Below are 55,965 nucleotides of genomic sequence, written 5' to 3' on the forward strand. Positions count from 1 at the left end.
ACTGCTGAAAGATGTTGCCGCCCGGTATGCCCAGCATCAAGCGGATCGCGTGCAACTGAGCCGGATCGATGGGCTTATTCTGGCCGGCGAGGCGCCGCACAATATCTTCGGCGGGATCCCCGGGCTCCAGGCGTGGAATAATAAAATTCAAGGTGACTGCTGTCCACAATGTCAGCAGAAAAAACAGGAAGCGCCGAATAAAGTAGCGCATTGTGGGTTCCCTCCTCCCAATAGGGTGGCGTGATATGGGTTATCACGCCGTAAGACAATCTACAATCCAGTCGCACATGGACTGAATATCAGAGAGGGATGCGCACGGATGCGCGCACCCCTCAGACCACTACTTGCCGGGTTGGCTATTCGTGTTTTGTCTTAAATGGGTCAGCATAAGCAGCGTGTCAGCAGGTTTACAGTATGGATTGTTGGAATCGGGCCAGCCAACAGCCTTCCTTGTACTGAACTCGAACCAGTTTGCTCCATACCACAGCGGGACATCGGGGAATTGCTCGTAGCTTAACTGGGCCAGTTGAGCCACAACCTTTTTCTGCTCATCAGGAGTTACAGCCTGCTGGAGTTGATCGCGCAACTTATCGGCTGCTGGATTCTTATAGTGAATATAGTTCACAGTTGGGAGTGAGCGGCTATCGAGATACTCGTAATTCTCGTACATGCTACAGGAGCCACCATGCACACTAAAGATCATGTCATAGTTCGCGGCTGCGCGTTGTGACTCAACAATATCGGGTGAAGGTGTCTGTACGTTTACCGTAAAGCCCATGGCGCTGAGGTTACTCTGAACGATCTGAGCAGCCTGAATCCAGTCAGTCCAGCCGTTCTGTACCAGGAAAGTGATATTAATGGGCTTACCATCTTTGCCCAGGATCTTGCCACTGCTATCCTTTTTGTAGCCAGCTTTTGTAAGGATATCCAGGGCCTGCTTTTGATCGTAGGTGAAGATACCTTTGTTGGGCATGTTACTGGGCAGGAAACTTTCCTGACCTGGGACCGACAGACCACTCTGACTGGCGGATTTAACATAGCCGAACTCGGCCTTCTGGGAGATTTGATCGCGATTAATCGCATATGCCATCGCATGGCGGAATTCAGGATCGTTGTAAGGCGCCTTGGTCAGGTTCATACCGAGCGAGATTTCGCCGCCAGCCGGGAACCAGTAGTGATTATTGTTTGGATCTCGGGCTACATAGGCTTTCTGGATGTCAGGCATGAATATGGCGTTCCAGTCATACCCGCCGCGTACCAGTTTGAGGTCTTCAACTTGATTAACCTCTTCCTTAGAGAAGACCAGATGTGCGACCTTGATCTTATCGGCCTGCCAGTAGCTCGGATTGCGTTTGAGTACCAGCTGTTCCTGGTTAAAGCTCTCAACCTGGAATGGTCCGGTTCCGATTGGTTTTTCGTCGGTGTACTTTACTGGATCACTGACTTTTTCCCAGACGTGTTTGGAAACGATATCCTGCTTAATAACTTTCTCAAACATTGCCACAGAGGGTGTTTTGAATTTGAGGGTAACCTGATTGCCCTGGGCTGTGACTGTATTCAGGCTGGTCCAGAGTCCGTTGGTGTCGAGGGCAGGGAACTTATGGATCAGATTCATGGTAAAGACGACGTCATCGGCGCTAAAAGCCTGACCATCATTCCACTTCACACCATCACGGAGAGTGAAAACGAGCGTCTTTGCATCCTGCCACTTATAGTCAGTGGCCAGCCAGGGGTTTACATGGCAGGAGTAAGTGTCCTCAACCATGAGGGGCTCATAGACATAGCCTGCATTGATAGGTATTAATGCAGTGGCCGAAAAAGGATTGTAGTTGACCTGTGGATTGGAGCCGCCACCGAAGGCGCCACCATTAAGGGTCTCGATCATACCGTTACCGCCCGCGGGCTGCTTGGCATTTCCCTGATTTTGAGAATTTCCGCACGCTGAGACAATTACTAACAGCAGCAGCAGTAGAGATGTGAGGGAAAATAAACGGCGTTGTCTGTCCATCACGTTTACCTTTACCTTGAACTAATTTGAGCTCTTTCGACATCGAGCTATACTCAATAATGTATGTACGATTTATAAGGATATCTAGATGCTTGCTCTTCCTAAAATTGAAAATATCGCATCTTTAACTGTAAGTAGTGTGTCCTGAGCCTCACCCCCTTTCCTGTATTCTTTCTTCCTGGCTGGCTTGCCGTGTTAGCACTGCTGACCTGTCAGCCGGTAGACTAGTACATTGTCAAACATCGTGTGATGGGTTGTGTGCCCGCTACGCGGGCGGGATGGGGGGAGATGCCGGGGGCACAGCCTCCGAGCCCCCCGTCAAGGGGCTCGCCGCTTGATCATGCCCCCGGCATGCTCGCTAGCATCCCCACCTCCCCAGCACATGATGTCTGGCAGACTACCAGGCACTCTCCAGGTTAAACGACCCCCAGCAGACCTGCACGGGTGTCGCGGTTGATTGGATGTTTGAATACTTCGCTTAACACCACGCACGCGGCACCCCTGGCCCAGGCCTCCTCATCCAGTGGTTTAACTATCAGTTCGAGGCCTTTGTCCAGTTGGTCGAAAATATGTTGTTTCATCATCTGGCTGGCGGCCTCCAGGCGAGCATCGCCGGTTCGCGTTCCCTCACCGGATAGCACTATGAGCTGCGGATTAAGCAGATTGACGAGATAAGAAAGGCCAAGGCCTAACCAGCGACCAGCTTCATTTAAGATCGCCAGAGCCACGGTATCGCCCTCACTGGCAGCCCGAGCAACATGATCGAAGGTTAACTGGCTGGGATCTTGAGCCGCCCACTGCATGGAAGTTTGTTTACCAGCAGCCAGCGCCTCACAGGCCATCCGGACGACCGCCTGATCGGCAGCCAGAGCCTCAAGACAGCCAGCTTTTCCGCAGCCGCATTGAGGTCCGCCCGGTTGCATGGTGATGTGCCCAAATTCGCCCGCGCCGCCCATGGCTCCACGGTCGATCTGGCCGTTAGCTACAATCCCCATGCCGATACCGCGCCCGATAGTGGCGACCAGAAAATGTGGCAGGCCACGACCCTCACCAAACCAATGCTCGGCGATCGTCAGGGCGTTGACGTCATTTTCGATATACACGGGCAACTGCAAGCGCTGTTCGATCGGTTGAGCTAGTTGTACTTGCCGCCAGCCAAGGATTGGTGAATAGCAACAGACGGATTCCTGGCTATCAATCATTCCAGCCAGACCGATACCGACGCCGATCACCTTTGATCTGGGCACGTCTGACTCTTCAATCGTCGTTTCTACCGTCTGTATAATCGTCTCGATGGCGGTTTGAGGATCTCGCAAGCTGGTTGCCAGCGTAGTCGTGCAATGCACAATCGCTGCTTCCATATCGGTAAGCACGGCGACTATTGATTGCTCGGTGAGCTTGACGCCCACAACAAAGCCTGCAAGAGGATTAATGATGAGAAGCACCGGGGAACGGCCGCCCTTGGATTGGCCTCCGCCTATCTCGCGGATAAAGTCTGTGGCAAGTAATTCGCCAGTCAGACCTGACACAGCTCCCTGGCTGAGACCGGAACTATGAGCGATATCGGTGCGTGATAATGGCCCCCGACTCCTGATGAGATTAATCACAATGCTTAGATTAATCTCCTTCATGAAGTCGCGGTTGCCGGTGCGAACCAGTCCACTTTGACTGTTTGCCTTACTGCTTGACATTTCTACAGACCCCCGGCTATACTTTTTTCATTGAAAATAGATTACCATCACTTGATGAGATATGTCAAACTCAACTATTCGTAGCGAATATTCAGTGGTGAATACACAGGCGAGATAAAGACTTATTTCATCAAAGGGTTCAAGGAGGCAGCTGTTGATTGAGATCAAAGACAGGCAGATTCTGATAGATGGCAAGGCTTGCATCATTCTCGCAGGCGAGATCCATTATTTCCGCCTCAGACGTGAGGAATGGCAAGATCGCATCGATAAGTTGAAGGATGCTGGTTGTAACGCTGTTGCTTCCTATGTGCCCTGGTTGTGCCACGAGCCATCTTCCGGTCAGGTTGATCTGGAAGGGAAGACCCGCTCGGAATTGGACCTGGGTGGATTTATCGATCTGTGCAAACAGAATGGTCTGTATTTCATCGTGCGTCCCGGACCTTTCATCATGGCCGAGATGAAAAACGAAGGACTCCCCCACTGGATTTATAGCAAGCATCCGGAAATTGTCGCGGCTGGTTGGGACGGACGACCGATACCTACGCGTACGGTTGACTATCTGGCTCCGGCTTTTTTGCGGGAAGCCCATCAATGGTATAGCCATGTCATGCGGGTGATAGCCCCTCGTCTGCATGACAACGGTGGTAACATCATCGCGGTGCAACTCGATAACGAAGTCGGAATGCTTTCCTGGGTCAGTAACAGTCCCGACCTCAGCGACTATTTGCTGGCCGACTTTGCTGGCTGGCTGCAGCGGCATTATGATTCCCAAACGCTGCAGACGCGCTATCCTTTCGGACTTGATGATGCTCAGGCACGCGTGGCAGGATTACGTTCCCCAGGAGAGGAATACGCTGCCGAACTGCTGCACGACCTTGGCTATTATATGCGGGAGCGTTTTGCGCGCTATATTGCTATTCTGCGCAACTACGCTGAAGAGTTCGGGGTTACTCATGTGCCGTTTATTATTAATATTCATGGCACCGATGCAGGCCGGGGTCACACGTATCCAATCGGTATCAGTCAGCTTTATGAGGCGTATACGCAGGATGCGGGATATATCTCTGGTTCGGATCACTATCTTGGTGATCTGCAGATCGGGAATTTCCAGGATCTCTACCTGATGAACGCGTTTATGGCTGCTAGCAACAGGCCTGAGCAGCCGTTAGCTTCGGTGGAATTCGAGTGCGGCAGTGGTGATTATATGGATAGCAACAGTGTTCGACATGATCCTGCGGCTGTAAGTTTTAAGGCTCGTATGTGTATCGCTCAGGGGAACCGCTTACTCAACTACTACCTTTTCTCTGGAGGCACTAATTCCCTGCTCTCAGAGGCTGTTAATGATGGCAACAATCGTATTGCCTTTACCGGCGAGCGTCACGGCTTTGCGGCTCCGGTGAACCCTGAAGGCCAACTCAGCTATTCGTACTGGCCGCTGGCAAATGTCAACAAGGCGATCTCTGCTGTGGCTGACAAGCTTGCAAGTATGCACGAGGAGCATGATGCGTTGGCTTTCGCCTTCATCCCTGACTACTACATGACCGAATACCACTATCCAGCGAGTGCCAGGGTGAACGAAATTGTAAAGGATCTTGAAGCTGGTCGTGGTAAGCAAGCATGGGAGGCATTGGGCAGGTCTATGCTCCTTGCTGGCTATCGTTTTGGCGCACTGGATATCCAGAATCGGCAGTTTGATCCCCAGACTACTCCATTGCTGGTCTTGCCCTCGGCAAAATATATGGATGGAATGCTCCAGCGCAAACTGGTGCAGTATCTGCAAGCGGGCGGCAAGGTGCTGCTGTACGGCGAGGTGCCGTTGTTCGATATGGAGGGTGGTCGGGAAACCGTACTCGCTGATGCACTGGGTCTGAAGCCTGCAGGATCACGCAGGGCTTCTCAAGATTATTACCTCTCGTTGTGCGCCGAGGGCTGGCTGGCCCCGCGTCCCGAGGTAAGTACCCAGTATGCTCAGTTTTTTGAGTCGGCGAGCGGTAAGGTAATCCTGCGTGCGGCGACCACCGGCGAGGCCTGCGGCTTTGATATCCAGGTTGGACAGGGACGTGCGGTAGTGATCTCGGCGGCTTATCCCAGCCACATTGCTGTGTTCCAGACAATCCTGGAGAAACTTGGGGCGCAGGCTGGTCTGACTCACAATTGTAAACACAATGGTATTTTTATGACCAGCTCAACCTCAGAAGCAGGTGAAAGATTTCTGCATATCCTGAACCTGGATGGTTTCGACAAGGAACTGCACATCTTCGAACATGGATCCCCCCTCTTTGATGGTCGCTTGTTACAGCTACAGCGCAGAGAGGGACTGATGTTGCCGCTGAATCTCGCGATCGGTGATGTTCGTATCGCCTATTCTACGGCTGAGATTGTGGGGATCAATGATGAAGATATCGAGTTCCGCCTGACACAATCCCAGGACGTGATTGCCATCGCCAGTCCGCGAACGGTGGCTCCGAGTCAGGATTACGATGTGGAACGGCGCGATGATCTGCAAGTAGTCATCTCGCGTAAACCTGCTGTACTTGATGATCGACTTACACTACGTTTTGGCTGATAACAGTATGTAAGCCGGTAAGTTGCTATGTGTGGGAAGGCTTGATTGGTCTCAGTTGGATGTGATGGTGTTCGGAACCACGCAGGATCTCTAGCGTGATCACTTCGCCATGGGCAGCCAATAGCTGTTCGTATAGTCCATTCAAATGAATGGGCCAAAATATTATGTCTTGTCTGTTCAGGTGATGGAAAAACTTGAGGAGATACAACTTTCCGAGGCGATCTGAGGCCGCGTGATATGACTCACGCGGCCTTTACGGTTGTGATGTGTGGTTACTTTATCTGCTTTCCTGACTTCTACTCTGCTCGATAATTGCCACTGCCTGCGCGATGCCATTCTCGGCTCGAATGCGTTCTCCGAGGGAGGCTGCTCTTTTTCTCATTTCTCCATCTGACATCACGCTTTCAATTGCTGTAGTCAGATTGTCGGCGGTCAGACGCCGACGCGCAATAGGTTTGGGACCGACTCCCAATTCATACACGCGTTGTCCCCAGAAGGGCTGATCCGCGAAAAATGGCGTGACAATTGATGGAACGCCCGCCGCCAGTCCGGCGGCGGTTGTGCCAACCCCTCCATGATGCACGACCGCCGCCATTTGAGGGAATAGCCAGCTATGGGGTATGGAGTCCGTCATAAACACGGATTCCGGCAACTGCTCTTTCTTTAATCTTCCCCAGCCCGTATAGAGCACACCACGCTGGCCTGTACGTGCCAGGGCCTGCAGCGCGATATCGGCGGCCTCCTCTGGTTTGCTACTGATCATACTGCCAAAGCCGATATAAATCGGCGCTGGACCTGATTGGAGGAAATGCAGTAGATCCATGGGCGCTTCCCAGCCATCTGGTGGTTCCAGAAACCAGTAGCCTGTAACATGCAGTGTCGCATCCCAATCCTCGGGAGTTGGCAGAACCTGTGGGCTGTAGCCGTAGAGGACTGGTTGTTTTTGTCGTTTCAGGGCGGCGAACGGTCCCCAGAATGAACCTGGCGCGAGTTGTAAAACCTGGCGCCTGGCTTTGTTGTCCGCTGCACGGAAAGGCTGCCACATTGTTTGCTGTGCCAGCCGATGGGATGGCTTGTTGATCCATCTGGTCATGGGTGTTTGTGGCAGCGGCGTTAATGCACCAGGGAAGGCGCTGGTGGGCGTAAACGGGACTAAATAGGCGGGCATGAATGGAATATCCAGTTTTTCTGCGAGCGCCACGCCGCTAAAAAGTCCACCCAGTCCGCCCAGAATAAGATCGGAGTCCTGACAGGCTAGCAGTCCCTGTTCGGCTGCTTGCACGGCTTGTTGTTGGGAGGCCCGGCCCATCTGCGCGAGCATTTTGAGCATCTTGCCCTGTTCTAAGAGCTTTTGCATACGCTGGGCCACGGCCTTTGCGCTACCTCCTGTCGTAAAGAACTCCAGCCCATAATCCGTAACCAGATCGTGAAAATCATCGGAGGATAGGATACGTACCGTATGTCCTGCCTGCTTTAATCCTCTTCCCAGAGCAACATAAGGTTGGACATCTCCGCGACTTCCTCCTGCAATAATGGTAATTTGCATCGTAATAACGTCTACTCCTCTATAAATGATTGCTCAAGCAAGCAATTTTTGCGTAAAAAATTTTTAATGCTGCTCAAAAGAGCGCAAGATGTTCGCTAATACCGTCGCAAACATGCTGATATCCAGCTCAGGATCCATGATCTTCTGGAGTGCCAGGCCATCGAAGAAGGCAAGTAGCATGGTGGCAAGAATTGTTGGTTCAACCGTTGTGGCTCCAAGTGTGTTCTCGATCGACATGGCAATACTTTCCCGACCCTCTGCCAGCAACTCACGAACTTTCGGAGCCATCAAGGTATTATGTAATCCGAGCGCAAATAATTCATGCCGCAGTCGATACCATTCGGGTTCCTCGATAATCTGATCTATTGGTTGCTGTAATACCATGGGAAGCATATCCTGAGTATCAGTAGACTGCATTAATTGCTCGGGTGTGCGCGTATAACGTTCGCTGACCGCTTTGAGCACCTCAACCAGGAGTTGATCCTTGCCGCCAAAGTAGTAATGCACCAGTCCAGGTGCCGCATCAGCCGCTTTTGAGATTTCTCTCAGCGTTGTGGCTTCATAGCCTTTTTCAGCCAGCACTTTATACGCAGCCGCAATAATGCGTGTGCGCGTTTCTTGTACTGTCTCTGACGACGTAGCTTGATTTTTTTGCTTGCTCATACAAGCAATATACCATTGTTCTGCTATCTGTGCAAGAGGGAAGTATGCCAATGCAGGGCTTTCCAATTCTCTTTTTGTCCCGCCTGCGGCGGGAGAAGAGGGAGGAGATGCGAGGACACCTCGCGCTCCGGCAAGGGGCTGGCCGCCCCTTGCATCCCCGCTTGCAACGAGAATTGGAAAGCCCTGCTATTCAGTAGAAATCTCTTCACAAAGCTGTATTTATACGGTATACTCAAAGCACACGTTACATATACAGACACAAACACTATTTCCGTGCACATTATTTGCTCAATAGAATAACGCATGTTTGCTGCTAGGGGAGTCCGCGGACTGAGAAGTAGACGCATATCGGCGTCACTGACCCTTGAACCTGATCTGGATCATACCAGCGTAGGGAAGTGGCATATCGGTTTGCTTACGGTCCAGGATATCAGTCAAGCTATGTTTTTCTGGGCTCATGGTAGACATATGATAGCCGCTACTCTTCGTTTTCGGGGTAGCGGTTTTTTGTATGTCTTGAGCCGATATGTAGAAGAGGTGGTGTCATTCCGGGTTGAGGAACTATAATGCATGACCCACAAAAAGATGATTTGAAACTGGTCGTCAAAGGTGTGACCAGAACATTTTCTGCCGGGCGCCGACAGCTAGAGGCGCTGGCTCCGCTGGATCTGACGGTGGGGCAGGGAGAATTTGTCTCGCTGATTGGGCCCAGCGGTTGTGGAAAAAGTACGCTGTTTAATATTGTGGCGGGCGTTGATACACCGACAACGGGTGCTGTCGCGATTGAGGGGGATTGGCAGGGTGAGCGGGCAGGCAAAGTCGGATATATGCCCCAGCAACCGTTGCTTCTGCCCTGGCGGACCGCTGAAGAGAACGTCATGCTGGGTCTGGATGTACGCCGCGTGCCGCAGAAAGAGGCGCGACAGCAGGCCCATGAGTTGTTAAAGCGCTTTGGCTTGCTGGAATTTGCCGATAGTTATCCTGCCACTCTTTCCGGCGGGATGCGCCAGCGGATTGCTTTGCTGCGTACGATCCTCTTCAATGCTTCCTTTCTTCTGCTGGATGAGCCATTTGGGGCGCTGGATGCCCTGACCCGTATCACTTTACAGATGTGGTTGTTGGATCTACTGGAAAGCTTTCATTCAAGCGTGTTATTTATTACCCATGATGTCCGGGAAGCGATCCTGTTATCGGATCGTATCTATGTACTGAGTGCGCGCCCGGCTTCTGTCTTGCGCATCGTGGATGTAGATTTGCCACGGCCGCGCCGTCAGCAGATGCTGGCAGAGGCTCGTGCCGTGGAATTGGAGCAGGAACTCATCTTACTCCTGATGAAGGAGCAGCCCTTATGAGTCTTAAACGTCTGGCTGGTTACGGACCCGCCGTGGTACTGACTGTCGCCATCTTTCTGCTCTGGGAACTGGTCGTGCGGGCCAATCTGGTTAACAGCCATTTACTGCCTGCTCCCATCGCGATAATGCAGGCATTAGTAGATAACTGGGATGTGCTCTCGGTCCATACCTTGCAAACCAGCCTGGAGACGGTACTGGGTCTGGCTATCGCGACCGTGTTTGGTCTCGGGTTGGCAATATTATTGGATCTCTCTCCATGGATCCGCAAGTCCGTTTATCCGCTCCTGATTACCTCCCAGACCATCCCGATGGTGGCACTGGCACCTCTGCTGGTGATCTGGTTTGGTCTGGACCTGACACCAAAGATTATTGTGGTAACCCTATATTGTTTCTTTCCGATCGCCGTGGCCTGTGCGGATGGACTGGCCAGCACAGATCCCGAGTTGATGAAACTATTGCACAGCATGCGTGCATCGCGCTGGCAGACCCTGTGGCTGGTGCGCCTGCCTGGAGCTTTGCCATCCTTTTTTTCTGGCCTGCGGATTGCAGCCACGTATAGCGTGACCGGCGCGATTGTCGGCGAATATGTGGCGGCCGAACAGGGCCTGGGACTCTACATGAAGACATCGGCCAGCTCAAACGCCATCGTGCTGGTCTTTGCGGCTATTGTGGTTACCGCTCTCTTAAGCTTATTTCTCTTTGGGCTGGTCTCATTGATTGAATATATTGCCCTGCCCTGGCAGCAACGCTTTGGGCAAAAACGCTAATCAAAAATCCTAATTAGGAAAGGTACTCAGCTTGATGAAATCACGTACCCGTTTATTTTTAAGTTTTGGCATCCCGTTGCTCCTGATCCTGATTGTTGGTGGTCTTTATCTGGCCCACCAGCAGGCCAGTCACGCGCCTGAGCAATCCACCACCACCAAACAACCTCTGACACCGCTTAAACTGGCTTTGGATTGGACCCCAAATACCAACCATACAGGTGTCTATGTGGCCATGGCCAAGAAATGGTATCAAGACGAAGGGATTGCGCTCCAGATTCAACCATATTCTTCTAATGTGACACCTGATGTACTGGTCAATAATGGTAAGGTCGATGTCGGTATCAGTTCAACCGAGTCCGTTGTTTCGGATGCAGCAGTTGGTCAACCAGCGGTCTCGATCGCTGCGATTGCGCAGCATAATACGTCCTCCCTGGCTGTTCTGGCCAGCTCTGGCATCAAGCGGCCTCGGGATCTGGATGGCAAGACCTATGGTGCCTTTGGAGCTCCTTATGAAGAGGCGGTCATCGATCAGATTATCAAGCAGGATGGTGGGAAAGGAACCATCAAGAGTGTCACGCTGGACATCGATCCTTTGCAGGCGTTGCAGAGCCATCGTGTTGATTTTGTGTGGATCTTTGAAGGTGCTGAAGGGATTCAGGCGAAGCATCAGGGGTTATCGTTAACGACCTTTCCAATCGTTAAATATGGCATTGCCGATTATTATACGCCAACCTTTATTGCCAGTCCCAATGAGATTAAAGCGAAGCCGGAACTGCTACGTAAGTTTATGCGGGCGACGGCACGTGGCTATGAATATGCGCGCACACATGTTGAAGATGCGGCGAAATTATTGATGCAGGAGGCCCCAAAGGAACATTTCCTGATCAGGCTTATGTGATGGATAGTCAGCAATATCTAAGTTCGCGTTATGCCGATACAGGTCGCCGCTGGGGACAGCAGGACGCCGCAGCCTGGCATGGCTATCCACAATTTATTCTGCACGCTAATGGTGTCAAGGACGCCAATGGCAAGACCGTCACTAGCTTGAATCTGGACTCCCTCTACACCAATCAATTTCTCCCATAACGATCCTTCGCTATGAATAGCTTCCATGAACGGTAGAGCTTTGACTTTAAACGTCAGAGCCCTACCGTCTCTTTTTTTTTATATGGCCGGAAGTAACAATTTTTCTGTCACCATTTAACTGGATTCAGACGTGGCATGGCTAGGATCAATGGTCGAATTGCATATTTCTTATAGCGATATTATACGGAGAGCACAGCATGAATACGCCTCAAACACATACGCCACTAAGTGTGATACCGCTGCACCCACTCGATATCATGCAGGAGCGAACACCCATATATCCAATCTGGCCCACCTCACGACCGGGCCCGATGCGTAAACAGCCACCTCCAGGGATGCGCCCGATCAACCCCTGGCGTAGCGATCAACTGGTATACAAAACAGAAACATAAAAGAAGTATGGGTGCTTTAGTGCCCGCGTGCGGCTGAGAGCCACGATACTGTTTTAGACGTAAACCTCAGACATACTCATAGAAGGGAATGCATATGTGGGATATCAGCGACATTTTGCTTGCCAGGACCACCCCCTTTACGTTCAATGCTTTGCATTGTCTGCTCAGAGCCTGTGGTTTAGAGGACGATCTTGAGGACTATGCCGACTTTTTTACCTTGTTCGCTCCACCCGACGAGGCTTTTTCCGCGCTAAAAGAGAAATCACCTTTTGATCTGATGAAAGATATCGATAAATTGCGCCTGCTGCTAAATTTTCATATAGTTCCACTCAAGTTGAGTGTTGACGATTTGCAGGATTTGTTTATGCAAAGCCATGGCGAACCAGAACTCAAGCTTATGGCCGACCAGGGAGAGCGCCCTCGATCTGTGACGTTAGAAACGTTGTCTGGTTTCCCTTTGCATGTGACGCTGGATGCTGACATACGTGTTGCAGATGCTCATATTCTCCATGCTGATATCCTGACCGCTAATGGCGTTGTCCATGTGATTGATAAGCTGATCTGGCCTCCCGGACTCAGCGAAGCCTGCTTCCATGGGAATGTGCCTTTTAGCAAAGCTGAAGAAACATGAATTCAATCTTTTTGATGATAGTTATCAAAAAGATTTACTAACACTTCTGCCTGAACCTATGCTAGAGTTGACTGCATACCAACCATATAAAGCAAATCAAGCTGCCAGAGTATGGCTACTATGATTGCTTTGAAATGTATGTTGTATTTTACGCGGAAAAGGCAGGCACTAACATAATGAACAATAACCATCCACACTTAATTGCTACCCTTGAACAGACTCCCTCTGCATTAGCCGATTTGACTTCCAGTCTTAGTGAGGCGGAATTAGATTTTCGAGCTGCGACTGATGATTGGAGTATTCGAGAGATACTGGCCCATCTGGTGGATGATGAGATGTTTGTGATGCGTACGCGTCTGGAGCGTATGGTGGAGGAGGAGCAGCCAACGCTTGCAGCCCATGATGAGAAAAAATGGTATCAACAGCGCAATACCGCACGCGATGCCATTTCTATGCTACTGCAAGATTTTGCGATACAGCGTGCCGCCAGTCTGGGTATTTTGCAAATCCTCCGTGATGAAGAGTGGCTACGTGCAGGGTATCAACCTGAGTACGGTCATTTTACCGTTGAGGAGTAGGTGGGAAAGTGGGTTGAGCATGATGTGCTCCACTTACAGCAGATACAGCAGAATATACGTGCTTATCGACGGAAGTAGCGAAACGCAGATGCTCATTCAAGTATGATCAGCAGGGCGTAATGTCTATGTGATGGGTTATAGAAAGCGAGATGGCTGCACAAGGGAGTGTGGCTATTCTCCCAGGCAATGCTCAATGACCTCAACTAACTCATCTAATTCAAAGGGTTTTTTCAGCGTTTGCATCTGGCGCTGTTGAATTTCTTTGTATGGTAAATTGGCGCTCATCAAGATAATTGGTATATCTTTATAATCCTCAACCGCATGGAGTCGATCGTAAAATTGGATACCATTCATATAGGGTAACTGGTAATCTAACAATATACCGTTGGGCTTGATTTTTTGTATAATCTCCAGTGCCTGACGCGCATCTGTCGCCAGGGTGGCATGATAGCTGGTTTCATTGTCGATTACTTGAATGATCGTTTCGCCAATACTCTGATCATCCTCCACAACCAGTAATGTTTTATACAGGTTATGGTTGGCTGTTTCAGGCTGTGTATAGGCATTCGTAAATGGCTGTTCCGACATTATTCCCTCCCCTACAACATATACATGAGTTCATATGATGAAGGCTTTCTTGTTATACGTAGGTTTTTAGCAAGAAGATGTGTAACCCTCTGTGTCTTTTCGTCTTTATCAACTATCGAGCACCTGTATGTATGAAGCAATGCATTTACTTGTTTTTTTGGAAAGATATACGACCTTTAGCTCTTATTGATAGTATTTTTTTGTTGCTTCCATCTTTATAGACGCTGATCAGTCTAATTTCCGGGCTAAATGTCTAAGCATTTTCAGCTAAATTTAATCTTTAGAGATGTAACTCCCAGTCATTTAATACTATGGGCGATGTTAGCTGAGTGATTACAGTGCTACTAAACTACTAAACTATGTCGGAATTTAATTTTAGTGGTGGTATGTGAGATAAATAAGTGAGCGGCTGTGAACTCTTCCTGTACTATTTTTGGACTGATGAAGTGCGATCAAGCCGCTCAAATCAGCATACACGTGATGATTTTTATGTGTACGAGCTTTACAGGCCGCCTGTATTGCGCATCAAGCCGCCATCGATAAAAAATGTCGAGCCAGTGACATAGGCTGCGGCATCTGAAGCCAGATAGAGGGCCAGTTTACCAATCTCTTCTGGTTGTCCATACGATGCAGCGGAATCTCATCCAGCAGGGCCTGATATTTTTTTGGATCGGCTTTGACGTCTGCGTCAATGGGGGTATCAATGGCACCCGGGCCGATATTATTGACGGTAATATTGTGGGGGGCCAGTTCCAGACAAATCGTACGCATCAGCATACGTACACCACCCTTGGCGCAGCAATAGGGCACGTTCTCTGTCATTGCAGACATAACTGATAAAAAAAAACTCCGCAGCATCTTATGATTACCTGATGAGAGATATTAATGCTGCGCCCGATTACTGCGACTTACATCTACGGTACACCGTCATGTCGGAATATAATTCCTTAGTGAGCGTGGTATGTTGAGTAAATAAGTGAGCTGGCTGTTGACATCTTCCTGTACTAATTTTTGGACTTGTCATGAAGTGCGTATGAAGCCGCTAAATCAGCTTACACGTGACTGTATCTTTATCGTGTACGAAGTTATATACACCGCCGTGTATCGCGTCAAGCAGCCATCGATAAAAACACTCGTCAGCCAGTGACATAGGCTGCGGCATCTGAAGCCAGATAGAGGGCCAGTTTACCAATCTCTTCTGGTTGTCCCATACGATGCAGCGGAATCTCATCCAGCAGGGCCTGATATTTTTTTGGATTCGGCTTTGACGTCTGCGTCAATGGGGGTATCAATGGCACCCGGGCCGATATTATTGACGGTAATATTGTGGGGGGCCAGTTCAGACAAATCGTACGCATCAGCATACGTTACACCACCCTTGGCGCAGCAATAGGGCACGTTCTCTGTCATTGGCAGATCTTCATGAACTGATGAGATATTAATGATGCGCCGGCTATCTGGCGCTTGACCATCTCACGCGCCGCCGCCTGCGCGCAGAAAAAGGTTCCCTTGAGATCGATACCCAGTACGCGGTCAAACTGCTCCTCGGTCACATCCAGGAATGGGCTGTGAATCTCCATACCTGCATTGTTGACCATAATATCCAGCCGATTAAACTGTTCCACCGTTTGTTGGATTAAAGCAGTGACCTGGTCATACTGAGAGACATCGGCTTGAATGACAATGGCCTTGCCTGCATTTCCTCAATACGTTGGCGAACTTCTTCGGCCTTATCTTTGGCGTGGGCATAGTTAATAACGACCGTTGCACCTTCCTGTGCGAATGCCAGTGCGATCCCGCGCCCAATGCCACTATCAGATCCAGTTACAATGGCAACTTTTTGATCGAGTTGTCCCATGCTACTGTTTACACCCTTTCTTTTAGGTAGTTCTGAAGCTAAAGTTGTGTTCCGGGGTTCTCAGATCTACTATCAGTAGCACGATTGCCAGCCCAAAAAAGTTGTCCTGCCGGTATTAATGCATTTCTTCAGGTGTAGGGGTTGGTGTATTGCTATCTATGCTAATGGACTGCTGACTGGACATGGTTTCGACGTGCTGTTTATCAATCGCTTGTGTGGCACGATAGACCGCGTACATGCGCTCAATGGCGGTAATATTGGAGAAAATTGCCAGGATGAGGAGGGCCCACATGGTGAGGCCAAAGAGGAGCCCAGCAGCCAGAATAACCACGCGTTCGGGCCGTGCCAGCAAGCCAGTTTTGCACTCGATGTTCAGACCTTCGGCACGGGCTTTGGTATAACTTACCATCAGCGAACCAACAATTGAAATATAGATGAGTGCGATCATCCATAATTGTACATGGTCGGTAAACCAGAGATGGTCCTGCATTGTGGGAGTAAGTAATGCATAGAAGAGGAGTCCACCCAGGATGATTGCCTCTGAATAGCGGTCCAGTGTCGAGTCAAAGAACGCCCCAAAGGTTGTGGCTTTATTCCGCAGGCGCGCGGTCGCCCCATCAAAAAGGTCGAAGATACCGGTAAACAGGACCATCAAGCCACCGGTGATAAAGAGACCTTTGCCAAGCACAATCGCAGTAATCACGCTCAGAAACAGTCCGATGAGTGTGAAGGTGTTTGGTGAAATGCCGAGATTGGCTAACGGGCGAATAATTTGCGCCGCGAGATTGCGGACCCATTTTTGTATGTCGTTGTTGAACATCTATATCCTACCATTTTGTGTTAGTAATGCTCAATCAAACTCAGATAGAGATCGATTGTGTTTATTATTGTAACATCTAGGGACTGACGAACGTCAGAGTCAAACGGGTGGTTTTATAACGGACAAGAGGGTGTAGAGAAATTACAACTCTGCTTTATTTTTATAGCACGTTTGGGCACAGGAAAAGTGTGACTCCAACAGCAAATGATGCTCGATCATTATTTTAAGACCTGCAACTGGCAAAATGGCTTTTTGTCTCAAAAGGTTCAGCATAACCGTGTTTATGAGAGTGATGAATAGTGCCCGCATAGAATGGTTATGTGATGTGTAATAGTTTTGTTTAAGGAGGTGTGCGATGGCAATGGAACAGGATTCTATCGTGGTTGGTGTGTTTGCCAGTCAGGTTCAGGCCAAGCAAGCGATAGAAGATCTTAAAATGGCTGGTTTTGGTGATGATCGCCTGGGTTTTTTAGCACGTGTTGAGGGTGATCCAGATATCAAGATAGAATGTTGGTATGCCTGCTGCTACCGGAGCGCTGAGCGGTGGTGTGCTGGGAGGCCTATTAGGGGCGGCTGCTTCGCTCTTGATTCCTGGTTTTGGACCGGCTATTGCGGGTGGAATTGTGCTGGCAACCCTGAGTGGAGCCGCGATTGGCGCTACTGCAGGTGGGGCGATTGGCATACTGACCAGTATTGGTTTTTCGCAAGAAGATGTCAAATTTTATCAACGCGCTCTGGAGCAAGGCCAGACCATTGTAACAGTCAAAATTTCTTATGATCAGGATGAGGCCATGGCGATCCTGTTACGAGATGGCGCATCCAATGCGGCCGTGAAATACAGCGAGTTTAATGCTCCGCCCTCTTTGCGCCAGCGTCCAGGTGAGGAAGAGATGCGTGAACATGATCCAGAGCGCTAGTTACGAGTGCGCGGTGTATATCATGGCTTTTCAAGAACAGGCGATGTGCCAATTCTGGCAGTCGTAGCGTTTAGTAGTTGTGGTGTGTCCAGTGTGGGTCGTCTAAAGGACAAAATTGCGTGTTTGGAGCATTTGCTACCGCATACTCTCTTGATTGATGTGTTGAGCCTTGAAAAACCACAGGCAAACTTATGACAATAAACGTTTCTGTTGTTGTGCCAACCTATCAGCGTCCAGACTTCTTGGAGCGGTGTTTGCGGGCACTGCTCAGTCTGGATTATGATCCAGCTGAATATGAAATTCTTATTGCGGATGATGCGAATAGTGCTGTGACTCGCCAGCAAGTAGAGGATTGCGCCCGGAGTGCTGAATTGATGGGGCATACCGTTCGCTACCTGGCTATAACAGGATCTGTTCATGGGCCTGCGGCGGCCCGCAATGCGGGTTGGCGTCAGGCGCAGGCGGATATCATTGCCTTTACTGATGATGATTGTATTGCTGAGTTAAACTGGCTTCGGGCCGGGGTAGCTGCTTTTGTGGATGATGTGGTGGGGGTCTCCGGAAAAATTGTAGTTCCACTCCAGCATGAATATACTGAATACGAGTATAAGGCTTCCCTGCTCAGTCAGGCGGAATTTGTCACGGCAAACTGTTTTTATCGTCGGTCGGCCTTGCAGCAGGTTGGTGGCTTTGATGAACGTTTCCGTGTGGCCTGCTGTGAGGATCGCGATCTTTTTTTTACTTTGCTGGAACACAATCTAATCTGTGTGAAGGCTCTTGAAGCTGTCATCCTGCATCCCGTACGTCCAACGCATCGGGGGAGTAGCTTGCGGCAGCAGCAGAAAAGTTTTTACCAGGCCTTACTCTTCAAAAAACATCCAGCTCTCTATCGACAGCGCATCCAGCCAACCCCGCCCTGGAATTATTACTGTATTCTGGGTGTCCTGCTGCTATTGATCCTGGGTATTGTAGCCAAACTCTGGTTACTGGCGGGGATCGCTTTGTGTGCCTGGCTTTATATGATCGCTCGTTTGTGTATCCAGCGTCTCCAAAAAACCTCACGTAAGCCTGAACATGTATTTGAAATGATCATTACCTCTACCCTCATTCCCCCTTTATCCTTGTTCTGGCGCTGGCTTGGTATGTTGAGATTTGGTGTTTTCTATCTCTAATTGATCTCCAGATTGATCTTAATGCTATTTCACTCTTCGTTTGCATTTTTTGGCTGGTGGTATGTTACAATTTGTGTGCATGAGACGTGATGCGCCAGGGAAGGTGAATGGTAATGAAGGCTGAAAGGTAACCGCGTTTCTGCTTTTCACAGGTAGCCTGGAATACTAACTACTTCAGCAGGGCGCAGTGCATGAAGGAGGCAATGATGATTAAAACTATGCAGGATCGGCGTCTGGCCTTTAGTTCCTCGGCTCGAGCGGTTGTGCGTGGAGCAGAACGTGAAGCGCTGCATATGCATGCATCGACCTACCATCCTGAGCATCTTTTCTTAAGCATTTTACGTCTTGATGATGAATTGGATGCGAGTATTTTTAGTCTGCTTGGTATGGATATCCGTGCCCTGCGGCGTATGGCGACCGAAGTTGTTGGCAATGTGGAGATTGGCCGACCTGCTAAGCATGAGATGCATCCCTCGAAAGAAGCGCAAGAGTGCCTGGATTGGGCGATGGCTTTCGCGGAACAGCGCCATTGTTCAGAGTTGCGTGCGGACCATATTCTGTTAGGCGTGCTGCGTCACCCGCAGGTCCAGCCGCTCCTGTTGCTGCTGTTCTCTCCCGGAGAGGTTATTCCTTCATACTTGAATGAGGAGAGTGGCATTGCGTATACCAATGCGATGGATCAGTTGATCCAGATCAAGATTCGCGAGCATAAGCGCGTGGGCAAGCATATCTCTAATTCGCCGATGGTGAAGTGTGAGCGGCCAACGGTTACCTTTGCCGATATACTGGGCGCTAATACGGTCAAGCAGGAATTGCATAGCTTGATTGCTTACTTACGCTATCCACAACTATATCAACGTTCTCGAACCACAGCTATGGAAGAAACCCTGCTGGTCGGCCATCCCTGCACTGAGCGCACCTTACTGGTACATGCCATCGCCGGTGAAGCGGTGGTTTCACTGGTCTCGCTCTCGTTGTCTAAACTGGTGAACCTGATCAATGCGCTGGCTGTCGATATGGTCGATGCCGAAGACCTGGCCTGGCTTGAACAGGAGTATCCAGTCTTTTTACGTGATGATCTGGCTCAGACTGCGCGTAATCTCCTGCACGTTACCTTCGATCTGGCTAAAAACTGGGCTCCTTGCCTGCTGTTTCTGGAGGATCTGGATGCCCTTTCCCGGTTGGAGAATAAAGAATATCGCCTGGCTCTGCAACGCCAGTTGGGGGTAGAATTGGATGCGCTGGACTGGCAGTTGCCAACGGCCGTGATTGCGACGGTGTATAAGCCAGAGAATCTTGATCCTGCGCTGGTGGAAGTCGGACATTTTAATCGCCGTGTGACGCTCAGCGAAAGTTATGCCGTCCATCCGGCCGCTCAGACAAAGCTGTGCCTCTCGTGCAAGCAAGAAGTTCTGGCAGCCTGGCACTACTGCGTGTACTGTGGAGCTTCGCTGGTCAAAACGTGTCCACATTGTGGTGCTCCGCATGTGGAAGTTGAGGGCGCGCGCTACTGCTCCTCCTGTGGCAGCGATGTCTGGTCATAGACTTAGATTGACTTACTGTATTTTGTAGCTGCATTGCTCTTTATATCGTTTATCTTAGATCCAGACTTTAAGGAAATACGTTTAAATGGGAAGAGAACTTTTCGCTATCAAGTCGGTTGCGGTTATCGGTGCATCGGGTAATCCGCACAAATTAGGCTATACCATAGTCAAAAATCTGGTAGATTATCACTTCAAAGGTTCCATTTATCCTGTCAGCCTGCATGCTCAAACGATCCTGGGCCTCCAGACCTATCCGCACGTGGCAGACATTCCCAGGGACGTAGATCTGGCCGTGATCTCGGTCCCTTCTGTCGCGGTACCAGGAGCTTTGCAGGAATGCGTGCAGAAGGGCGTTGCGCTGGTGATTATTATTTCGGCCGGCTTTAAGGAGATCGGTGGGTTTGGCGAAGAATTGGAGCAGAAACTGCTGGATAGTATTGCAGGATCAAATACACGCATCCTGGGACCGAATTGTCTGGGTTGGATTAATGCGTCCCAGGCATTGAATGCATCTTTTGCGGCCAATTTTCCTACATATGATGGCATCTCTTTTATTTCGCAATCTGGCGCACTGGGAACCGCGTTTTTGGATTGGATCAGTGCTAATAATCTTGGCCTGCACAATTTTATCTCGATTGGTAATAAAGCTGATCTGGATGAGAATTTTTTTCTGGAGCGCATGCAAAGCGATCGCCTGGTGGCCTGCTATCTTGAGGATATTAGAGATGGCAGAAAAATTATGGAACTTGGACGAAAATACAATGCCGGGCGACCGGCAATTATTTTGAAACCGGGGAGAAGTGCCGCGGCCTCGGCGGCGATTAACTCGCATACTGGTGCCCTGGCTGGTGGCTATGCAGTTGTCCGGACCGCTTTGCAGCAGTGTGGTTATATCATGGTTGACACGATCGGGGAACTCTTTTATACCATGAAAGCGCTTGCCTGGCAGCCGTTGCCGACCTTTAATAAGGTGGCTATTGTCAGTAATGCCGGTGGGGCGGCCGTCATCGCAACCGATGTGCTGGTAGAGAAAGGACTGGAACTGGCCAGTTTGAGTCCGCAGACGGTCGATATCCTTACTGATGCTTTGCCACGTACGGTCAGTATCCACAATCCAGTGGATGTGGTGGGGGATGCGCTCTCGGACCGCTATCTGCGGGCCATGGAAGCGGTGCTGCAAGATGAAGATGTTTCCGCGATCATTGTCATCCTGACTCCTCAAGTCATGACTGAGATCGAGCAGACCGCAGCCTATGTTGGTGAGATGAAGAAATATGGCAAGCCGATCCTGGCCGCTTTTATCGGCGGTACGCTGGTAGAAAAAGGCTTGCAACTGCTGGCAGAGAAGAAAATTCCTGCCTACCATTTTCCTGAAACCGCGGTGAATGTACTGGCCCACATGGTCTGGTATGCTGAATATCGCAAACGCGCTTCATATAGCTGGCTTGAGGAAGATGCTGCCAGTCTCTATGCGGCGCAACACCAGGCAGCCATTCTTGAACTTTATCAGCGCTCTCACGCTGTTAATGCTCCAGCATTGCCACCTGAAAGTGCGAATGAACTGGCTCGCCGTTATGGGATACCCGTGCCTGCATCCTCTGTCTGTGAGAGCGTCGAGCAGGCGATCGATGCGTCGGTTGGTTATCCCTGCGTGCTGAAAATCGCTGCTCCCTCGCTTCTGCATAAGTCGGATATTGGTGGCGTGATTACTGATATCAAAGATGAAGCCACTCTGCGTGCAGGCTACTTGCAACTTGAGGAGATTATTCGCCAGCATCAGATCCCAGAAGCTACGATCCTTGTTCAGCAGCAGGTTGGCGAGGGAACTCCAGTGATCATTGGTGCGACACGGGATGCGAACTTTGGCACGGTACTGATTTTTGGCAGTGGTGGCATCTATACTGAGATCCTGCATGATATTTCTCGCCGGATCGCGCCGGTAGAACGCCATGAACTCCAGAAAATGCTGGAAGAGACACGCATCTACGAGATCCTTAAGGGGGCGCGTGGCCAGAAGGCAGCGGACATCGCGGGGATTATCACTGTGTTAAAAGCGGTTGAATATTTGATGCAGGACTATGCTTTTATCCAGGCAATCGACATTAATCCATTAGTGATCAATGAGCAGGGGATGTGTGCTGTGGATATTAAGGTCTTGCTTGCTTAGAGGTGAACCATGTGTGACATGCTTTCAGCGTAGGCCTGAAGGGATGTCACACGTTTTGTTCTTGACAGCGTCCAATGATGTAGTGTAATGTCTCTTTGTATGCTTGCTTAGGATAATATAGGAGTCGAACAGCCTCCTCCTTTTGCTGTTTGCTAGCTATTTTGTAGCTCGTGTTTATCCTGATCTCCCCTGTAACTGTGACCCTTCCAGTGTGAATACATAAGTGTGACGATGAAGAGGCTAACTATGGTCACCAGAGCACGTGTGGAAGAAGTACACATCATTTGGATGACGGCTGGACTCAGCTGTGATGGGGATACAATCTCTATTACGGCGGCGACGCAGCCGAGTATTGAGGACGTACTTTTAGGCGCCATCCCCGGTTTACCGAAAGTACATTTACACAATCCTGTGCTAGCTTTTGAGACTGGAGCCAGTTTCATGTCCTGGTGGTATAAAGCTGAGCGTGGTGAGCTTGATCCTTTTGTGCTGGTGGTTGAAGGTTCCGTTCCTAATGAAAAAATTAAGGCGGAGGGCTACTGGGCCGCCCTGGGTACCGATGACAGCGGCCAGCCCATCAAGACCAATGAGTGGATTGATCGCTTAGCACCGAAAGCCTGGGCGGTCGTTGCTGCGGGTACCTGTGCAACCTATGGTGGTATCCACGCGATGTCCGGTAATCCCACCGGAGCTATGGGCCTGCCGGATTATCTGGGCTGGGACTGGAAAGCACTGTCAGGTGCTCCTATTGTCTGTGTGCCCGGATGTCCTGTTCAGCCTGATAATTTTATGGAGACGTTGCTCTACCTGCTGTATCAAGCGGCTGGCCTGGCCCCGATGATTCCTCTGGATGAAGCATTGCGTCCAACCTGGCTGTTCAATCAAACGGTGCATGAAGGTTGTGATCGTGCAGGCTACTTTGAACAGGGGGAATTCGCGACCGAGTATGGCTCCCCGACATGCATCGTCAAACTGGGCTGCTGGGGTCCAGTCGTGCAGTGTAATGTGCCTAAACGTGGTTGGATGGCCGGTATCGGCGGGTGCCCGAATGTTGGCGGCATCTGCATTGGCTGTACCATGCCCGGCTTCCCCGATAAATTTATGCCGTTTATGGACGAGCCACCGGGCGGCAAACTCTCCTCTAGCGTAACGCGCTCGTATGGCCGTGTGATTCGCACCCTGCGCCAGTTTACCAATGACACCCTGAATAAGGAGCCTTCGTGGCGTCATAAAGGGAAGGTTCTCACGACGGGCTATCAACCAACGTGGAAATGATATCCGGCGATGCTCCACGCATTCAATGGGGAAGGAGATACATATAACTGTGAGCACTGAAATCAAACGACCGGGGCCCGGTAAGGTTCCGCCACAGTTAGTCGAGATGTCCTGGGATCCGATTACACGTATTGTTGGTAGCCTGGGCATCTATACCAAGATAGATTTCAACCAGCGTCAGGTGGTGGAATGCCACAGTACCTCTTCGATCTTTCGTGGCTATAGTCTGTTTATGCAGGGCAAAGATCCACGCGATGCGCATTTTATTACCAGTCGTATATGTGGTATCTGTGGTGACAACCATGCTACCTGTGCCGTCTACGCCCAGAATATGGCCTTTGGGGTCGTCCCGCCGCCCATTGGTGAATGGATCCTCAATCTCGGTGAAGCGGCCGAGTATATGTTTGATCACTGCCTGTATCAGGATAATCTGGTCGGGGTAGATTTCTGTGAGCAAATGGTCAAGGAGACCAATCCAGGTGTGTTAGCAAAGGCTGAACATACCGAGGCTCCCCATGCGCATCTGCATGGGTATCGCACCATCGCTGATATCATGCGCTCGCTTAATCCCTTTACCGGTGAATTCTATCGCGAATCCCTGCAAATGAGTCGTACCACGCGCGAGAAATTCTGCCTGATGGAAGGACGTCATGTGCATCCTTCGACCCTCTATCCAGGTGGCGTTGGTACCGTAGCAACTATTCAGGTCTTTACGGACTACCTGGTCCGGCTGATGAAATATGTCGAATTTATGAAGAAGGTTGTGCCGATGCATGATGATCTGTTCGACTTTTTCTATGAAGCTTTACCAGGCTATGAAAAGGTTGGACAGCGGCAGGTGTTGTTGGGTTGCTGGGGGGCGTTCCAGGATCCAAATTACTGTGATTATGATTATCGCAACATGGAGCGCTGGGGTGAGGCCATGTTTGTCACGCCTGGCATTGTGATCGATGGCAAACTACGCACCACCAATCTGGTTGATATCAATCTTGGCATGCGCATCTTGCTGGGCAGTTCCTTCTATGAGGACTGGCAGAACCAGCCAACCTTTGTGGATAAGGATCCACTCGGCAATCCTGTTGACAGGCGCCATCCCTGGAATCAGACGACGCTCCCGCGTCCGCAGAAGCGCGATTTCCAGGGCAACTATAGCTGGGTGATGTCGCCGCGCTGGTATGATGAGCGCACAGGTAAATATCTGGCGTTAGATACCGGTGGTGGTCCAATTGCCCGTCTCTGGACGACTGCACTGGCAGGCCTGGTTGATCTGGGAGGATATATTCAGGCGACCGGCCATAGCGTCAAGATCCGTCTGCCAAAGACGGCGCTCAAGCCTGAAATGGAACTGGAGTGGAAGATTCCGCGCTGGAGCAATGCATTGGAGCGGGATCGTGCGCGAACGTACTTCCAGGCCTATGCAGCGGCGGCAGCGCTCTACTTCGTGGATAAAGCTTTAGAAGAAGTACGTGCTGGCCGGACCAAAACCTGGTCAGACTTCAAAGTACCGCAGGATGCTATTGGTTGCGGTTTCCACGAAGCGGTGCGGGGCGTGCTTTCCCATCACGTGGTCATTCGCGATGGCAAGATTGCCAACTATCATCCGTATCCTCCAACGCCATGGAACGCCAATCCACGCGACATCTATGGTACACCTGGACCCTATGAAGACGCAGTCCAGAATACGCCGATTTTTGAAGAGAATGGTCCAGACAACTTTAAAGGTATTGATATTATGCGTGCCGTGCGGAGCTTTGATCCCTGTCTCCCATGTGGTGTCCATATGTACCTGGGCGAAGGCAAAGAACTGCAAATTGTGCACTCGCCTACTTTTGGTGTGAATCCTCAGGTACCGTAAATAGCAAGCCTGTTTTCCTGCCGACTAAGAAAGCGGCAGGAAAACAGCTCGATTTCGACGAAAGGTGCCACCATGCAACGCGATACGCAGCAACAACAGCAAGCAGAACGCATTGACGTATTGATCCAGCAAGTGGCGACGCTCGCTGATCCGCAGGCACGTACGATGGCGCAGGAACTGGTGCAATGTACCATGGCCATGTATGGCGACTGCCTGGCTCGTATGCTGGAGGTGATCGGACAAAGTGAGCTAGCGGGCACAGAGATTATCGCGGCTCTGGGTGCGGACGAACTGGTTGGTCCACTTCTCCTGTTGCATGGTTTACATCCTGTGGATATGCAGACGCGTATCCAGCGTGCTCTGGAGGAGCAGCGTCCTTATCTGCAGAAGCATGGTGGGGATGTGGAACTGGTCAGGATTGAAGAGGGAATCGGCTATTTTACTTTCAAGGGTAGCTGTCAGGGCTGTGCCGCTTCGAGTAGCAAGTTGCTCCGTAGTATCGAGGAGGCTATTTATCAGGTAGCCCCGGAACTGGATGAGATTATTGCCGTGGAGGCTGAGAAACGCGCCGTTCAGCCAGTCAAGTTTATGCCCACCCGTCGCCGTAAGCCCGAAGCAGTTGTGTCCAGTGGATCAGGAGAGGATTAGTCGATGTGTGCTCGGGCTGCCTATACTTCCATGCGTAGATTGCGCCAGTTGCTGCAGACGCCAGTATCGGCTACTGGCATGGCAGCAGCAGAGCATTGTGAGTTATGCAATGAACTACTTGCCACTAACCATCGCCACCTGTGGGATTGGGCGGCCCGGAACGTTGTGTGTGTCTGTAGTGCCTGCTCATTATTGATGATCCGTCCAGGTGCCGCCGCGGGCAAGTATCGCCTGATTCCGGAGCGCTATCTAGCTGTAACCGATTTTGAACTCACCACCAGCGCCTGGAGTGCTCTCTTGATCCCGGTCAACATGGCTTTCCTGGTCCAGAGTGCTCAGCCAGAGCCGCATGTCTCGGCCTTCTATCCCGGACCCGCTGGCGCGATTGAGTCGGTGTTGGACACCGACCAGTGGCAGTCTCTGCTGCAGGTGAATCCCGTGCTGGCCGCGTTGGAGGCGGAGGTAGAAGCTTTGCTGATCAATCGGATGCGTGCACCCTATACTTACTACCTGGTGCCGATCGATAGCTGTTATCGGTTGGTTGGTTTGCTGCGGCGCTCCTGGCATGGTTTTAGTGGTGGTGATGAAGCATGGCAGAGCATGGATGACTATTTTGTAGCGCTACAAGCACAGGCGATGGTCTGTGATCAGCTTTCAGTGACGAAAGGATCAGTTGATGCCAGATCTAAACTTTGAGGTGACCGGAGCGGAAATAATACCCTTTGCCGCCACACCCACGCTGGGCTTTACCGTCAATATTACCAACGCGGTGCCTGCACAGCTTATTTCCAACGTATCTTTGAGCTGTCAATTGCAGATTGTGGCTCCCCAGCGTCGTTATAACCGCGAGGAGCAACTGGGCCTGCAGGATGTCTTCGGCACTCCCGAGCGTTGGGGCCAGACCCTGCGGAACTTCTTATGGCAACATGTCAGTGTTGTCGTGCCTGCGTTTACCGATAGCATTACCTTCACCTTGCCGGTAAGCTGTACCTATGATTTTGAAGTACTCAGTACCAGATATCTGGCTACCTTACAGGACGGGATGGTCCCGCTGCTTTTCTTATTTAGTGGCACTATTTTTTATCAGGATGAAGAAGATAATTTGCAGGTCAGCCGTGTCTCCTGGTCCAAGGAAGCGATCTATCGTTTGCCCATCTCACTCTGGCAGTTGATGATCGAGCAATATTATCCCCATACCAACTGGATTCGCTTGCAGCGTGATGTCTTTGATCAACTCTATACCTATAAAGTCCAGCAGGGCCTGCCCACCTGGGAGGAAGCGATCAACAAGTTACTGGCGACAGCGCATCAGGAGGTGAAGCCATGAAGTTAGCACAGATGAAAGAGATCGCGGACGCCATCCTCTATGAGGGATATCTGCTCTATCCTTATCGCCGTTCTGCCATCAAAAATCGGCAGCGTTGGACCTTTGGTGTTGTCTATCCACAGGCCTACAGTCTGGCCCGGGGAGGGCAGGAGCCGTGGACGATGCGTACCGAGTGCCTGTTTCGAGGAACACCCCACCAGACGCAATTGACGGTAATGGTGCGCTTCTTACATCTCTTGCAAAATAACGTGGTTCATGTGGATAAGCCTGCGGCCATTGCTCACGATGGACTGATCGTGCCACGCCAGATGCATGAAGAGTGGGAAGAAGGCGTGACGCGTGAAATTATCCTACCAGATCTGACCCTGAGGCGTGTACTGACCCAACCGATCGAGCAGGTGATTTCGTTTCCCGGCCGTTATGTGGTCCAGAGTTTATCCAATGGATCGATACGCTCTTCATGGCGTGAGCAGCAAGATATTCTGGGTCTGGTCAAGATCTCGGCTTCTAACGTGCAGGCAGATATCTATAAACTGGTGGTCAGTATTGAGAACCTGACGCCGCAAGCTGGCATCGATATGCAACAGCGCGAAGCAGTGCTGCTCAATTCCTTTATTTCAACCCATACTATTCTCCAACTGCAACAAGGCACCTTCTTCTCATCGCTAGATCCGCCCGATGAGCTGAGTGAGGTAGCGCGTCGTTGCCAGAATTGCCATACCTGGCCGGTGTTGATAGGTGACGAAGGAGAGCTACAGACGATGCTCTCTTCGCCGATAATTCTTTATGATTATCCTAAAATCGCGCCCGAAAGTGTTGGCTCATTTTTTGATGGTACCGAGATAGATGAGATGTTGACTTTACGCATGCTAACGCTATCCGACGATGAGAAGGAAGAGCTCAGGCATGGTGATGAACGTGCGCGTGAGATTCTTGAGCGCACCGAGTCCCTTTCAGTGGAACAGTTGATGAAACTGCATGGAGTTGTTCGTCGTGACGATGAGCGTCAGTCAGTTGATGAGAGAGGGAACAGACAATGAATGAGCATGTTGGTTTACAAGTTGTCGGCGTCATTGGTGGTGTGGCCAGGCAAGGCGATCATGTACGGCTGCATCCACACGCTAAAGCTGATGCCTTTGATCTGTTACTGGAGCATCGAGCAGGTCGCATCGAGTTGATTGAACAGGATTTTGAGAATCGCACATACCTGGTGGTGACGCTGGATGATGATCCTGGTCGCGAGCAAGAGGATGAGCGTATCCTACCCGGGCACCGTTTCTTCTTTTATCCCGATGAAGTTGAGTTAATGGTGGAGGAAGCCTGATGGATCCAACTACTGGTACTACAACTCATCGAAAGATCCTGATTGCCTGTATCGGCAATATCTTCTTTGGCGATGATGGCTTCGGTGTCGAGGTAGCCCGACAGCTTATGGCACGTTCTTATCCCAGCAATGTGCAGGTTGTCGACTTTGGCATCCGCGGGATGGATCTGGCCTATGCCTTGCTGGAGGATTTCGATGAGTTGGTGCTGGTAGATGCTGTCCCGCGTGGTGGCCTACCGGGCACCCTGTATCTGATCGAGCCCGATCTGGTGCCGATCAGACAGGCGGGAGAGCAAGGTATATTCCCGGATGCCCATAGCTTAGATCCACTGAAAATCCTGGCCTTCGCTCGCAGCCTGGGTGCGCGCCCCATCCATACGTTACTGGTAGGTTGCGAGCCTGCTGCAATGGGATCTGATGATGACTTATCGATGGGATTGAGTGAAGCCGTACAGGCAATGATTCCGGATGCAGTCGCTATGATTGATAGGCTGGTGGCAGAACTGAGTTTGGCCGAGACTGTAGACCTATCCTCGAAAGGAGGATTCTCATGATTACCGTACGCATTCCCGTGTTCGCCATTTTTATGCTGCTGGGTATGTTGATGTTGCTGTTGATAGGTAGTCAACTTCCCGATATAAGGCGTTATTTACGTATGCGCAATATGTAAATTAAGCCAAACCTGATCAGTCGATCAGATTCAGGTACAGTAGGAAAGCGTTATGCATGAACTTTCTATCGCTGATGCAATTGCTGAGACTGTAATCGAGCAAGCGACTAACCATCATGCCAGTCATGTGAAGCATGTGTCTGTGCGGATTGGCGAGGCCAACGCGGTGATAAGTGAGGCCTTGATTTTCTGTTTTGAGGTTATCGCTAGCTCAAATCCATTACTAACTGGAGCACAATTGAAGGTTGATATAATTCCCCATCAGGCCCGTTGCCGCTGGTGTGATTGTGAGTTTCACGTTGTGCAATATATCACGCAATGTCCGCGCTGTGGGCGTTGGGAGGCAGAAATGCTCTCAGGAACGGAGTTTTTGATTCAGGACATGGAGATTGATTGAGCGGCTTCAATACAGGGAGGGGAGAGTGAGTATGTCCAAGGTATCTATCGTACAGAATATTCTGGCGGTGAATGAGCGCATTTCCAATGATATTCATCAGCTGTTAGCCGAGCGGCAAGTGTGCACGATCAACCTGATGAGCTCGGCTGGGGCCGGGAAGACGACGTTACTGGAGCAAACGATCAAGCGTTTGAAGGGGCGTTTAGAGATTGGAGTGATCGAGGGCGATGTCGAGACGAGTGCAGACGCCGAGCGTATTGAGGCCGCTGGTGCTCAGGCGGTGCAGATCATTACTCAGGGTACCTGTCATCTGGAGGCCCATATGGTTCAGATCGCTCTCAACGAGCTGGATCTGGAGCCGCTCGACATCCTGTTCATCGAAAATGTCGGTAATCTGGTCTGCCCGGCTGGTTGGAACCTGGGCGAAGATCTGAAAATAGTGGTTGTAAGCACAAACCGAAGGTGATGACAAGCCAGCTAAATATCCCGCGATGTTTGCGGCCTCTACAGTGATGGTTATCAATAAGATCGACCTGCTACCCTATGTCGATTATGATCTGGCAACGGTGAAAAAATTTGCGCTGGCCGTTAATCCACATCTCCAGATCTTTGAGTTAAGTAGCCGCACGGGAGAAGGACTGGATGCCTGGTGTGAGTGGCTACAATCGATGGGACGTAAAGGCAAGCGAGCTTCCTCTCTTGCGCAGCGGGTCGAGTTGTAGTTACCCATAGCGTTGCGCCAGTGATGGCAGCTAAAGGAGAAATGCGATGTGCCTTGGAATTCCTGGCCAGATTGTCGAGATTGTCGATGAGCGCTTTGATATTGCTAAAGTAGATGTTTCTGGTGTGAAGCGCAATGTCAGTATCAGCCTGGTACGTCCTGAAGGGATTGCGGTCGGTGACTGGGTACTGGTGCATGTAGGTTTTGCTATGAGTAAGATTGATGAGCATGAGGCGCGGGAAACACAGAAAGCCCTCAAGTTGATGGGTGATCCATATACTGATGAAATGGCGATGTTTAATAAGAGTCAGATTGAGTGAGGAAGGGATGGGGAGATGGCAGTTGATCTTCCAGCTATTCTGGGCGCGCGGCTCGCCCAGAGCACAACGATACCAGAGACCTTCTTCACCGCGCAAGCGGGTCAGATTGCTGAAGCCTGCTGGTCGATGGCGCGGCGCTTTCATCAAGGAGGTCGGTTACTGGCCTTTGGGAATGGCTCCTGGGCTACCGACGCCCAGCATGTCTCAGTTGAATTTGTGCATCCGGTGATTGTAGGGAAGCGAGCTCTGCCCGCGTTAGCTTTGACTAATGATAGCGCTACATTGAGTGGTATGTTATTTGATACTGCCCGGGAGGAAGGAGCCTTTGCCCGCCAGATCGGCGTGCTGGCGCGGCCACAGGATATTGCCATGGGATTTTCGCCGGATGGCAATTGTGCCAATGTGAATGCCGCCTTACGTAAGGCACGTCATACTGGCCTGCTCACGCTGGGGCTTTGCGGAGGGATGGGAGGCATCATGGCCAGCCATGTCCGGCCAGAGGGTGCTGTCGATCTGCCCGCAGCCAACGAGCAGGCTTTTCTGGATTACTGCTTTGTTGTTCCCAGCACTGATCCACTGACGATTCAAGAGACGCACGAGACGCTCTATCATGTTCTCTGGGAACTTGTCCACGTCTTTTTCGAGCACGAAGGGGTGTTACGATGACCAGTTCGCCACAGCAATCCCAACCTGCTGCTACGTCTTCAGACCAGCCTTTATCTGATTCCTTGCCAGTAAGTGCTGCATGTAGTCCAGATGCCGCTGAGCATTGTCTGACCTGTGGTGATGTAGCGGTGTCGGTACGGGTTGTGCAGGTCAATGTTGAACAAGGGACCGCTCTGGTGACTGTGGAGAGTACAACGGAAGAGATTGATATCAGCCTGCTTGATTCCGTGGCCGTTGGTGATACGGTGCTGGTACATGGTGGCGTCGCGCTTGAGCGTTGTGGCTTGAGCATGCATGGAGAGGAGGTTGACGTTGATGACTGAACAAGGTAGCAAGTATGATCAGCTATTCTATCCCTATCTTTTTGAAGGTGAGAAAACTTCGCGTGAGGCTGTGATTGACCAGGTGCGACATTCAACGCTAGAAAAGTGCCATGAGATTGTGGCGTTGCGCCAACAGCTGTTTCAAGATGCTGGTGAACTTATCATCGCGGCCGGACAGGCGATGGCGCGTGCTTTTGCATCCGGGGCGACCCTCTTTGCGTTTGGGAATGGAGGGAGTACGACCGACGCTCAGGATCTGGTTACCGAGTTGATTCATCCACCATATGCCCACTGGAGACCATTGCCAGCGGTCGCTTTGACTAATGATATCGCCGTGATTACTGCCATCGGCAATGATGTTGGCTTTGCCTCTATCTTCACGCGTCAGTTGATTGCGCTGGGACAGCCGGGCGATATTGCGGTCGGCATCTCGACCAGCGGCAATTCCACTAACATTTTGCAGGCTATTGAGCAGGCTAAAAAGCAAGGTTTGCTGACAGTCGCCTTGAGTGGTTATGACGGTGGCAAGATCGCACATTCACCGGCCACAGACTTTTGTATTACCGCGCCCAGCGACCATATCCCACGTATTCAAGAGGCCCAGGCCAGTGCTTATCATGCCTTATTAGCAATCATCCAGGCTCTACTGGCAGCGCCATAGCCTGCAAGCGGCCGGGAAGCGCGTGAAAGGGGAACTACTTCTATGAAGTATGTCGATGAATATCGGGACTCAAACCTGGCAAGTCGGATTGCGAGCGAGATCGCACGTTTAAGTGACGGCCGCCAGCTTAAATTTATGGAGGTCTGTGGTGGCCATACCCATACGATCTATAAGCATGGCATCGAGGATATTCTGCCTCCCAACATCGATCTGATCCATGGTCCGGGCTGTCCGGTTTGTGTGTTGCCGATGGGGCGTGTTGATGATGCGATTGCGATCGCGCATACAGATAATGTCATCTTTACTACTTTTGGTGACATGATGCGGGTACCTGGTTCGCATGGCAGTCTGTTGGATGCGAAGGCAGAAGGGGCGGACGTGCGCTTTGTCTATTCGCCACTGGATGCGCTCAAACTGGCACGTCAATATCCCGAGCGTCAGGTGGTCTTTTTCGCCATCGGCTTTGAGACGACCGCACCATCTACCGCCGTGACGCTCCTGCGTGCCCGGGCTGAGAAAGTGAAAAACTTCTCGATCTTTTGCAATCACGTCACGATCATCCCGGCGATCAAAGCCATTCTGGATTCACCAGATCTGCGGCTGGACGGCTTTGTGGGACCGGGCCACGTGACGATGGTGATCGGCCTGCGCCCCTATACTTTTATTGCGCAGCAACATCGCAAGCCAATCGTGGTGGCGGGTTTTGAGCCACTCGATATTATTCAGTCCGTGCATATGCTGGTCCAGCAGATCAGTAGTGGGCGGTCTGAAGTAGAGAATCAGTATGTGCGGGTGGTGCGACCGGAAGGTAACGTCAAGGCGTTGGAAGCGATGGCTATGACCATGGAACTGCGGCCATTTTTTGAATGGCGCGGCCTGGGATTTATTACGCAAAGCGCTTTAAAGCTGCGACCTGAGTTTGCTGAATGGGATGCTGAATTGCGTTTTGAAGTACCTGGCTTGCGCGTGGCTGATCCCAAGGCCTGTCAGTGTGGCGAGGTACTGAAAGGTGTGATCAAGCCATGGGAATGCAAGGTCTTTGGGACCGCCTGTACCCCTGAGACTCCGATTGGTACCTGTATGGTGTCCCCGGAAGGAGCCTGTGCCGCCTACTTTAGCTATGGACGTTTCTCAATGGCGTCTGAGCGCAGTCGCCTGAAGATTGCTCCTGTCGTACAGACACAGGGTATGTAATAGGTATATGTGCGTCTGGTAGCCTGCCTGGAGGTTTGAGTTATGGAATTGCAGTCATCACAAAGCGATGAGGTTCTGGCAAAGATTGAGCGGAGTCGGCAGGCCCGACGGCATAAGTTCTACCTGCGTGATGAGCATGTCACGTTGAGCCATGGCAGCGGCGGCAAGGCTACCCATAATTTGATCGAAGGAATTTTCGCACCCGCCTTTGCCAATGTGGTACTGGATCGTATGGAGGATGCCGCTCAACTCACATTGGGAGGATTGCGACTGGCTTTTACCACGGATAGCTATGTGGTCAATCCACTTTTTTTTGCCGGTGGTGATATTGGTCAGCTAGCCGTGCATGGCACCATTAATGATCTTGCCATGGCCGGGGCCGATCCTCTATACCTCTCGGTCGGCATGATCCTTGAAGAAGGTTTTCCGATGGAATCCTTGCGCCGCATCGTGACTTCGATGGCACAGGCCGCTCGGGACGCGGGCGTGTTGATCGTGACTGGCGATACCAAGGTTGTCCAGCGTGGTAAAGCTGATGGCATCTTTATCAATACCGCGGGCGTCGGAACGGTCCGGGCCGCCGCTGAACTGGGACAAACCCAGGTACGGACCGGTGATCGTGTCCTGTTGAGCGGTGCGGTTGGTGACCATGGCGTGGCGATCATGCTGGCCCGCGAAGAACTCGATATAGAGACCGACGTGCAGAGTGATAGTGCGCCGCTTCATACCCTGGTTGCTAGCTTGCTCGATAACGTGGGTGGAGCGATCCACTGTTTTAGAGATCCTACCCGGGGCGGGATTGCGACTGCCCTTAACGAGATTGCCCTGAGCGCTGAACTCTCAATTGCCCTGGATGAGCAGGCTATCCCGGTACATGCAGGCGTACGGGGTGCCTGTGAAATCCTTGGGCTGGATCCACTGACCATCGCCAATGAAGGTAAACTGCTGGCGATTGTAGCTCCTGAAGCCGAGCAGCAGGCGCTCAAAGTCATGCGTGCTCATCCGCTTGGGAAAGAAGCCATGGTCATCGGTACTGTCCAGGCAGAGCCTGCGGGCATGGTCTTCCTGCGTACCGATATTGGCGGCACCCGTGTCCTGGATATGCTGGTAGGAGATCCCTTACCGCGTATTTGTTAATGTGCTGATGAGAGCGGTATTCCTCCTTCTGTATTCATAGAAAGAGGAATACCTATATACTCTATACATGTGCTATAAAGATCAGAGGTGGCCTATTACGATGCTGGTTGAATAACTTTTTCGGCCCGCATCTGTTTCACTGGAACTTCTATTTTGATCCAGGTATCACAATCGGAACAACGGAACAATGTACGATCATATGTAGCAGGTTTCGAGCGATTATAGCTGGCATCTTTACGGACAATGTTCATATTTTTATTGCATATTGGACAGTTCATACTTCCTCTCCCCTCAATCCTCTAAATTTATCGTCCCCTATTACATAGTATACTGATACATGCAATTCTACTTGTGAGGTTTTGGGGAGGATCCAGGGAGGTTTTGCAAATTCATTTTGGTGTGTTGTGTGTTGGATGTAACCAGGAAGGGGAACGAGGCGTGTTGGAACTGTTGACACGAAACATAAAAAAGTACTGAGTTCCTGATGATGAAAGGATAAAGTGTGATGAGTGATTTTATCCAGCAATATGCCCCTGATCCAAATCCCATTCCGCAGCCCGTGCGGAACGGCAGCGGAGCCACCGATCCTGGTCCCAGGAACGTCGTATTGGATCGACTGAATCCAAATACGCTAGCCCCACCTGGCTGGTGATGTTGGCTATATTCCTTTTGCCATGGGTCACTACATTGAGAATACCGGCAACACCACCCTGCGCTTCCTCGAAATATTCAAAAGCGACCATTTCGCTGACGTACCGCTCAACCAATGGATGGCGCTGACTCCACCAGAATTGGTCCAGGCCCATCTGAACCTGAACCAGACTGTCATGAACTCCCTACAGAAGCAGAAACATCCCATAGTGAAATAGCCACCTGCCAGCGTTAGTGCTGATCAAAACCTGTTTATACAATGGAACGGTGTTCATCCGTTCCATTCTTATTTATTGACTCCCCTTTCCCCTTTCCCCACCAAGAGTAACCTCCTGGATATTGTGCGCAAAGCCTATATTGACAGATTTGCTTGTTACGGTTAAGCTTGCATGCAAAATGAGATAAATAATTACTGGATAAAAATGAAACTGGAAACCGTATACATATCCTGTATCTCGAAGGAGATTACAACGTGGCAAATGCAGCAAGTGTCATTGACCTTCCATCTTTCCAGGAGCGGCAAGCGCAAGGACTGATCACCGTTCGTTTTCATCCGAAGCATGATTTGCTGATCTGGAACTATACCCCCAAATGTCAGTATGAACAGGCCTGGGATGAGGTAACCATGCAGGCACGTGGTCTGATTACCGAGACTGATGGCACCATTATTGCACGACCATTTCGTAAATTCATGAATATTGAACAGCACCAGGGACCACTGCCGCTGGAACCGTTTAAGGCTACCGAGAAGATGGATGGTAGTCTGTTGATTGTGAGCACCTATAAAGGTGAAAGAATCGTCGCGACGCGTGGCAGCTTTATCAGTGAACAGGCACTAAAAGCGAACGAGATTATCGCTAAACGCTATGAAAATTTTGAATTTCTGCCGGCATATACGTATCTTTTTGAAGTAATTTATCCAGCTAATCGGATTGTTGTTGATTATGGCAATACTGAAGACCTCACTTTGCTGGCGATCATTCACACCGCGTCAGGTGAAGAAAAAGATATCCATCATCCAACCTACAGCACAAACTTGCTGTTTCCTATAGTGAAATATTATGATGGCATTGCTGATGTGGAGGCCCTCAGACGGCTAGAGGAAGCCAATCGAGAGGGATTTGTGCTGTGCTTTGAGAGTGGTTTGCGTTTGAAGGTAAAGTTCTCGGAATACCTGCGCTTGCATCGGCTGATGACGAATGTGAATGCCCGGCTAATCTGGGAAATCCTGAAAGATAATCAGTCGCTAGAGCCGCTCTTAGATCGCGTGCCAGATGAATTTTATGCCTGGGTGAAAAAAATATCCAGCGATTTGCAAAGCCAGTTTCAGGCAATTGAACAAGAGTGTATACTAGAGCTTAATCAGGTGAAAGATCTGCCAACGCGTAAGGAACAGGCGGCGATCATTGCCACAAAAAAATATCGTGCTGTGATTTTTTCCATGCTTGACAACAAAAAATATCAGGATGCCATCTGGAGACTGATCTATCCATCCGCATCCCGACCATTCTGGATTGATGAAGACCAATGAAAAAAGTTCTTTTTCTCAAGGGCTTACCAGCGTCTGGTAAGTCGACGTATGCCAAAAAGCTGGTGTCTGATCAGCCAGGCAGATACAAGCGTATCTCTAAGGATGATCTTAGAGCCATGGTGGATAATGGGAAGTGGAGTAAAGGCAACGAAAAGTTTATCCTCAAGGTAAGGGATAATCTGATCCTTTTAGCTCTTGAGGAAGGCTATCAGCCGATCGTTGATGATACCAACCTGCATCCCAAGCATGAGCAGGCTATCCGCGAGCTAGTGCGCGGCCAGGCGACGGTAGAAGTGAAATCTTTCACGGATGTCCCATTAGAAACCTGTATTGAGCGCGATCGCCAGCGGCCCAACTATGTTGGTGAACAGGTGATTCGTAAAATGTATCAGGATTTCTTGCAGGTTGTGCCGCCCACTATTGAGGATGATCCCACATTGCCAAAAGCGATTATCTGCGATCTTGACGGTACCCTGGCGATACTCAATGGTCGTAATCCATATGACGCCGAGGAGTGTGAGCAAGATCTACTCAGTGAGCATATCGCCAATATCGTACGCTTTTATAGCCAGACAGTGCATGTATTACTGTTATCTGGTCGCAAAGAGTGCCATCGTTCACAAACTATGCGCTGGCTCGCGCAGCATAATATTCCCTATACTTCACTGTGGATGAGACAGGACGACGACACTCGCAAAGATTCTTTTGTCAAAGAAGACATTTATCGAGAACATATTCAGGGAAAATATGCGATTCAATTTTGTCTCGATGATCGCAACTCGATTGTGAATTTATGGAGATCTCTAGGATTGATCTGCCTGCAAGTTGCCGATGGCGATTTTTAGAATAGAATGGGCTGTTGAGAGGCAATTTAAGCTGCTTTTCTTTGTGCATGGCACACATGGCAAATATCCCCTATAATATGAAAGAAAGATTCGCTGTAAGAAAGAGCATAGACCAACATGGAGAGGAACGCAAAGCCTGTTACCATGTCTGGTCAATCAATGTTGATCCTCACGGGGGACAGATATCCTTGCCTGGTATGGATGGACAATAGAGAAGAGTATGCTATGCGCTTTCTTAATGTAACTCATTTGGAGGATCATACGTTGTTGAAGCATCGTTTGCTGAGCATCCTGGCAATTGTCACCTCGATTGGTGCGTATTTTATGTTGCTCTTAGGAGCGGCCGTTACCAAAACTGATTCGGGTCAGGGTTGTGGTAATTCCTGGCCATTCTGCCATGGACAACTGATTCCTGATTCGGTGTCAATTGCGACGGTTTATGAATATAGCCATCGTATTATGTCTGGGGCCGATGGTTTCTTGATTTTTGCGCTGACCGTTTTTTCCTGGTTGATGTATCGACGGGATTTCCGCATCAAATTATTTGGTTTTATGAGCCTCTTCTTTGTGGTCTTACAGGCTATTCTGGGCGCGCTAACCGTTATGTATGAAGGCACGTATGCTAAAGATGGACTGCTCTCATTACATTTTGGTTTTTCTTTAATTTCTTTTGCCAGCGTGATCCTGTTGACCATGCGCATCATGCAATTAAAGCAGGTTACTCCGGAGAACCCCGAGCGCACAGCGCAGCAAATCTCTCCGATCTCTAAAGGGATGCAGATTGTGGTCTGGGCTGTGACCGCCTATACCTATGTGGTGGTTTACACGGGAGCCCTGGTACGGCACTCTTCGGCTACGCTGGCCTGTGGTGAGCAGTTCCCAACCTGCGGGGCTACCTATTTTCCGAATATTTTCACGGCCGCAGGCATTCAGGTCATGCACCGCTATGCCGCCAGTAGCATCTGGTTGTTATTACTGGTCTTGATGATCGTACTGATTCGCGTGGCTCGTGATCGCCGTGATTTAGTCTGGGGGAGCCTGTGGGCATTTGTCCTGGTTTCTTTGCAAGCCATGAGCGGTATGGCCACGGTCCTGAGTGGAGCCCAACTGCTGGTCTCACTTCTGCATACCACCATTATTGCCGTTCTCTTCTCAGTTCTGTGTTATCTGTGTGTACAGGTCGAGTGGCCCTGGAAGCGGCACGTCGTGAATACACGTCCAGTGATCGCCACTGAGAGCTCAAAAGAATACCTGCACGAGACCGTCTAAGTCGTTCTCGGGTAAGTAAAAGTAGAATAAAACGCCGGCCAACAGTTTTCGTTGGCCGGCGTTTTATTCTACTTTTATCGCATTATGCATGGGTCTACATTGGCACAACTACATCGCCCTCAGCGCCACATCCCGAGAAGTGCAGCCCATCGGCCTTTGCTGCTACTCCCGTACACGTGTAGGTTTTGGGTGTCGGCAGTTTAGCTGGCACAACTGTATGCTGCATCGCATCGGTGACAGAACAGCTCTGGCCGTTGCGACGAATACTGAATGTATGAACGGCTAGCGTATCGATCGATGGACTGGTGAAGCCAAGTGTGGCTGGTTGGCACTTCTGATAGGCCTGCCAGAAACATGTTGCAGCCTGTTTAGCCGTGGCTGCATTCATGGGAAGACCCCGAGGTGTCATTTGTACCTTGCCGCACTGCTGCACTTGTAGGGTTTGAGTTGGGGTTGGATTTTGAGCTCCCGCTACGCTAGAATCACACGCTGCTAATGTCGTCATAAGCAGAAGACAACTGAGTAGCATGGCTGCCACAACTCCCTGAGTCGTCCTGTGACTCTGCCGCCAGTAGCGTTGTAATCTATGTACCATGTATCGTATCTCCTTTGAAACCAGTGTTCTAACTGTACTCATGATAGAAGACGATACGCACTCTGAAAAAGTTCCCAACGCACAAAGACACCTGGATGAGATTGGTTCATCCGGGTGTCAGTGAAATGATCTCTAACTGCTTCGATTTATCCTTATAGGGGATATACAGCAACTATACATTCCATTTCAGGCCAGCGTTCGCGTAGCAAGGTGCTCAGGGCGTGTAGACCCCATTGTTCACCGGCGGTGTGCCCGATGATGGCAACCGTTATACCTGTCTCTTGAACTGCCCGTCTGGCGGCGGGGCGGAATTGTCCGGTGATATAGAGCTGTACATCGCTGGCGGCGGCTTCTCTGATGAGCTGATCGTTCATGGCACCTACGACAGCAATGCGTTGGATATCTTTGATCTGTTTTTGATGCATTGCTGGCTGGACCGCAAAGATGTCTGTCAACGTGGTGGTTATGGTATTGAGCGCTACTCGGGGAATATCGCCAAACATACCATAGGGAATTGTGTCGCGGAAGGCAAATGGGATTGGCCTATACATTCCTAGCTGTGTGGCCAGTCGGGGATTGTAACCAAAGGTCAGGGCGAGATCAAAGGAGAGATGATAGGCCAGCATGCCAATCCTGGCGGGCAATAGCATGGCGTCGATTTTCCAGGGACGGTGCAGGAAGAGTGCGTCCAGTTCTTGCTCATCTATCCAGTGCCCGATTTCAGGCCATGGCTCGATTACCAATCCGATACGCCGCACTGGATTTTGGCCGGATCGATAGATACCGTGTTGATCATCCAGGAAGCGCATCACCTCCAACTGCTGATCGAGAAAGCTGGCTATGGCCTCAAGGGTTGGATATGACATACTGCAAATTTCCTCGCTATTTTGTTCTTCTTTTTTTAAAGATAGCAAAATTGGCAGAAATCGGGGAATATATCATTCAGTAGGTACGTTGTATATAGTGTATGACATCAAAAAGAATTGTAGCGCTTCTGTGAGAAATGGTTTCTTCGAGCGTCAATCTGTGGAGAGATGTCAACACAGGAGCACAAGATATGAGACTTTACGTTGGTGGACTTCCTTATCAGACCGATGAGCAAGAGCTCCGTGACGTTTTTGGCCAGATTGGCAATGTGACTTTTGCCACGGTAATCACAGATCGTGAGACAGGCCGTAGCAAAGGTTTTGGTTTTGTAGAATTTGAAGATGATGATCAGGCTCGCGCAGCTATTGATCAGCTGAACGGTTCTATGCTGGGCAACCGCACCATTACGGTAAACGAAGCCCGTGAGCGTCCTGCTGGTGGTGGTAACCGCGGTGGTGGTTACAACGACCGTGGCGGTCAGGGTGGTGGATATCGCGGTGGTCGCTACTAATTAGCGATATTTACGAACCGACAAAGGAGCGATCAGTCTTTGACTGACCACTCCTTTTTTTTCTGTTTGTTTAATCGATTTTAACGACAATGGCAGTAATATTATCTGGTCCGCCGTTTTCATTGGCACGCTCAATTAATTTCTTCGAGCTTTCTTCCGGCGTATTATTTTCCACAATCAAGCGAATCTCAGTTTCCGAGATCAGACCGTGTAGACCATCGGTACAGAGCAACAGGATATCGCCAGTTTTTACCTGGATGGGAGCACTGAGATACACCTCTACCTGTTCCTTGGTACCCAGGCAGCGTGTGATGACATTGCGTGAAGGACTGGTCAGGGCTTCCTCGGCAGTCATATTTCCTTTCAGCACTTCCTGTGCTACCAGACTATGATTTTCGGCCAGCTGCTTGATCTCCTGATCAGTAATCAGGTAAGCCAGGCTATCGCCTGCATTGGCGACATAAAGTGTGTGATTATTGAGCACCATGGCGACGCAGGTGGTACCCATGGTTTTACTACTCAGTTCAGAATTTTCCCGGATTTTAGCCTGACTTGTTTCGTAGACGACGGTATTGGCCTGCCGAAGAGCGTTGCCCAGAGCAGTGGGAATATCATTAGAGCTGTCTTGATAGTAGACTTCTTGAATCGTCTTCACGGCCAGTTCACTGGCAAGTTCGCCATATGAATGACCGCCCATCCCATCGGCGACAACGAAGAGGGCGCCTTTGGCTCTCATAATGTTATCGTTATCTGGTAATACTGCAATCAAATTATCTTCATTAGTAGGACGGGTACGACCGATATCAGTTAACTGTGCAACCTGTAAGTGTAGAGGGGCATTAAGCATCTGATACTCCTTATCGAATAGAACCAGTTTTTTTAGATGGAGAAATTGTTCAATTGAAACACTTTTAACAAAATCATAAAAAACAGTACTCCAGAAAGGTAAAAGTCGTAATGTTCCGCCAGCATCCAGCTCTTCGCGATAGCAGTCCCGAAAAGTCTGGACCATCTCCCGTCCATATTCGCGCCTGAACTCAGATGGATAGGCCAGGAGAAGCCATTGATAGAGCCGTTCGGAACAGGATTGCATCCAGTGGAATGACGCCATACGTTTAAGCCTCTCCTTGCAATAGATGTTTCATCTGAGCGATGCTGACCAGTTGTTCCAGCCGCCTGGCTTCAGCGCGTACGACCCGTTGACCAAAATCTGTGAGCCGATAATAGCGCCGACGCTCATCGTCCAGATCAGGATCTGGTCGGTTGCCAGATTCCTCCAGCAAGCCATCCGCCATCATGCGTTTGATCGAGCCATATAAGGTGCCAGGACCCATATGCATCTGATTATTGGTGCGCCGCGTCACCTCTTGCATAATGCCATAGCCGTGGCGCTCCTTATCGGTTAAGGCCAGTAAAATGTGAAAGACTGCGGGTGTCAGCGGCAAGAGTGACTCCGGTTCGTCTTTGTTCTTTTTGATGATCCCCTCCTGATCAAAATCACTAGTTTATATCTGCTGTGGATGTATCCGTTGTTGATATAATAAACCGAAAAGAATCGTTTGTCAAGGGGATGTCGGATAGAGTTATTGGACCGAATACCTTAGATGATGCTGCGGATTAGACCACCATCCACCCGCAGAGCAGCTCCACTGACAGCTGACGCCAGCGGGCTACACACAAAGGTGACGAAGGTGGCCACCTCCTCGGGTTGAATCAGGCGCTCTATCAGCGAGGTTGGACGATTTTCCTGCATAAATTTGCGTTCGGCAATATCTGGTTTCTCACCAGGAAAGAGAGATTGAATAAAATCTGTTACGCCCTCGGTTTGCGTTGAGCCCGGTAGCACTGTATTGACCGTTACCCGTGTACCTTTGGCTATCTCAGCCAGGCTGCGAGAGATTGAGAGTTGCATGGCCTTGGTGGCACTATAATGAGCCATTTCAGGTGCAGGCGAGACGGCTGATTCACTGGCAATAAAGATGATGCGCCCCCAGCGCTTTTCCATCATGCGTTTAAGATAATAGCGACAGAGCCGCACCCCGCTCATGATATTGGTCTCAAATATTTTCTGCCACTGCTCATCATTCGTATCGAAGAAATCCACTGCTTCAAAGATGCCCATATTGTTGATTAGAATATCTACGTCTGGTTGTTCTGTGATGGCTTTCTGACAACCTTCACTGGTACTCAGGTCGGCCACCACCGTAGCAAATTTTCCCTGTGGAATACTGGCTTGAAGGTCTTGTAAGGTTTTCTGGACATTTTTTTCTGTACGTCCATTGAGAATAACCTGGGCACCTTCACGGGCGAATGAGGCGGCGATAGCTTTGCCAATGCCCATGGTTGAGCCTGTCACCAGGACTTTTTTATCCTTTAATTGTAAATCCATCATATGGCTCCGATCGCTAGTTATGTGGAAACATTCCACCTTGATACACGCCTGATGGATCATATGAGTTACTCAACCAGCAGGAGGGTTCAAAAACGTAGCGCGAAACCCGATCCAGTTCATACGTGAACAGGCCGCAGCCGCGAGGGCTGCCGCTACTGTTTGATGTATTGGGCGGCCTGATGGGCGAGGCCCATGATGCTGAGCATGGGATTGACGCCGCTGGCGGCTGGAAAGACGCTGCCATCACAGACAAAGAGTCCCTGTACGCCATGGACCTGGCTATGGGCGTCGGTTACTGATTGGGCAGGATCTTTGCCCATTCTACAGGTTCCCATCTGGTGGGCACTGTAGACAATCAGGCGGTTCACTCCTAAGCCATTGCGTTCTAGCTGGCGGTCAAATGTTTTCCAGGCACGTTCACCAGATGTGTCAAGCTGTTGACGAGAAAGCTGGCTGCGTTTGCTCTGGATCGAAACGACTTCAGAGGCTCCGGCGGCAAAATGGATCCTGGCGGCCTGGCGCATGCCATGCAAGAGATGCTGGCGATCAAAGACCGAGGTTACATAATCGATGACCGGCTCTCCATGGCTATCCAGGGTCACTTGTCCCTCGCCTTTATCACGTGTCAAAATGATAAATGTCGCGAGGTGGGCCATCTTTTCCATTGACTCACGATAATCACGGGCGGAATGCCATGCCGAGCCCATGCCCAGCAGTCCTGGATGAGCAGGAGGCACCTCTAACTTGTAGCCATAATTCCCATGCAGATGTCCAAATTCATCACTATATGCCGATTGCATGACTCCTTGCCAGGGATAGACTTTGTCGGGATAATGACCGGCTATAGTGGTGGTTGGATGCAGGTGGAGGTGCCGACCAATGTGGCTGTTAGTCAGACCGGAGCGGAGGAGGACGGCGGGTGAGTGGAGTGAACCAGCGGCCACGACGACTGTGCGTGCATGAATGGTGACCTGGTAATTTTTCCCTGTGGTGTGTTCATGGACGCTTGCTTTGACGCCGACCGCTTTTCCCTGTTCAATCAGCACCCGCTCGGCACTGCAATCTACAAGAATCCGGGCTCCGTGCTCATAAGCATCCTGTAGATAGGTTTTCAAGGTTGATTGTTTGCAGCCATAGCGACAGCCAAAGCCACAGGTACCGCAACGTTGCTCGCAGCCAATCGCATTCCGGCGTAAACTGTCAACATGATAGCCAAGCGTTCGAGCGCCATCAAAAAGCAATTGATTCTGGCGATTATGGGCGCTATTCTCTGTATTGATGCTGATGCGCTGCTCAACCGCTGCGAAGCTTTCTTGTAGTGATGTACCAGTAAATACATCCTTGAGGCCTGATGTCTCTTCCCATTCGGACAGGATATCCGGTGGCGTGCGAAACGAGGTATCCCAGTTGACAATTGTGCCACCACCCAGGGTGCTACCGGCCAGAATAGAGACACCGACATCTCTGGAGGTGAGTGAGCCGCGTTTAAGATAGAGATCAGACATGGATTGGGCTTCTTGCAGGCTGAAGTCGGCCTCACTATGGTAGCCACCTTTTTCGAGCACAATCACATTTTTGCCGGCCAGTGCCAGTTCACCTGCAACCACGCCGCCACCCGCGCCAGAACCGATCACGACCGCATCGCATTCCAGCACAGTATCCTGCTTGATCTCATATGGTTTGAGCGGGCGGGCAACAGGTGGTGGTGGCTCTGCCGGTTGATAGTCGAGTGCTTCCCAGGTTGGATTGCGTCCCTGGGGATCGGGGGTGGCAAAGAAGAGAAAGCCACTCAAGCGTTTAAGGACTTGATAGCCCTGTCGTAACTGTGCCAGCGGACTATGAGCCATGGCCCGTAAATATTTTTCGCGCCGTTCCAGTGGCAGATCACTAAATGGACGGGCCTGGCCAGCCAGCAGGAGTCCAGTGGCAGGATTCTGAAATAGTGTTAGCAAACGATGAAAATCAGCTTGCGATTCCTCGTTTTCCTGTCCTAAGGTTTCGGCGATCAGCAGGGCCAGATGTAGATCACTGGCTTTACTCTGATAATAGCTGGCCCTGGCTGGTGAGGCTCCAGCAGGAGGGGTAAGGGCTGGGAAAAAGGTATCACAAATAGTTTCTAAGATGTGCATCTCACGAGCGGAGAGCCAGCCTGCTCCATTGGAAGATCTGGTTGTGTTTGGTGAAGATGAAGTGACATCCATGACGCGTCCTTTAAGCTAACATTGCTACAGGTGCTGTCCCATTGAGCACTAACGTCAAGTATAACACATGCTGGGATGCATACCTGTAGCTTATTTACGCTCACTTTAAGAGACTGATTTTTTGCCTGTCAGTCAAGATGAAATGGGTTGGGCGCTTATTCCTGGACATCGCGTGGATAGACTTTTTTTGCGGCTGCACTGCTTGCCAGATCAATATCAACCGTGACAAATGGCGTCTGACGCGAAGTGGTGGCCAGTACCTCACCATCGGGATCGATAATTACACCATGACCGGCGAATAAGTTTTCATCGACGCGATTAGATGAGAGCACAAAGGCACCGGAAGCAATCGCTGCCATGCGGATCGCAACCATCCATCGCTCAATATTTAGTGAAGAGGCGCGAGGGACCGCAATGATATTTGCTCCCTGACGACCATAATATCTGGCCCACTCATTGAACATCACTTCTGTACAGATCAAAAAGCCAATCGCCAGATCCTGTACACGCGCTAATGAAAAATCGCGTTGATTGCGATCAAACCAGTTGCGCTCATAAAAATCCTCTTCATTCGGGAAATAATATTTATCGTGAATCCCCCGATATCCTTGCGCCTCAGTCCAGGTAAAGGCGCGATTGAAATGCTGATCCCCTGCAGTTACCAGATTGGTTCCCAGAACAGTTGTAGGTGCCAGCGCTGATATCTGCTTCATCATCGCATCATGTTCCGTTTGCGCCCGTTGCCAGACCTGCGCATCAAACTGCGGGGTCCTGACGAACCAGGCCACAAATGGCAATTCGGGCAGAAGCACTAACTCACTCTGCTGTTCCCGTACATAGGCAAGCAGATCTTTCCAGGCGGACTCAAATTCATCGCGGTTATCAGGGAGCTCGCAAACAGTTACTTTCATCTGAATTATACCTATCTTCTATTCAACCAGAGATCTTTTTTGTTCAGCTTTAACTCATCATACAATGTCAATTGATTGAAGATCAAATGAGCAACGCAAAATACAGTATTTGCAGATGAATGTTTTTGGTGACAGATAAAAAGGAAACAAAAAGTCGACTTGTTTGTATCCAGATATACATACTGTTGCACTATCGCCTATACTATAGAATAGTAATAGCTATCGATACACAGCCACAGGTGCATAAATGCTCTGGCTATCGGTAGCATAAAAATGCAAAGGGTAGATGATATGTTGCAGAAAGTAGAACATGGGAGTATTTTTCCGCGTGAAGATGGAAAGATTATTGATGAACACTTCGGCGTCTTAAATACCAAACAGGATGGTTTTAGTCTGGCACATATGTTCGCGCCGCCAGCCTGGCGGGAGCCAGCCCAGATCGCCGAGTTTGATGAGGTTGTGATCGGGGTCCAGGGTGTGCTGGCTATCGAGGCCGATGGCCAGCGGATTGAAATAGGAGCAGGCGAAACCTGTCTGGTGGGTCGTGGTACCCGCGTCATCTACAGCAATGCTCGTGAGGACGCCCAATGTGAATACTGGTCCCTTTGTATGCCTGCTTTCCGCCCAGAACGCACACAAATGGAAAGCTAAATAGCTTCCCTGTTATCTCATGCTGTAGGCGTGAGGTGTCGGAGAACGAATTTGCACGTGCCATCAACTATTACTGACATTAGTACCATCATGAGTCAGAATGTTATGCATGTTGATGTAGCTTGGTGCAAAATTTAAATGAAATAATATTTTCTGTTTGTAGATTTGTATCACTTATTTGATCCTGAGAAGTCACAGAAGAGAGTTCGAAATCAATGAAATGGTATCCTTACGGACATGATTTTGGTAATGCTGAAATAGGTGGTGTTACCGTCATTAACGGAAAGACCGTATCGCTGAGCATTCCGACTGCTTTTGCTAAAGTTGATCCCACAGCTTTACGCAACCTGGGTGTCAACGTCGATCAATCGAATGTACACGTTATGCGCTTTGAAGAAGAAGAAGCGGCATATGCGATTGGTGATCTGGCCTTGCAGCAAGCGGTTGAAGTGTATCATGGACGAGGCGATATTCAACGTTATTCCAGCCGCTTTAGCCTGCGCGGCTTGTTGACGATTGCTGCGACGCTGATCCCTGATACAGAATTTGGTATTTATGTCGTCACAGGTTTGCCCGCAGAGACATATATTAAAAATGCTGCTCTACGTTCGGCCATCAAAGAATCTTTAGACGGCACCTATACATTTACACTTAACGATGAGACAACGCCGCGCAGGATCGTGGTTGAACTGGCAACCGTGGTGATGGAAGGTGCGGGCGCTTTGATCGCATACAACGATCGTTCCAGCAACAAAATGACTGAGAGCGCTGTGATTGATATCGGCGGACGTACCACCGACCTGTATGTGGCGCGTGGCCAGGTACCCGTTGTCGAGTATTGTAAAGGTAAACCAGTTGGGGTCGAAACCGCTACCCAGATGGTGATGGATTCCTTTGAGAATAAGTACGATCGTCCGCTGTCATTGTTTGAGTCCCGTGAAATTATGCATGCCTACGCGGCGCAAGAGCAAGGGGAGATCGCCCGTTATCCTGAAATCTCATCGTATGGACAGACGATTGGCCATTATGAGCTTGAGCGTCTGGTCAAGGAAGCGGTGGAACAGGTTGGTAGCGAGATCGTATCGTTTGTGGCATCAGCCTGGCGTCAGAGCGATCGCGACGCGGTAGCCGCCAGCTTCAAGCCAGTCCTTAATATTGGTGGTGGCGTCTTCTACTTCTATAGTTTCCTGAAAAAGCGTATCCCCCATCTCACCCGGCCTGATGATCCCATTCACGCCAACTGTATTGGTTATTGTACTCTGGCTGGTCGTCTCCTGATTCGTAAAGTACAGTCAGGAAGTATCACCAATAGTAGTAATGGGAATTCTGAGCGTATTCGTATATTTTAAATTATATATTCTAAATCATAAGGTAGAGAGATAATCATATGACACAATCTTCATCAGAGAAATTCCTACATTTCACCGTTGGTCTGTTGAAGGACTCTGAAGCATTAGAGGCACTGAGGCAGGATGCTGTCAAACACCATATGATTGATAACCCTGGACAACTGATTGCGTTACGGCTGACTGAATATTACGAGATGATGAATCAGGGTATTGTACAGCCAGTTGTGCGGGTGCCTGCAGTAATGAATCCTGCTGGCCCAGAGGTGAAAGCGAAACCAGAGATGGAGACGCCGGTGCGTGTTCAGGCTGCTCCAGTGCAACCTGTGACGCAAACTGCCCCTCCGCGTCCAGGTTCTCTATCTGCATATGAGAACGGGCCTATCCGTCAGGCAACTGGCCGTATGCGTGCCATCATGCAGGGTGGGAGCGAAACGATTGTTTCTACCTCCACCAATGCCGAACAGAACGCCGATGATGCCGCCGATTACTGGTCAATCCTCTAACGGATCTGGCGTGTTATAACAACAGGGATAGCCACCATCAACAGTGGCTATCCCTGTTTTTTTGGGCTCAATAACAAGGGTATTTTTTGCTCAGATCAGAGGTGCACAGGCACAGCAGGCGAATCACTCCTCACGGGTTTATGGTGTGGGACGTGCGGTCACTGCGCGCGTCCCACACCATAAACCCTAATCCCGCGCTGCAGGCGCCAGCGAAGAGCATTAAATAACCCTGACTTAATAAAAACTGAACTTGACAAGGGCAAATCAAGAAGGCTATAGTAGAAGAGAAAAAAATGTTTTCCTACTGAAAGAAGGTGATTTCCTGATGGACGATGGTCCGACTAGTTCTTTCGAAATGTCTGCATTCTTTTGTTTCCATCCTGACACTCATAATAGTGATAGTTATTGGAGAGAAATAACAGGTTCTCCAGGTTCTGTGGCTGACTTTCAGCAGAAGGCATCTATATTGCTGCTGTAATGGCTGTACATGTTTTTCGGTAAGATGGTTGTGCCACCACTGATGGTGGTTTTTTTGTGCCATTTTTTGGAGTTGTTGATCTCATATTATCCTTAATACATCACTTTTATATTTGATCCTGCCAATGATGGAAAGAGAAGGTAAGTTGGCATGAATGCCGATGCTGAACAACGAAGTATAATTGTTCAATTTTCAGTAGCGCTAATTCGGACAGCGAGAGCGATGACTATGCAAGACCTGTATCCTGTAGATAACCGATATGGTTGCAGGAAACTATAAACCGGGTTATTTGTGGTCTTCTCCTCTGTGCTGTCCACCAAACAAGGAAGTATAGATGGAGGTACTGAGATGGCTCAGGTTTATATCCCTGAAAACGCCCAGGAGCGCGAGCAACTCCAGGGTGGTTCTAGCTCGCCACGACAGAGTCGCCCGCCGCACGAGGAGACGCGCAAACGTCTGGGACTGATTGATCTTGGGATTGCTCTGGCTCTGGTTGCCGTTGTCTCTTTGATCATTGCCGCTGCATCACGCTGGACGGCTCCACTCACACCAACTATTCATATTGATTTATCACCGACCGCATTACCAGTGTATGCAGGCTATTCTGTATTACGGATGCTGCTGGCATATCTATTGTCCCTCATTTTTACCTTTATCTATGGTCATATCGCTGCTACGAATAAACGTGCCAATGTGGTGATGGTACCTTTACTCGATATTCTACAAAGTATTCCGATCCTTTCATTTCTTCCAGGCGTGGTGCTGGCACTGGTTGCGCTTTTTCCAAATTCTAATATCGGTCTGGAACTGGCCAGCGTGGTATTGATTTTTACCAGCCAGGCGTGGAATATGACTTTTAGCTATTATCATTCCGCTCGTACCCTTCCTAAGGATTTAAAGGAATTTTCCGCCATCGCCCGTCTACGTCCGTGGCAGAAGTTTTTAAAGTTAGAGGTGCCCGCCTCAATGATCGGGTTAATCTGGAATAGTATGATGAGTTGGGCTGGTGGCTGGTTTTTCTTGATGGCTTCTGAGCAACTGGTGCTGGGTTCGCGTTCCTTTCAGTTACCCGGATTGGGATCTTATCTGCAGACGGCCGCCAGTACAGGAAACAGCAGCGCCTTAATACTGGGGTTATTCACACTTATCGTTTTAATTATTCTGCTGGATTTCTTCTTCTGGCGTCCATTGGTTGCCTGGGCGGATAGGTTTAAGCTGGAGATGAATAGTGAAGGTGATGCTCCTTCTTCTCCGGTCCTGAATGTGTTACGGCGTTCGGCTTTGATCAGTGCTATCAATCAACACATCTTTAAGCGTGTGGGCGCTTTTATGACACGCATCTTAAACAGGCTCCAACCGCTGCCAGGTGAACGCAGTTTTGTGACGGAACCGAAACAGCATGGGCCACGTTTCACGGTGCGCAGTCTGGTTATGGGTATGCTAGGACTGTTGCTCCTGGGTGGTGTCTTGTTTGGTCTATGGTCTATGCTCATTTTATTGAAGAATGTTACTTTGCTGACCTGGGGACAACTCTTGCTTGCTACCGGAGCGACATTCTTGCGCACCCTGGTTGCCCTGCTGATTGGCCTGGCCTGGACGTTGCCAGTGGGGGTGGCGATTGGGCTTTCGCCTAAATGGTCAAAGCGCTTGCAGCCAATCGTGCAGGTCGTGGCATCGATTCCTGCTACCGCTCTTTTTCCTATTTTGCTCGTGGGGCTGATCGGCTTGCCAGGTGGACTCTCGTTAGCCGCTGTTTTGTTGATGTTGCTGGGAACCCAATGGTATCTGCTCTTTAATATTATTGCCGGTGCCATGTCTATTCCAGGCGACCTCAAGGAAGCTACGACCATTTATCATGTGCGTGCGTGGCGCCGTTGGAGAACCTTAATTCTACCGGCGATTTTTCCTTACCTGGTTACGGGCATGTTAACGGCGAGCGGCGGAGCCTGGAATGCCAGTGTGGTCTCGGAATATGTCACCTTTAATGGTAAAACGTTCAGCACACCAGGCCTGGGAGCGTCAATTGCCGCGGCAGGCGCGGAAGGGAATTTCTCGCTCTTGCTGGCAGGTACGTTATTGATGGCGGCCGTCGTTATCTTAATCAATCGCTTGCTCTGGAAGCGTCTTTATAGTCTGGCCGAGCGCCGTTATACTTTGAGCTAAGAGGAGAAGAGAAGCATGACTAATTTCAATATCCAGGCTGGCGAAGCGCTGCTTGAGGCACGCAACATCAAGAAAATCTATGATATGGATGGTAAACGACCACGTGGTGTTAATCCTCCAGTAGTGCTGGATGATATCAATCTGACCATCAGGGCAGGCGAATTTGTTGCTTTGCTTGGACCCTCAGGTTCTGGCAAATCCACGCTGCTGCGTATCCTGGCTGGACTATTGCGGCCGAGTGAGGGACAGGTTTTATTCAAAGATCTGCCCCAGCAGGGTCCTAATCCGCATTTATCAATTGTGTTTCAGTCATTCGCTCTTTTCCCCTGGCTAACCGTGCTGCAAAATGTCGAACTGGGTCTGGAAGCTCAGGAAGTACCACCGACCCAACGCATGCGCCGTTCATTGTCCGCTATTGATACGATTGGCCTTGATGGCTTTGAAGATGCTTATCCTAAGGAACTCTCAGGCGGTATGCGCCAGCGCGTTGGATTTGCACGTGCGCTGGTTGTCGAGCCGGAGCTACTGTTTATGGACGAGCCTTTTAGTGCCCTGGATGTTTTGACCGCTGCTAATCTGCGCAAAGAGTTACTTAGCCTGTGGCGTGAACATAAGATCCCGACCCGTGCGATCGTGATGGTTACCCATAATATTGAAGATGCCGTCTTAATGGCGGATCGGATTGTTGTGTTGGGGGCCAACCCTGGTATTATTCGCGTTGAACTGCCAGGACTGCCAATCGAGCAGCGAAACGCTACGAATGATAACTACACAAAGACCGTCGATCTGATTTATCGTATCATGACCAGTCCACGCGCGGACATTTCCAGCTTGATGCCATCAACCACTACCAGTAAACTGATAGCGCCCAAACAACAGCCTTATCAGGTATTACCACACGTAGCTATCAGTGACGTCACCGGCCTGATCGAGCTTGTGCATTCTAAAGGGGGGAGAGAGGATATCTATCAACTGGGCCGTGATTTCCAGTTAGAAGTTGATGACTTGTTGCCCATGATTGATGCCGCCAATATGCTTGGTTTTGCTGAAGCCCGGGAAGGTGATTTTGTGTTGACTGAAATCGGGAAGCGTTTCGCCGAGGCGGGCGTACAGGAAGAGAAAGATCTTTTCCGCCAGCAGGCCATTAAAAACGTTACCATGTTGCGACATATTGTGCGTGATTTATCTGGTGAACCCAGCCACACGCTGCCTGAAGAACACTTCCTCAATGAATTGCAGCAGCACTTCAGCGAAGATGAATCCTGGGCTCAGCTTGAAACCGCCATTAACTGGGGACGATATGCAGAGATCTTTTCCTATCAAGAGGAGCGGGGCGTGTTCCGTTTGGAGGAGCAGGAAGCGATCAGCGAACGCGTTTAATGTTTACTTGAAAGAGAGGGTTCTTGCGCCTTATTTATGTTCGCAAGGACCCTCTCTTGACATCTCTTGATCTCTTTGTGATAGTAGGTAGGATAGTTTGGTTATGTGCGAGGTTTATCGGGCACCATAATCTCATGGAGGACAGGACTGACAAACTCGGTCGCCAGACAATCCATATGGATGATATCCCAGAGCTGGCCACGCATAAATTTGGCCTGCCGCCGCCGCCCATATTCCTTAAAGCCGGCCTTCTTATAGGCGTTCTGGCCGGCCAGATTATATTCCCAGGTTTCAAGATTGACACTGTGCAGACCAATGACCGTAAAAGCATAGTCCAGCATTAAGCGCGCAGTCTCGCTCCCATAGCCACGACCACGATATTCGGCTTCCCCGATCTCAAGCCCAAAGCTGGCACTACGATCGCGATGATTAATGCTGTCCAGTTCGGTACGACCAATTGGCGCCATCGTTGCGCGATCATAGACGGTGAAAAAGGCCGCGCGGCGCACTTTTTCTTGCTCTACATCCTTCTCAAAGTAGGCTTCTATCTCCTCCAGGGTGGAAGGACGAGGAATATACAGGGTGCGCAGAACGGCAAAGTCGTTGATCCAGCGATGATACAGCGGTACCAGTTCCCGACGAATAGGACCCAGTGCAACCTTTTCGCCAACAATATTGATAACTGGCTGATCATTTGTCTGCTGTAGACTATCCATGTCTTTTTATCTCCTCTTCTTGCTTTTTAGCTTTTATCATCATAAAACACCAGGTCAAGTCCATAAGCATATAGAGTGTTTTAATTGCAGCTATGTCTGAGGTATAGGAAATGAGGAATGAGTAGTTGGGCTGATATATAGCGCTGGCCTAAGCAAGCTTGATAGTATTATTGGCTTGTTGTGGATACCTGAATGTCCTCTAAACGTCGGCGTAGAAAGGCCTGTTCAACTCTATTCTGGGTCAGGCTCAATGCTGTTTGATATGCTTGTCGGGCGGCAGGCCAGTCTTTATTTCTGCGTAATAAATCAGCGCGAGAGGCGTGAAAAAGATAGTAATTTTGCATGCAGTCCGTTTCTAGTTCTGCTTTGCAGCAGGATATATCCTGCTCTTCAATAGTCTGAATTTTTAAGAGATCAACACTATTGTTGTTCTCGTGGAAATGATGAATAGCTTCTGGTGAAATCGACAATTTCCACGACAAATTTGAACTCATTTTCGACTTCAGCCAACATTTAATCAGGCCATGTTTGGTCTAACTGTGGAACATAGGATGTGATAGCTTTTTTGTAGCTCAGGATGGATGGATCTTCTGACATACAAAACCCAGATTTGATAACTAACGTTAGTTTTGCTATAATGCGAAATGCGGTCATGGCATGGATACCGTAGGGCGAATGTGTGGATCTTCGCGGTAATCGTGGGGCAAGCCACGAAGCTACGCGATGGGTGAAAGGTGGGCAATGTATGGCTCTTTTTGATGATATGCTTGCGCAGGAGATAACTATGCTGGTTCAGCAGCAGCAGCAGGAACTGGCTACAGCGCTGGGAGAGCAGGGTTTTTTAGCGGATGATCTCAGGTTGTTAATCCAGGTGGCTAATGGCGAATGTTCGCGCTCTATAGAGATGGTGAGTCAGGTGGAGGCCGCGCTGGCGCGTGTAGTAAAGGTGTTGACGGGCAATGCTCTCCATCTTCAGGCTCAGTTGCCAGATGCCTTCTGGAAAACAGAGATCGGGATCCTGCTGTCGCGTACACGCTGGTGGATCTCGGTGGATGATTTGATTACGATCAGTAATGCGGCGGCCCTGGCGTTTGGCGAGAATACGCAGGCAAATCGCATGCGTATTGTGCGCGCCATGGATAAAGGTGTGCTGGAATGGGTGCCCGATCCTTCTGTGGTCAATCCTCAGCAAAATAAGCGTGTGCTTCGTCCGCAGGTGGAGCGGCTCCGTGATCAGCGGAGCTTACCTGAATAAAAATCGCTAATCATATCTATGTATGCTACAATTTTATGTAGATGAGATGTATGTAATCAGCATTGTTGTATTCTGGCAGTGTACTTCCAGAGCACTAGAAGGACCGCAATCATGACGAAGGAACGAGATCCAAGGCAGATTCGTAAGGCGTGTAGCCGCTCACTGATGGGCCATTATCCTCAGTCGCTAGCAGGTATCCTGCATGAGTTGGCCGAGACGGTGAGAGCAGATGAGTCACCTGACGTTTATGGCGCAGGAAATATTATTCGAGATTTTGAAGCTGAGGTTGCCCAACTACTTGGCAAAGAGGCGGCCGTCTTTATGCCGAGCGGGACGATGTGTCAGCCGATTGCTCTACGGATCTGGACCGATCGTCGGCACCTGCCACGCGTTGGCTATCATCCGACCTCGCATCTGGAACTGCATGAGTTCCAGGGTCTCCAGCGTCTGCATGGATTGGAGACCGTGTTAATTGGTTCTCCATATCAGCTTCTAACACTGGATGATCTCAAGGCAGTGGCTGAGCCGCTGGGCGCTTTGCTGCTGGAGTTGCCGCAGCGTGAGATTGGTGGACAGCTTCCCAGTTGGGATGAACTGACCGCGATCACTGGTTGGGCTCGTGAGCATAACATTGCTACCCATCTGGATGGAGCGCGTCTCTGGGAATGCAAACCGTATTATCAACGTGAGTATGCTGAAATCGCTGGCCTGTTTGATAGTGTCTATGTCTCCTTCTATAAAAGCCTGGGTGGCATTTCTGGCGCCGTCCTGGCTGGTCCTGCGGATATGGTTGCTGAAGCGCGGATCTGGCAACGTCGCCAGGGTGGTAATTT

Annotated in this window: 61 protein-coding genes, 3 pseudogenes and 1 riboswitch (2 of these 65 cut by a window edge); of the genes and pseudogenes, 43 read left to right on the plus strand and 21 right to left on the minus strand. The window is 50.1% G+C overall.

Annotation, left to right across the window (positions count from 1 at the left end; translation table 11 throughout):
• The 3 genes from KDW_RS25640 to KDW_RS25650 all read right to left on the minus strand — a co-directional run.
• A protein-coding gene (locus tag KDW_RS25640) for an ABC transporter permease (protein ID WP_151758772.1) crosses the window boundary here: on the minus strand, positions 1-211 show its beginning. Its footprint begins 782 nt before the window's first position; the window shows 211 of its 993 coding nt (coding positions 1-211); it begins with the start codon at positions 209-211; its stop codon lies off the left edge, out of view.
• A 129-nt stretch (positions 212-340) separates the two neighbouring features.
• Complete coding sequence (locus KDW_RS25645) at positions 341-2,008, minus strand: ABC transporter substrate-binding protein (RefSeq protein ID WP_151758773.1); 1,668 nt, start codon at positions 2,006-2,008, stop codon at positions 341-343.
• A gap of 416 nt (positions 2,009-2,424) precedes the next feature.
• The gene (locus tag KDW_RS25650) at positions 2,425-3,699 is read right to left on the minus strand and encodes an ROK family protein (protein ID WP_151758774.1); all 1,275 of its coding nucleotides are present in this window, start codon (positions 3,697-3,699) and stop codon (positions 2,425-2,427) included.
• Between the two features lie 154 nt (positions 3,700-3,853).
• Between KDW_RS25650 and KDW_RS25655 the strand changes: the two genes are divergently transcribed.
• Positions 3,854-6,265, plus strand: coding sequence for a beta-galactosidase (locus tag KDW_RS25655; protein ID WP_151758775.1), 2,412 nt, complete (start codon positions 3,854-3,856; stop codon positions 6,263-6,265).
• A 277-nt stretch (positions 6,266-6,542) separates the two neighbouring features.
• Here the strand turns inward: KDW_RS25655 and KDW_RS25660 are convergent, their stop codons facing one another.
• Both KDW_RS25660 and KDW_RS25665 read right to left on the minus strand, forming a co-directional pair.
• A complete protein-coding gene (locus KDW_RS25660; RefSeq protein WP_151758776.1) occupies positions 6,543-7,811 on the minus strand; it encodes a glycosyltransferase in 1,269 nt (422 codons plus the stop codon).
• 63 nt (positions 7,812-7,874) lie between these two features.
• Positions 7,875-8,474, minus strand: coding sequence for a TetR/AcrR family transcriptional regulator (locus KDW_RS25665; RefSeq protein ID WP_151758777.1), 600 nt, complete (start codon positions 8,472-8,474; stop codon positions 7,875-7,877).
• Positions 8,475-8,779: 305 nt separating this feature from the next.
• Positions 8,780-8,888, plus strand: a riboswitch (TPP riboswitch).
• Positions 8,889-9,040: 152 nt separating this feature from the next.
• Here KDW_RS25665 and KDW_RS25670 point away from each other — a divergent pair.
• The 7 genes from KDW_RS25670 (at position 9,041) to KDW_RS25700 (ending at position 13,280) form a co-directional block, all read left to right on the plus strand.
• Positions 9,041-9,826: an ABC transporter ATP-binding protein gene (locus KDW_RS25670; RefSeq protein WP_151758778.1), complete on the plus strand. Its 786-nt coding sequence runs from the start codon at positions 9,041-9,043 to the stop codon at positions 9,824-9,826.
• A complete protein-coding gene (locus KDW_RS25675; RefSeq protein ID WP_151758779.1) occupies positions 9,823-10,593 on the plus strand; it encodes an ABC transporter permease in 771 nt (256 codons plus the stop codon). The genes KDW_RS25670 and KDW_RS25675 overlap by 4 nt, the downstream gene beginning before the upstream one ends.
• Before the next feature lie 34 nt (positions 10,594-10,627).
• A complete protein-coding gene (locus tag KDW_RS25680) occupies positions 10,628-11,491 on the plus strand; it encodes an ABC transporter substrate-binding protein (protein WP_151758780.1) in 864 nt (287 codons plus the stop codon).
• Positions 11,491-11,679, plus strand: coding sequence for a hypothetical protein (locus tag KDW_RS25685; RefSeq protein WP_151758781.1), 189 nt, complete (start codon positions 11,491-11,493; stop codon positions 11,677-11,679). Before KDW_RS25680 ends, KDW_RS25685 begins: the two co-directional genes overlap by 1 nt.
• Before the next feature lie 197 nt (positions 11,680-11,876).
• On the plus strand, positions 11,877-12,071 hold the full coding sequence (locus tag KDW_RS25690) for a hypothetical protein (protein ID WP_151758782.1): 195 nt from the start codon (positions 11,877-11,879) through the stop codon (positions 12,069-12,071).
• A 94-nt stretch (positions 12,072-12,165) separates the two neighbouring features.
• The gene (locus KDW_RS25695) at positions 12,166-12,702 is read left to right on the plus strand and encodes a fasciclin domain-containing protein (protein WP_162005607.1); all 537 of its coding nucleotides are present in this window, start codon (positions 12,166-12,168) and stop codon (positions 12,700-12,702) included.
• Between the two features lie 176 nt (positions 12,703-12,878).
• Positions 12,879-13,280: a DinB family protein gene (locus tag KDW_RS25700; protein ID WP_162005608.1), complete on the plus strand. Its 402-nt coding sequence runs from the start codon at positions 12,879-12,881 to the stop codon at positions 13,278-13,280.
• Positions 13,281-13,451: 171 nt separating this feature from the next.
• Here the strand turns inward: KDW_RS25700 and KDW_RS25705 are convergent, their stop codons facing one another.
• The 6 genes and pseudogenes from KDW_RS25705 to KDW_RS25720 all read right to left on the minus strand — a co-directional run bounded on the left by KDW_RS25705 (position 13,452) and on the right by KDW_RS25720 (position 16,546).
• Entirely contained in the window at positions 13,452-13,868 is a 417-nt protein-coding gene (locus KDW_RS25705; RefSeq protein ID WP_151758785.1) for a response regulator, read from the minus strand.
• 502 nt (positions 13,869-14,370) lie between these two features.
• Positions 14,371-14,726: pseudogene (locus KDW_RS25710) on the minus strand (SDR family oxidoreductase).
• 278 nt (positions 14,727-15,004) lie between these two features.
• Positions 15,005-15,079, minus strand: a complete 75-nt coding sequence (locus tag KDW_RS36170) for a hypothetical protein (RefSeq protein ID WP_371876279.1) — start codon at positions 15,077-15,079, stop codon at positions 15,005-15,007.
• A 16-nt stretch (positions 15,080-15,095) separates the two neighbouring features.
• The gene (locus KDW_RS36175) at positions 15,096-15,278 is read right to left on the minus strand and encodes an SDR family NAD(P)-dependent oxidoreductase (protein WP_371876273.1); all 183 of its coding nucleotides are present in this window, start codon (positions 15,276-15,278) and stop codon (positions 15,096-15,098) included.
• Positions 15,275-15,726: pseudogene (locus KDW_RS36180) on the minus strand (SDR family NAD(P)-dependent oxidoreductase). Before KDW_RS36180 ends, KDW_RS36175 begins: the two are co-directional and overlap by 4 nt.
• A gap of 115 nt (positions 15,727-15,841) precedes the next feature.
• The gene (locus tag KDW_RS25720; RefSeq protein WP_151758786.1) at positions 15,842-16,546 is read right to left on the minus strand and encodes a CDP-alcohol phosphatidyltransferase family protein; all 705 of its coding nucleotides are present in this window, start codon (positions 16,544-16,546) and stop codon (positions 15,842-15,844) included.
• 515 nt (positions 16,547-17,061) lie between these two features.
• Between KDW_RS25720 and KDW_RS25725 the strand changes: the two genes are divergently transcribed.
• The 22 genes from KDW_RS25725 (at position 17,062) to hypE (ending at position 34,864) form a co-directional block, all read left to right on the plus strand.
• Positions 17,062-17,463: a hypothetical protein gene (locus KDW_RS25725; RefSeq protein WP_151758787.1), complete on the plus strand. Its 402-nt coding sequence runs from the start codon at positions 17,062-17,064 to the stop codon at positions 17,461-17,463.
• 191 nt (positions 17,464-17,654) lie between these two features.
• A complete protein-coding gene (locus KDW_RS25730) occupies positions 17,655-18,635 on the plus strand; it encodes a glycosyltransferase family 2 protein (RefSeq protein WP_151758788.1) in 981 nt (326 codons plus the stop codon).
• Between the two features lie 203 nt (positions 18,636-18,838).
• Positions 18,839-20,179 (plus strand): AAA family ATPase, encoded by a 1,341-nt coding sequence (locus tag KDW_RS25735; RefSeq protein WP_162005609.1) that lies wholly within the window; start codon positions 18,839-18,841, stop codon positions 20,177-20,179.
• Positions 20,180-20,264: 85 nt separating this feature from the next.
• A complete protein-coding gene (locus tag KDW_RS25740) occupies positions 20,265-22,346 on the plus strand; it encodes an acetate--CoA ligase family protein (protein ID WP_151758790.1) in 2,082 nt (693 codons plus the stop codon).
• A 246-nt stretch (positions 22,347-22,592) separates the two neighbouring features.
• Positions 22,593-23,621 (plus strand): NADH-quinone oxidoreductase subunit B family protein, encoded by a 1,029-nt coding sequence (locus KDW_RS25745; RefSeq protein ID WP_151758791.1) that lies wholly within the window; start codon positions 22,593-22,595, stop codon positions 23,619-23,621.
• A gap of 106 nt (positions 23,622-23,727) precedes the next feature.
• Positions 23,728-25,476: a nickel-dependent hydrogenase large subunit gene (locus KDW_RS25750; protein WP_371876280.1), complete on the plus strand. Its 1,749-nt coding sequence runs from the start codon at positions 23,728-23,730 to the stop codon at positions 25,474-25,476.
• 72 nt (positions 25,477-25,548) lie between these two features.
• Entirely contained in the window at positions 25,549-26,124 is a 576-nt protein-coding gene (locus KDW_RS25755) for a NifU family protein (RefSeq protein ID WP_151758793.1), read from the plus strand.
• Positions 26,125-26,127: 3 nt separating this feature from the next.
• Positions 26,128-26,820, plus strand: a complete 693-nt coding sequence (locus tag KDW_RS25760; protein ID WP_151758794.1) for a DUF5947 family protein — start codon at positions 26,128-26,130, stop codon at positions 26,818-26,820.
• Positions 26,801-27,451, plus strand: coding sequence for a DUF6084 family protein (locus KDW_RS25765; RefSeq protein ID WP_151758795.1), 651 nt, complete (start codon positions 26,801-26,803; stop codon positions 27,449-27,451). Before KDW_RS25760 ends, KDW_RS25765 begins: the two co-directional genes overlap by 20 nt.
• Positions 27,448-28,491 (plus strand): hypothetical protein, encoded by a 1,044-nt coding sequence (locus tag KDW_RS25770; RefSeq protein WP_151758796.1) that lies wholly within the window; start codon positions 27,448-27,450, stop codon positions 28,489-28,491. The genes KDW_RS25765 and KDW_RS25770 overlap by 4 nt, the downstream gene beginning before the upstream one ends.
• Entirely contained in the window at positions 28,488-28,775 is a 288-nt protein-coding gene (locus tag KDW_RS25775; protein WP_151758797.1) for a hypothetical protein, read from the plus strand. Before KDW_RS25770 ends, KDW_RS25775 begins: the two co-directional genes overlap by 4 nt.
• Positions 28,775-29,329, plus strand: coding sequence for a hydrogenase maturation protease (locus KDW_RS25780; RefSeq protein ID WP_151758798.1), 555 nt, complete (start codon positions 28,775-28,777; stop codon positions 29,327-29,329). The genes KDW_RS25775 and KDW_RS25780 overlap by 1 nt, the downstream gene beginning before the upstream one ends.
• Positions 29,326-29,445 carry a DUF6893 family small protein gene (locus KDW_RS36185; protein WP_371876274.1) on the plus strand — a complete coding sequence of 40 codons (120 nt, stop codon included), beginning with the start codon at positions 29,326-29,328 and terminating at the stop codon, positions 29,443-29,445. The genes KDW_RS25780 and KDW_RS36185 overlap by 4 nt, the downstream gene beginning before the upstream one ends.
• Positions 29,446-29,497: 52 nt before the next feature.
• Positions 29,498-29,842, plus strand: a complete 345-nt coding sequence (locus tag KDW_RS25785; RefSeq protein WP_151758799.1) for a hydrogenase maturation nickel metallochaperone HypA/HybF — start codon at positions 29,498-29,500, stop codon at positions 29,840-29,842.
• A gap of 31 nt (positions 29,843-29,873) precedes the next feature.
• Positions 29,874-30,308, plus strand: a complete 435-nt coding sequence (hypB, locus tag KDW_RS35335) for a hydrogenase nickel incorporation protein HypB (RefSeq protein ID WP_269822528.1) — start codon at positions 29,874-29,876, stop codon at positions 30,306-30,308.
• A gap of 46 nt (positions 30,309-30,354) precedes the next feature.
• Positions 30,355-30,564: a P-loop NTPase family protein gene (locus KDW_RS35340; protein WP_269822529.1), complete on the plus strand. Its 210-nt coding sequence runs from the start codon at positions 30,355-30,357 to the stop codon at positions 30,562-30,564.
• Between the two features lie 46 nt (positions 30,565-30,610).
• On the plus strand, positions 30,611-30,883 hold the full coding sequence (locus tag KDW_RS25795; protein ID WP_151758800.1) for a HypC/HybG/HupF family hydrogenase formation chaperone: 273 nt from the start codon (positions 30,611-30,613) through the stop codon (positions 30,881-30,883).
• A 15-nt stretch (positions 30,884-30,898) separates the two neighbouring features.
• On the plus strand, positions 30,899-31,549 hold the full coding sequence (locus KDW_RS25800; RefSeq protein WP_151758801.1) for a D-sedoheptulose-7-phosphate isomerase: 651 nt from the start codon (positions 30,899-30,901) through the stop codon (positions 31,547-31,549).
• Positions 31,546-31,872, plus strand: coding sequence for a HypC/HybG/HupF family hydrogenase formation chaperone (locus tag KDW_RS25805; protein ID WP_151758802.1), 327 nt, complete (start codon positions 31,546-31,548; stop codon positions 31,870-31,872). The genes KDW_RS25800 and KDW_RS25805 overlap by 4 nt, the downstream gene beginning before the upstream one ends.
• Complete coding sequence (locus KDW_RS25810) at positions 31,865-32,533, plus strand: D-sedoheptulose-7-phosphate isomerase (protein ID WP_151758803.1); 669 nt, start codon at positions 31,865-31,867, stop codon at positions 32,531-32,533. Before KDW_RS25805 ends, KDW_RS25810 begins: the two co-directional genes overlap by 8 nt.
• A gap of 42 nt (positions 32,534-32,575) precedes the next feature.
• Positions 32,576-33,727 (plus strand): hydrogenase formation protein HypD, encoded by a 1,152-nt coding sequence (gene hypD / locus KDW_RS25815; protein WP_151758804.1) that lies wholly within the window; start codon positions 32,576-32,578, stop codon positions 33,725-33,727.
• A 42-nt stretch (positions 33,728-33,769) separates the two neighbouring features.
• A complete protein-coding gene (gene hypE / locus KDW_RS25820; RefSeq protein ID WP_151758805.1) occupies positions 33,770-34,864 on the plus strand; it encodes a hydrogenase expression/formation protein HypE in 1,095 nt (364 codons plus the stop codon).
• A 95-nt stretch (positions 34,865-34,959) separates the two neighbouring features.
• Here the strand turns inward: hypE and KDW_RS25825 are convergent, their stop codons facing one another.
• Positions 34,960-35,142 (minus strand): hypothetical protein, encoded by a 183-nt coding sequence (locus KDW_RS25825; protein WP_151758806.1) that lies wholly within the window; start codon positions 35,140-35,142, stop codon positions 34,960-34,962.
• A 227-nt stretch (positions 35,143-35,369) separates the two neighbouring features.
• On the opposite strand from KDW_RS25825, the gene KDW_RS31995 reads away from it, so the two are divergent.
• The 5 genes and pseudogenes from KDW_RS31995 to KDW_RS25845 all read left to right on the plus strand — a co-directional run bounded on the left by KDW_RS31995 (position 35,370) and on the right by KDW_RS25845 (position 39,160).
• Positions 35,370-35,516: a hypothetical protein gene (locus KDW_RS31995; protein WP_162005610.1), complete on the plus strand. Its 147-nt coding sequence runs from the start codon at positions 35,370-35,372 to the stop codon at positions 35,514-35,516.
• Positions 35,509-35,733, plus strand: a pseudogene (locus KDW_RS25830) (cupin domain-containing protein); the annotation flags it as partial. The gene KDW_RS31995 and the pseudogene KDW_RS25830, both read left to right, overlap by 8 nt.
• 254 nt (positions 35,734-35,987) lie before the next feature.
• Positions 35,988-37,046: an RNA ligase gene (locus tag KDW_RS25835; protein WP_151758807.1), complete on the plus strand. Its 1,059-nt coding sequence runs from the start codon at positions 35,988-35,990 to the stop codon at positions 37,044-37,046.
• Positions 37,043-37,891: a phosphatase domain-containing protein gene (locus tag KDW_RS25840; RefSeq protein ID WP_151758808.1), complete on the plus strand. Its 849-nt coding sequence runs from the start codon at positions 37,043-37,045 to the stop codon at positions 37,889-37,891. Before KDW_RS25835 ends, KDW_RS25840 begins: the two co-directional genes overlap by 4 nt.
• A 267-nt stretch (positions 37,892-38,158) precedes the next feature.
• A complete protein-coding gene (locus KDW_RS25845) occupies positions 38,159-39,160 on the plus strand; it encodes a COX15/CtaA family protein (RefSeq protein ID WP_162005611.1) in 1,002 nt (333 codons plus the stop codon).
• Positions 39,161-39,254: 94 nt separating this feature from the next.
• On the opposite strand, the gene KDW_RS25850 is transcribed toward KDW_RS25845, so the two are convergent.
• Both KDW_RS25850 and KDW_RS25855 read right to left on the minus strand, forming a co-directional pair.
• Positions 39,255-39,755: a hypothetical protein gene (locus KDW_RS25850; RefSeq protein ID WP_151758810.1), complete on the minus strand. Its 501-nt coding sequence runs from the start codon at positions 39,753-39,755 to the stop codon at positions 39,255-39,257.
• Positions 39,756-39,907: 152 nt separating this feature from the next.
• Entirely contained in the window at positions 39,908-40,621 is a 714-nt protein-coding gene (locus tag KDW_RS25855; RefSeq protein ID WP_151758811.1) for a Nif3-like dinuclear metal center hexameric protein, read from the minus strand.
• Between the two features lie 191 nt (positions 40,622-40,812).
• Between KDW_RS25855 and rbp the strand changes: the two genes are divergently transcribed.
• Positions 40,813-41,133 carry an RNA-binding regulator gene (gene rbp / locus KDW_RS25860; protein ID WP_151758812.1) on the plus strand — a complete coding sequence of 107 codons (321 nt, stop codon included), beginning with the start codon at positions 40,813-40,815 and terminating at the stop codon, positions 41,131-41,133.
• A gap of 70 nt (positions 41,134-41,203) precedes the next feature.
• Here rbp and KDW_RS25865 read toward each other — a convergent pair whose 3' ends face one another.
• The 5 genes from KDW_RS25865 to KDW_RS25885 all read right to left on the minus strand — a co-directional run bounded on the left by KDW_RS25865 (position 41,204) and on the right by KDW_RS25885 (position 46,637).
• Complete coding sequence (locus tag KDW_RS25865) at positions 41,204-42,244, minus strand: PP2C family protein-serine/threonine phosphatase (protein ID WP_151758813.1); 1,041 nt, start codon at positions 42,242-42,244, stop codon at positions 41,204-41,206.
• A 4-nt stretch (positions 42,245-42,248) separates the two neighbouring features.
• Complete coding sequence (locus KDW_RS25870; RefSeq protein WP_233097911.1) at positions 42,249-42,578, minus strand: PadR family transcriptional regulator; 330 nt, start codon at positions 42,576-42,578, stop codon at positions 42,249-42,251.
• 155 nt (positions 42,579-42,733) lie between these two features.
• Positions 42,734-43,522, minus strand: a complete 789-nt coding sequence (locus KDW_RS25875) for an SDR family NAD(P)-dependent oxidoreductase (RefSeq protein WP_151759078.1) — start codon at positions 43,520-43,522, stop codon at positions 42,734-42,736.
• Positions 43,523-43,677: 155 nt separating this feature from the next.
• Positions 43,678-45,726: a GMC family oxidoreductase N-terminal domain-containing protein gene (locus KDW_RS25880; protein WP_151758815.1), complete on the minus strand. Its 2,049-nt coding sequence runs from the start codon at positions 45,724-45,726 to the stop codon at positions 43,678-43,680.
• A 155-nt stretch (positions 45,727-45,881) separates the two neighbouring features.
• Positions 45,882-46,637 carry a carbon-nitrogen hydrolase family protein gene (locus tag KDW_RS25885; protein WP_151758816.1) on the minus strand — a complete coding sequence of 252 codons (756 nt, stop codon included), beginning with the start codon at positions 46,635-46,637 and terminating at the stop codon, positions 45,882-45,884.
• 291 nt (positions 46,638-46,928) lie between these two features.
• Between KDW_RS25885 and KDW_RS25890 the strand changes: the two genes are divergently transcribed.
• From KDW_RS25890 to KDW_RS25910, 5 genes are all read left to right on the plus strand, one after another.
• Positions 46,929-47,288 carry a cupin domain-containing protein gene (locus KDW_RS25890; RefSeq protein ID WP_151758817.1) on the plus strand — a complete coding sequence of 120 codons (360 nt, stop codon included), beginning with the start codon at positions 46,929-46,931 and terminating at the stop codon, positions 47,286-47,288.
• A 215-nt stretch (positions 47,289-47,503) separates the two neighbouring features.
• Positions 47,504-48,637, plus strand: a complete 1,134-nt coding sequence (locus KDW_RS25895; protein WP_151758818.1) for a ParM/StbA family protein — start codon at positions 47,504-47,506, stop codon at positions 48,635-48,637.
• Between the two features lie 38 nt (positions 48,638-48,675).
• Entirely contained in the window at positions 48,676-49,140 is a 465-nt protein-coding gene (locus tag KDW_RS25900; RefSeq protein ID WP_151758819.1) for a hypothetical protein, read from the plus strand.
• Positions 49,141-49,966: 826 nt separating this feature from the next.
• On the plus strand, positions 49,967-51,781 hold the full coding sequence (locus KDW_RS25905) for an ABC transporter permease (RefSeq protein ID WP_151758820.1): 1,815 nt from the start codon (positions 49,967-49,969) through the stop codon (positions 51,779-51,781).
• Positions 51,782-51,796: 15 nt separating this feature from the next.
• Positions 51,797-53,161 (plus strand): ABC transporter ATP-binding protein, encoded by a 1,365-nt coding sequence (locus tag KDW_RS25910; RefSeq protein ID WP_151758821.1) that lies wholly within the window; start codon positions 51,797-51,799, stop codon positions 53,159-53,161.
• 101 nt (positions 53,162-53,262) lie between these two features.
• Here the strand turns inward: KDW_RS25910 and KDW_RS25915 are convergent, their stop codons facing one another.
• Positions 53,263-53,877, minus strand: coding sequence for a GNAT family N-acetyltransferase (locus KDW_RS25915; RefSeq protein ID WP_151758822.1), 615 nt, complete (start codon positions 53,875-53,877; stop codon positions 53,263-53,265).
• 167 nt (positions 53,878-54,044) lie between these two features.
• Positions 54,045-54,359, minus strand: a complete 315-nt coding sequence (locus tag KDW_RS25920) for a hypothetical protein (protein WP_162005612.1) — start codon at positions 54,357-54,359, stop codon at positions 54,045-54,047.
• Positions 54,360-54,622: 263 nt separating this feature from the next.
• On the opposite strand from KDW_RS25920, the gene KDW_RS25925 reads away from it, so the two are divergent.
• A complete protein-coding gene (locus KDW_RS25925) occupies positions 54,623-55,132 on the plus strand; it encodes a hypothetical protein (protein WP_151758824.1) in 510 nt (169 codons plus the stop codon).
• 111 nt (positions 55,133-55,243) lie between these two features.
• Positions 55,244-55,965, plus strand: partial view of a threonine aldolase family protein gene (locus tag KDW_RS25930; RefSeq protein WP_151758825.1) — the 5' portion only. Its footprint extends 379 nt past the window's final position; 722 of the gene's 1,101 nt are visible here — the first part of the coding sequence; its start codon is at positions 55,244-55,246; its stop codon lies off the right edge, out of view.

The organism is Dictyobacter vulcani, assembly GCF_008974265.1.
Classification (GTDB): Bacteria; Chloroflexota; Ktedonobacteria; order Ktedonobacterales; family Ktedonobacteraceae; genus Dictyobacter; species Dictyobacter vulcani.

Excerpts from the sequence above, each read along its gene's own strand:
- KDW_RS25700 (WP_162005608.1), top strand. The coding sequence starts at position 12,879 with ATGAACAATAACCATCCACACTTAATTGCTACCCTTGAACAGACTCCC.
- hypD (WP_151758804.1), top strand. The coding sequence starts at position 32,576 with ATGAAGTATGTCGATGAATATCGGGACTCAAACCTGGCAAGTCGGATT.
- KDW_RS25725 (WP_151758787.1), top strand. The coding sequence starts at position 17,062 with ATGCCTGCTGCTACCGGAGCGCTGAGCGGTGGTGTGCTGGGAGGCCTA.
- KDW_RS35340 (WP_269822529.1), top strand. The coding sequence starts at position 30,355 with ATGGTTATCAATAAGATCGACCTGCTACCCTATGTCGATTATGATCTG.
- KDW_RS25765 (WP_151758795.1), top strand. The coding sequence starts at position 26,801 with ATGCCAGATCTAAACTTTGAGGTGACCGGAGCGGAAATAATACCCTTT.
- KDW_RS25720 (WP_151758786.1), bottom strand. The coding sequence starts at position 16,546 with ATGTTCAACAACGACATACAAAAATGGGTCCGCAATCTCGCGGCGCAA.
- KDW_RS25695 (WP_162005607.1), top strand. The coding sequence starts at position 12,166 with ATGTGGGATATCAGCGACATTTTGCTTGCCAGGACCACCCCCTTTACG.
- KDW_RS25685 (WP_151758781.1), top strand. The coding sequence starts at position 11,491 with ATGGATAGTCAGCAATATCTAAGTTCGCGTTATGCCGATACAGGTCGC.
- KDW_RS25795 (WP_151758800.1), top strand. The coding sequence starts at position 30,611 with ATGTGCCTTGGAATTCCTGGCCAGATTGTCGAGATTGTCGATGAGCGC.
- KDW_RS25740 (WP_151758790.1), top strand. The coding sequence starts at position 20,265 with ATGGGAAGAGAACTTTTCGCTATCAAGTCGGTTGCGGTTATCGGTGCA.
- KDW_RS25885 (WP_151758816.1), bottom strand. The coding sequence starts at position 46,637 with ATGAAAGTAACTGTTTGCGAGCTCCCTGATAACCGCGATGAATTTGAG.
- KDW_RS25855 (WP_151758811.1), bottom strand. The coding sequence starts at position 40,621 with ATGTCATATCCAACCCTTGAGGCCATAGCCAGCTTTCTCGATCAGCAG.
- hypE (WP_151758805.1), top strand. The coding sequence starts at position 33,770 with ATGGAATTGCAGTCATCACAAAGCGATGAGGTTCTGGCAAAGATTGAG.
- KDW_RS25730 (WP_151758788.1), top strand. The coding sequence starts at position 17,655 with ATGACAATAAACGTTTCTGTTGTTGTGCCAACCTATCAGCGTCCAGAC.
- hypB (WP_269822528.1), top strand. The coding sequence starts at position 29,874 with ATGTCCAAGGTATCTATCGTACAGAATATTCTGGCGGTGAATGAGCGC.
- KDW_RS25735 (WP_162005609.1), top strand. The coding sequence starts at position 18,839 with ATGATGATTAAAACTATGCAGGATCGGCGTCTGGCCTTTAGTTCCTCG.
- KDW_RS25660 (WP_151758776.1), bottom strand. The coding sequence starts at position 7,811 with ATGCAAATTACCATTATTGCAGGAGGAAGTCGCGGAGATGTCCAACCT.
- KDW_RS25925 (WP_151758824.1), top strand. The coding sequence starts at position 54,623 with ATGGCTCTTTTTGATGATATGCTTGCGCAGGAGATAACTATGCTGGTT.
- KDW_RS25650 (WP_151758774.1), bottom strand. The coding sequence starts at position 3,699 with ATGTCAAGCAGTAAGGCAAACAGTCAAAGTGGACTGGTTCGCACCGGC.
- rbp (WP_151758812.1), top strand. The coding sequence starts at position 40,813 with ATGAGACTTTACGTTGGTGGACTTCCTTATCAGACCGATGAGCAAGAG.
- KDW_RS25780 (WP_151758798.1), top strand. The coding sequence starts at position 28,775 with ATGGATCCAACTACTGGTACTACAACTCATCGAAAGATCCTGATTGCC.
- KDW_RS25915 (WP_151758822.1), bottom strand. The coding sequence starts at position 53,877 with ATGGATAGTCTACAGCAGACAAATGATCAGCCAGTTATCAATATTGTT.
- KDW_RS25895 (WP_151758818.1), top strand. The coding sequence starts at position 47,504 with ATGAAATGGTATCCTTACGGACATGATTTTGGTAATGCTGAAATAGGT.
- KDW_RS25880 (WP_151758815.1), bottom strand. The coding sequence starts at position 45,726 with ATGGATGTCACTTCATCTTCACCAAACACAACCAGATCTTCCAATGGA.
- KDW_RS25905 (WP_151758820.1), top strand. The coding sequence starts at position 49,967 with ATGGCTCAGGTTTATATCCCTGAAAACGCCCAGGAGCGCGAGCAACTC.
- KDW_RS25705 (WP_151758785.1), bottom strand. The coding sequence starts at position 13,868 with ATGTCGGAACAGCCATTTACGAATGCCTATACACAGCCTGAAACAGCC.
- KDW_RS25675 (WP_151758779.1), top strand. The coding sequence starts at position 9,823 with ATGAGTCTTAAACGTCTGGCTGGTTACGGACCCGCCGTGGTACTGACT.
- KDW_RS25810 (WP_151758803.1), top strand. The coding sequence starts at position 31,865 with ATGACTGAACAAGGTAGCAAGTATGATCAGCTATTCTATCCCTATCTT.
- KDW_RS25670 (WP_151758778.1), top strand. The coding sequence starts at position 9,041 with ATGCATGACCCACAAAAAGATGATTTGAAACTGGTCGTCAAAGGTGTG.
- KDW_RS25890 (WP_151758817.1), top strand. The coding sequence starts at position 46,929 with ATGTTGCAGAAAGTAGAACATGGGAGTATTTTTCCGCGTGAAGATGGA.
- KDW_RS25785 (WP_151758799.1), top strand. The coding sequence starts at position 29,498 with ATGCATGAACTTTCTATCGCTGATGCAATTGCTGAGACTGTAATCGAG.
- KDW_RS36175 (WP_371876273.1), bottom strand. The coding sequence starts at position 15,278 with ATGACAGAGAACGTGCCCTATTGCTGCGCCAAGGGTGGTGTAACGTAT.
- KDW_RS25745 (WP_151758791.1), top strand. The coding sequence starts at position 22,593 with ATGGTCACCAGAGCACGTGTGGAAGAAGTACACATCATTTGGATGACG.
- KDW_RS25680 (WP_151758780.1), top strand. The coding sequence starts at position 10,628 with ATGAAATCACGTACCCGTTTATTTTTAAGTTTTGGCATCCCGTTGCTC.
- KDW_RS25840 (WP_151758808.1), top strand. The coding sequence starts at position 37,043 with ATGAAAAAAGTTCTTTTTCTCAAGGGCTTACCAGCGTCTGGTAAGTCG.
- KDW_RS25850 (WP_151758810.1), bottom strand. The coding sequence starts at position 39,755 with ATGGTACATAGATTACAACGCTACTGGCGGCAGAGTCACAGGACGACT.
- KDW_RS25775 (WP_151758797.1), top strand. The coding sequence starts at position 28,488 with ATGAATGAGCATGTTGGTTTACAAGTTGTCGGCGTCATTGGTGGTGTG.
- KDW_RS25910 (WP_151758821.1), top strand. The coding sequence starts at position 51,797 with ATGACTAATTTCAATATCCAGGCTGGCGAAGCGCTGCTTGAGGCACGC.
- KDW_RS25875 (WP_151759078.1), bottom strand. The coding sequence starts at position 43,522 with ATGGATTTACAATTAAAGGATAAAAAAGTCCTGGTGACAGGCTCAACC.
- KDW_RS25770 (WP_151758796.1), top strand. The coding sequence starts at position 27,448 with ATGAAGTTAGCACAGATGAAAGAGATCGCGGACGCCATCCTCTATGAG.
- KDW_RS25665 (WP_151758777.1), bottom strand. The coding sequence starts at position 8,474 with ATGAGCAAGCAAAAAAATCAAGCTACGTCGTCAGAGACAGTACAAGAA.
- KDW_RS25900 (WP_151758819.1), top strand. The coding sequence starts at position 48,676 with ATGACACAATCTTCATCAGAGAAATTCCTACATTTCACCGTTGGTCTG.
- KDW_RS25805 (WP_151758802.1), top strand. The coding sequence starts at position 31,546 with ATGACCAGTTCGCCACAGCAATCCCAACCTGCTGCTACGTCTTCAGAC.
- KDW_RS31995 (WP_162005610.1), top strand. The coding sequence starts at position 35,370 with ATGAGTGATTTTATCCAGCAATATGCCCCTGATCCAAATCCCATTCCG.
- KDW_RS25755 (WP_151758793.1), top strand. The coding sequence starts at position 25,549 with ATGCAACGCGATACGCAGCAACAACAGCAAGCAGAACGCATTGACGTA.
- KDW_RS25825 (WP_151758806.1), bottom strand. The coding sequence starts at position 35,142 with ATGAACTGTCCAATATGCAATAAAAATATGAACATTGTCCGTAAAGAT.
- KDW_RS25800 (WP_151758801.1), top strand. The coding sequence starts at position 30,899 with ATGGCAGTTGATCTTCCAGCTATTCTGGGCGCGCGGCTCGCCCAGAGC.
- KDW_RS25690 (WP_151758782.1), top strand. The coding sequence starts at position 11,877 with ATGAATACGCCTCAAACACATACGCCACTAAGTGTGATACCGCTGCAC.
- KDW_RS25750 (WP_371876280.1), top strand. The coding sequence starts at position 23,728 with ATGTCCTGGGATCCGATTACACGTATTGTTGGTAGCCTGGGCATCTAT.
- KDW_RS36185 (WP_371876274.1), top strand. The coding sequence starts at position 29,326 with ATGATTACCGTACGCATTCCCGTGTTCGCCATTTTTATGCTGCTGGGT.
- KDW_RS25865 (WP_151758813.1), bottom strand. The coding sequence starts at position 42,244 with ATGGCGTCATTCCACTGGATGCAATCCTGTTCCGAACGGCTCTATCAA.
- KDW_RS25760 (WP_151758794.1), top strand. The coding sequence starts at position 26,128 with ATGTGTGCTCGGGCTGCCTATACTTCCATGCGTAGATTGCGCCAGTTG.
- KDW_RS25645 (WP_151758773.1), bottom strand. The coding sequence starts at position 2,008 with ATGGACAGACAACGCCGTTTATTTTCCCTCACATCTCTACTGCTGCTG.